Below are 57,671 nucleotides of genomic sequence, written 5' to 3'. Positions count from 1 at the left end.
ATCATTTATGATGTATCATCAGCTTATCTTATCAGAACTCGATGAGAAAGAGTGCCATTGTATGAATGAAGAAAAAGGAAGCGATTTACTTTACGTTGAAGATGTATGTGAATACTTATGGGAAAATGGAACGAATATAAAGCATCTTGGTGTATATAATTTACTTAGTGGAAAAGAAGCATTATGGGAAAAAGGTATGACCCTGTTGCATGCAGATGATAAAGTAAATAAAAAAAATGTGGAAGTAAGAGATGAAGCTATAGAGATTATTTCTATTAAAAGAAACACACCATTAGAATTCGGTTTAAATAAACAATTGGCACATATGAAAAAATATAAAGAGTTATACGAGGGCTAAAACACGTGTTACACTATTGTATGGATAATGGAATGAGAGCTTTTTATAGAGAGGAAGAAATAATATGAATGAAAAAAGCATGCAATTTTTACAAATCGCGATGAAGCATTTACCAGAAGCGAAGGCAATTTTAGATGATAACGGAATTGCACTTGATATGGAGAAAGCACAGCCGGTGTTAGAGTTATTGATGAAAGTAATGAGCGAAGCATATGAGCTTGGGAAAGCGGATAAAGAATAAAACCAAAACCTTCTTTTTTGGAGGGAAGAGAGGCTCGAGCCGTGAGAAGAAGCGGTTAGGGCCTTTTTTTGTCTTGAGCGGGGAAAATCAGAGGGATGAGGTAGTTGAGGGGAGAGAGGCTCGAGCCGTGAGAAGAAGTGGTTAGGACCCTTTTTTGTCTCGGGCGGAGTAAGGTCAAAAGTATGGGGAAGTTTATCTTTTGAAAGGACAGGGATTTTTCTGTTTCTTTTAATGAAAAATAAAGTTGATAATACGTTGGTTTTATTTTTTTAGCTGAAATATATTCTAGACAAAAGTACATTTATGTTTTAAAATTAGTACCAAGTCATAATAATTGATATAAAACGGAGGGCTGCGATGTGAACGTAGGCATTTTAGGGATCGGAAGATATGTGCCAGAAAAAGTAGTCACAAATCACGATTTAGAGAAAATCGTAGATACATCTGATGAATGGATTCGTACGAGAACGGGAATTGCAGAAAGACGCATTGCCGATGATACAATAGATACGTCATATATGGCGGTAGAGGCTTCAAAAAAAGCACTTGAAGATGCAGGGGTTAGCGGAGAGGATATCGATCTTATTTTAGTGGCAACAGTAACGCCGGATCGCTCATTCCCAGCAGTTGCTTGTGTAATCCAAGAAGCGATTGGCGCAAAACATGCAGCTGCAATGGATTTAAGCGCAGCGTGTGCGGGCTTTATGTACGGAATGATTACAGCACAGCAATTTATTCAAACTGGAACTTATAAAAATATATTAGTAGTTGGCAGTGACAAACTATCTAAAATTGTAGACTGGAACGACCGAAATACAGCAGTACTATTTGGGGACGGAGCAGGCGCTATCGTAATGGGAGCTGTTTCGGAAGGAAAAGGTATACTTTCATTCGAATTAGGAGCGGACGGAAGTGGCGGTAAGCATCTTTATCAAGACGAGTATGTTATGATGAACGGACGAGAAGTCTTTAAATTTGCTGTTCGTCAACTTGGTGATTCTTGTCTGCGCGTGTTAGAAAAAGCAGGACTTACGAAAGAGGATGTGGACTTTTTAGTACCGCATCAAGCGAATATTCGTATTATGGAATCTGCAAGAGAGAGATTAAATTTACCGAAAGAAAAAATGAGTATGACAATTGAAAAGTTCGGTAATACATCGGCTTCTTCAATTCCAATTGCAATGGTAGAGGAATTGCAAAATGGACGTATTCAAGATGGTGATTTAATTATACTAGTCGGTTTTGGCGGCGGCTTAACATGGGGAGCAGTAGCTCTTCGTTGGGGTAAATAAGGACTGAGAGAAAAAAAGGAGTGTATTTTGTATGGAAAAAAAGAGGGTCGTAATTACAGGATTAGGTGCTGTTACACCAATCGGAACAGATGTTGAAACAGCTTGGGAAAATATTAAAAACGGTGTATCTGGAATTGGAAGACTTACAAGAATAGATCCAGAACTGTTTCCAGCAAAAGTAGCAGCAGAAATTAACGACTTTGAAGTCGAAAAATATATGGATAAAAAAGAAGCTCGCCGTATGGACCGTTTTACGCAATATGCAGTAGCAGCAGCGAAAATGGCAGTTGCAGATGCGAAGCTTGAAATTACAGAAGAAAATGCCCCACGCATTGGTGTATGGGTAGGTTCTGGTATTGGTGGTATGGAAACATACGAAGAACAATTTAAGATTTTTACTGAAAAAGGTCCGCGCCGTGTGAGTCCATTCTTCGTACCAATGATGATTCCAGATATGGCAGCAGGTCAAGTATCAATTGCTACAGGAGCGAAAGGAATTAATACTTGCTCTGTAACAGCTTGTGCATCTGGGGCAAACTCAATTGGTGATGCATTTAAAGCCATTCAGCGCGGTGATGCCGATGCAATGATAACGGGGGGAGCAGAAGCACCGTTAACAAGTATGGCATTCGCTGGATTTTGTTCAGCGAAAGCATTAACATTTAATGAAGATCCAGCAACGGCTTGCCGTCCGTTCGATAAAAACCGTAGCGGTTTCGTAATGGGTGAAGGATCAGGAATTCTTATTCTTGAAGAATTAGAGCACGCATTAGCACGTGGTGCTCACATTTATGCGGAAATCGCTGGTTACGGTGCAACTGGTGATGCGTTCCATATTACAATGCCTGCTCCTGGCGGTGAAGGTGGAGTTCGTGCGATGCGTCAAGCTTTAGCTGATGCAGGCCTAGAGCCAGAAGATATTGATTACATTAATGCACATGGTACAAGTACAGATGCAAATGAAAAGTATGAAACGATGGCAATTAAAGAAACTTTTGGTGAGCATGCATATAAAGTAGCAATTAGCTCGACGAAATCAATGACAGGTCACTTATTAGGAGCGGCTGGTGCTGTTGAAGCGATCTTCTCTATTAAAACAATTACAGACGGAGTGATTCCTCCGACGATTAACTATGAAACGCCAGATCCAGATTGCGATTTAGATTACGTACCGAATAAAGCGAGACAACAAGAAGTAAACACAGTATTAAGTAACTCACTAGGATTCGGTGGTCATAACGCAGTATTAGTATTTAAATCGTATAAATAATAGATGAAATAAGGTGTTTTTTCGTAACATATTGCGAAAAAACACCTTATTTATTTTTACGCCTTTTTCTCCTTTTGCATATACATAAGAAAAAGGAGGGATAAAGATGGGGGTTATTGAAACAGCCGAGTGGTTACATCTATATTATGGACGTCCAGAAAAGATTTGTGAGAAATTTACGAAGTATATTCCATTGCCAAAAGAGAGGCTGTATCGCTTTTTAATTTCTAAAGGTATGTATCGCCCAGTAATGCGGGGAGAACAGGAAATTAAAGAATTAGAGAAAAAAGAAATTTGGAAAGAACTTAGCATGGAGTATGAAAAATTGAAAAGTTGGCTAAAAGGGCCAGATGTCCCTATCTTTATTTTGTTATCAGATTCCTATAATCGAACTGTACAAGAAGAGTATAACGGGAAGGCTGGCTTATCTATGCGCCACGTTATTTTCTTATTCGTATGTGGACGGAATTCGGTGGAAGAATTAAAAGTGTTATTGACACATGAATATCACCACATATGCAGGTTACATCAAATTGAGACGAAAGAAACGGAATATACATTACTTGATACGATGATTATGGAAGGATTAGCTGAGCAGGCAGTAACGGAAAGATATACAGAAAAAAATAATGCACCGTGGACGACGTATCTTTCAAAAGAAGAAGCGATTTATTATTGGCAAAACGTTGTACAAGAAAGAATAAGCATAAAACGAGGAACAAAGGAGCATGACATTTTATTAAATGGACTTCATTCCTACCCGAAAATGCTTGGCTATGCACTTGGATTTTATATTGTAAAAGATTGTGTAGCGTTTGAAGGAGAAGATACACTTTCTTTATTATCTATAGATGCGAAAGAAATATTGAGTAAAGCAAATACATTTCATGTTTCATGAAAAAACAGGAGCTATATCTCCTGTTTTTTTAATATTATAGAAGAAAAAATAATAATTAGAATATATTTCCTAAAGTGGAATAAAGTTAAGCAAAAATGAACATAATGATTGGTACAAACAGTAGTGAAGTGAGGGGTAGAGAATGTTATATCTGCATGATGTATGGGTAAATTGGTTTGAAGGTGAAGAGAATGGGTATAACGTTTGTCATTTTTACGAATGGCGGAAAGATGATACGATTGAGCTATTAGATCAAGTGCCATTATTAAAAGTAGATTCCACATTATATCATTACATCGAGAACGAATTGTTAGAGCTTCCGCAAAAGTTATTGGAAGACGTACATCATAAGGCTTATATTCGTAAAAATCACGAACGTTTGCAACAAGAGTATTGTTTTGTTGTTACAGATGGAAAAGGAATTATTGCGATTGATTCAATCGGCTATAATGTGCCAATTAGAAAAAGTAGGCTTATACCTCGTCAAGAACAGATGGTATATGAGATGGTAGAAAATGTGCAGGCAGAAAAGTATGATTTCCAAGTGGAAGAGATTGAAAAAGAACATCACATTTTATCGCCGTCGCCTTTCATCATGAACGGCCTAACTCGTAAAGAACGACAGTTAAAACAATTATTATTTATGGCGTTAGATCAATTACATACAACGAAAAATCCAGCTGAAATTCGCTATTGGTTCACAGAGTGGGATCCATCGGCGTACGGAATGGTCCAACATATGGAGTTTGAAGATGTTTGGGCTAAGCTTTATGATGAAGCGAAAGCGGGATGGTCCGAGAAGCACGAGCAATTATGTGAGCGCTTAGTGAAAGGACAGCCGTTTTTTGAAAAGTTATGGGAAATGGAAAATGAGCAGAAGGTAAATTAAAAAACCGCCAATTGGCGGTTTTTTTTATGGAGTCGGCAAGCTCTTCGTGTCTAAGAACCTTCCGCATAAGAAGACAAAAAGCGTCTTTTATGCGAAAGAGCCTTAGCTAATCAGAGCTGAACGAGCCGCTTCCGCTTTATAATGAAATCCAGCTCCGGCTCCTAACCCTTCGCGTCTAAGAGCCTTTCCCACGAGAAGGCAAAAAGCACCTTCTGTGGGAAAGAACCTTATCCGTCAGGGCTAAACAGCCGCCTCCGCTTTATAAGTTAATCCAGCTCCGGCGGCAAGAATGTTCGGTGGTTTCGCGGCCTTCCTGCGAGGTAAAAAACACCTCTACGTCAGGAGCTCCATCCCCCTCACATTCTGAACGAGCCGCCTCCGCTTTATATGTTATCTACGTTTTCTGCTTAGTCCCATTGCGTTTTCTACTTTGCGTAGTTGTTTGAATGCAACTCGGTTTGCTTTTTCGGCACCTTTGTCTAGAATTTCGTCTAGTTCTGGGGAGTTGATTAGTTCGTTATATTTGTCTTGGATTGGGCGAATTGCGTCCACAACTACTTGTGCTAGGTCACCTTTGAAGTCGCCGTATCCTTTTCCATCGTACATTGCTTCTATTTCTTCAACTGTTTTGCCAGAGAATGAAGAGTAAATTGTTAATAAGTTAGAAATTCCAGGTTTGTTTTCTTTATCAAATTTAACGATACCTTCCGAGTCAGTTACGGCACTTTTAATTTTCTTTTCGATTGTTTTTGGCTCATCAAGCATACTGATCATTGATTTTGGATTCGGATCAGATTTACTCATTTTTTTCGTAGGTTCTGTTAATGACATAACGCGAGCTCCTACTTTTGGAATACGAATTTCAGGAACTGTGAACACTTCGCGGAAGCGTTTGTTGAAACGCTCTGCTAAATCGCGTGTTAATTCCATATGTTGTTTTTGGTCATCACCAACAGGCACGATTTCAGTGTTGTAAAGTAAAATATCAGCAGCCATTAATGGTGGATACGTAAGTAATCCAGCTGGAACTGAATCTCTACCAGAAGCTTTATCTTTATATTGTGTCATACGCTCTAATTCTCCAACGTAAGCAACAGATTGCATGATCCATCCTAGCTGAGCGTGTGCTGGTACTTCTGATTGTACAAATAAAGTAGCTTTTTCAGGATCGATGCCGCATGCAACATATAGTGCAGCAAGACTGCGGATGTTTTTGCGAAGTTGTACAGGGTCTTGAGGTACTGTAATTGCATGTTGGTTTACGATACAGAAATAGCAGTCGTGTTCGTTTTGAAGCTCTGTAAATTGCTTCATAGCCCCTAAATAGTTTCCAAGTGTAATCGTTCCGCTTGGCTGAATACCAGAAAAGATAACTGACATAAGTAATTCCTCCTAAAATTGAATGTGTGATGGGGAAGAGAAGGCATACAAAAAAGCCCATTCATCCCAAATTACATAGGGACGAATGGACCGCGGTACCACCCTAATTATTTCACAGCTGTGAAATCTCTCAGATCCATAATAACGTCTGGATATAACGCCAAAGCCTACTACTCTCGGTTCGGTTTGGTGCTCAAAAGCCCATTCCATATTGTGCAATTACTTGTTCACACCAGCCACAAGCTCTCTGAAATTGCTTCAATATGTACTCTTCTTTATCATCGCATACATATAAATTTATTTATTTTTAACTGAGCCCTTTTAATATGAAAGAACTAAAGTTTTATAACAAAATGTTTTGCTGATTATTATATCATATGGAATAGTGTTTGCAAACTACATCAAAATAGTAAAGCTAATGAGAGTCGAGAACAACCCAAGCACGATGCCAGTAATACAAATCGGATACGTCCATTTGAATGAATATGTTTTATAAATACGTTCTTTCTTATCGATAGGTTCCTCTGCTTCTTCAATTAAAGAGTCAATTTTTTTATTCGTACCAAATACTCTTTGGAATGCGTAAATTGTTACGTTAAAAAATCCATTTTGAAATATGAATAAAAAACCACCTATAAGAATAAAAAACAATGCGATATAGAATGAAATGTTGACAAAATTCAACAAAAACTGAGAAGAAACGAGGAATGCGCCAACACTAGAAGCGATTATCGCTACAAAAAATAGTATACAAGTATGAAAAAAAACTTTATTCAAAATATTCCCCTCCGTCAAAATATTACTAGAATTATTATACTATAAAAGTTATAATAAGTAATATAAATAATTTTTTGAAAATTATACGCAATTGGAGTTCTAATTTCAAGATGATGGTATCAATGTTAACGTATTCCTTTACAAAAAAATAAAAATATTAGCATTTTATTAAAAATTTTAACAAAAAAACAAAAAACTATATTCACAATCGTCATATTATATGTATAATGAAAATTGTAGAAACTTGGAGATTATTCTTTCAATTCTACTTTTTTACAAGTGAGGGTACAGGAAGTGCAATTAGGGGAGGCAACACAACATGAAGAAAAAGATACCGTTATTACTTGCATCAACTTTAACTGCAAGTATGTTGCTTGGCGCGTGTAGCTATCAGAAAGAGGACGCTAAAGCAAAAGGAAAAGAAACCGCTACTAGTAGTAGTAACGGAAAACAGATTCTTAATTTAACAGAGTTATCTGAAATTCCATCAATGGATGCATCATTAGCGTCAGATTCTGCGTCTTCAACAGCATTAAATAATACGATGGAAGGTTTATATCGTACTGGCAAAGATCAAAAGAGAATGCCTGGGGTTGCTGAAGATGTACAAAAGTTGGACGATGGTAAAAAATACATATTCAAATTAAGAAAAGATGCGAAATGGTCGAATGGGGAACCTGTAACAGCGAAAGATTTTGTGTATTCATGGAAAAGAGCAGTAAATCCAGATACAAAAGCGACGTATTCGTACATTATGTTTGATATTAAAAATGCAGAAAAAATTCATAAAAGAGAATTACCAGCTGACCAATTAGGTGTAAAAGCGATTGATGATTATACATTAGAAGTGGAATTAGACAATCCTGTTCCTTACTTTATTGATTTAACAGTTTATCCAGTATTTTACCCACTAAATGAAAATTTTGTGAAATCACAAGGTGATAAGTTTGGTTTAGAGGCAAATACAACATTATATAACGGGCCATTCGTTATGAGTGATTGGAAACATGAACAAAGCTTCCAATTTAAGAAGAACCCATCATATTGGGATAACAAAACGGTTAAAATTGAAGAAATTAATTTCAATATTGTAAAAAACACATCAACTGATGTAAATTTATATGAGACAAATGCGATTGATCGTGCGGTTCTAACATCGGAATTTGTTGATAAGTTTAGACAAAATCCAGAGTTCCAAACACGAAAAGAAGCTGGAGTTGCCTATTTAAGATTTAATCAAAATAATAAGTATTTAAGTAATAAAAACTTAAGAAAAGCAATTTCGATGTCCTTTGACCGTGATAACATTGCAAAAGTTATTTTAAACAACGGTGCAATCGGTGCTTACGGATTTGTTGGAAAAGATTTCGCTGAAGGTCCGAATAAAAAAGACTTCCGTGCTGAAAATGGAAATCTAGTTGAAACGGATTCAAAAGAAGCGAAAAAACTTTGGGAAACAGCGAAGAAAGAGCTTGGCACTGATAAAATCGAACTAGAATTCTTAAGCTTTGATAATGAAGATGCTAAAAAAATTGGCGAATTCTTAAAAGGTGAGATGGAAAAGAACTTACCTGGTTTAACGATTAAAATTAAACAGCAGCCATTCGCGCAAAAAAATAAGTTAGAAGACTCTCAGCAATATGATATGGCGTTTGGCGTTTGGGGTCCAGACTTCCCAGATCCAATCTCATATTTAGATATGTTTGTTACAAATGGGTCTCAAAATAAAACAGGGTATTCTAATCCGAAATATGATGAGTTAATTCTAAAAGCTAAAACAGATACAAAAGATTTACAAGCTCGCTGGAATAACCTTTTAGAAGTAGAAAAAATGCTAGTTAAAGAGGATGCGGTAATCGCTCCGATCTACCAAAAAGGTTCAGCGTATGTAGTAAAAGGTGCTGTAAAAGATATTATCCCAATTAACTATGGTGGTAAATTAACTTACAAATGGGCATCTGTTGAACAAAAATAATCTTTTTTTCCATCGTTTACAAGGGTATATGCCTGTGATGGGCATATGCTCTTATTTTAAAAAAATAAAAGTAAGAATATTTAAAACTATCTTATTGCTTTTGAGAAAAACGGGGAGGTGCTTGACTATGGGACGTTATGTATTAAAACGTTTCGTGTACATGGCTTTGACATTATTTTTAATTACTACACTGACTTTCTTCTTGATGAAATTGCTTCCGGGTTCTCCGCTTAAAAACCAGGAGAAGCTATCACCAGCACAAAAGGAAATCATTCTTGAAAAATATGGTTTAAATGATCCAGTGCCAGTTCAATATGCACGTTATTTAGGTAACTTAGTAAAAGGTGATTTAGGGGTATCATTCCAATATGATAACCGCCCAGTAACAGATATGATTGTGGATCGTATTGGACCATCGGCACAACTTGGTTTACAAGCGATTATATTAGGATCATTTATCGGGTTAATTTTAGGAATCGTTGCGGCACTTCGTAACAATACGTGGGTCGATTATGGTGCAACAGTTATTTCGGTACTCGGAATGTCGGTACCATCATTCGTATTCGCCGCATTACTACAATATTTCGTAGGGGTAAAACTTGGTTGGTTCCCAGTAGCATTCTGGAAAGGACCAGAGTTTACTGTAATGCCTACAATTGCATTATCGATGTCAGTTATCGCAACAATCGCACGTTTCTCTCGTGCAGAATTAATTGAAGTTATGCAGTCTGACTATATTTTAACAGCGAAAGCAAAAGGGATTAGTCAAGGCGTTATCATTGTAAAACACGCACTTCGTAACGCGTTAATTCCAGTTGTAACAATTTTAGGACCAATGGTTGCGGCATTAATTACAGGAACACTTGTTATCGAGCAAATTTATGCTGTACCTGGACTTGGGGAACAATTCGTTAAATCGATTACTTTAAATGACTATACAGTTATTATGGGAACTACGATTTTCTATAGTGCAATCTTCATTTTAGTTATTTTCATTGTCGATATTTTATACGGAATTATTGATCCTCGTATTCGTTTAGCGGGAGGGAAAAAATGATGAAAGATGTACAAAAATTATCTCCAGATTTATTTCAACAAGCCAATCAAAATAATGTTGATAATGAAGTCATTGCCCGTCCAAGCTTAACGTTTTGGCAAGATGTAAGAAGACGTTTGTTCCAACATAAAGGTGCGATGCTTGGCCTTGTATTATTAGTACTCATTGCACTATTAGCGATTTTTGGACCGATGGTAAGTAAACACTCGTATAAAGAGCAAGATTTAGGTCGTGCGAAATTACCACCAAAAATTCCTGTTATTGAAAATGTTCATTGGTTACCATTTGACGGTACAGATCAATATGGTGTTGACCAATATGCAAAACGTGATATTAAAGAGTACTTCTGGTTTGGTACAGATGATCTTGGCCGTGACTTATGGACAAGAACATGGGAAGGTACACGCGTATCATTATATATCGCTCTTTTAGCAGCAGCAATTGACTTAGTAATTGGGGTTGCATACGGAGGTATTTCAGCATTCTACGGCGGTAGAGTAGATAATATTATGCAACGTATTATGGAGATTATCAACGGTATTCCATACTTAATCATCGTTATTTTAATGGTAATCATTATGGGATCTGGTATTTGGTCAATCACACTCGCGATGGCGATTACAGGTTGGATAGGAATGTCGCGGATTGTTCGTGGACAAATCTTAAAGTTAAAAAACCAAGAATATGTATTAGCATCTCGTACATTAGGTGCAACAAATACACAATTAATTGTGAAACATTTAATTCCAAACGTAATGGGACCTATCATCGTAATGACAATGTTTACAATTCCATCAGCGGTATTTGGTGAAGCGTTCTTAAGTTTCATCGGTTTAGGAATTCAGCCACCATTTGCGTCACTTGGTTCTCTTGTAAATGATGGGTATAAATCTATTCAAACGTATCCACACATGATGTTCATCCCTGCGGTTGTCATCAGTATGTTAATTCTAGCATTCAACTTAATGGCAGATGGATTACGCGATGCGTTAGATCCAAAAATGCGTAAGTAAAAGAGGGGAGAGGCAAAAATGAAAACATTGTTAGAGGTAAAAGATTTACAAGTCTCCTTTGATACACATGCAGGTGAAGTACAAGCAGTGCGCGGAGTTACTTTTGATTTAAAAAAAGGGGAAACATTAGCGATTGTAGGAGAGTCTGGTTCTGGGAAATCAGTTACTTCTAAAGCGCTAATGGGTTTAATCCCAAATCCTCCAGGCCGTATTAAAAATGGAGAGATTGTATTTGACGGTCGTGATTTAACGAAATTAACGGAAAAAGAAATGCAGCAAGTTCGTGGTAAAGATATTGCAATGATTTTCCAAGATCCAATGACATCATTAAATCCAACGATGACAATTGGGAATCAAATTATGGAAGGTCTTATTAAACACCAAGGGATGAGTAGAGGAGACGCACGTAAAGTTGCGTTAGAATTAATCGACCTTGTAGGTATTCCAAATCCAGAAGCGCGTTTAAAACAATATCCTCACCAATTCTCAGGTGGTATGAGACAGCGTGTAGTTATTGCGATGGCGTTAGCTTGTAATCCGAAATTATTAATTGCCGATGAGCCGACAACAGCACTAGACGTTACAATTCAGGCGCAAATTTTAGAGCTTATGAAAGACATTCAGCAAAAGACAGAAGCAGCAATCATTTTCATTACACATGACTTAGGTGTAGTAGCAAACGTTGCTGACCGAGTTGCGGTTATGTATGCTGGTAAAGTTGTTGAAATTGGAACTGTAGATGAAATTTTCTACAACCCAAAACATCCGTACACATGGGGCTTAATCGCATCTATGCCAAGCTTAGATGGATCAGAGGAAGAGCTATATGCGATTCCAGGAACGCCTCCTGACTTATTAAAACCGCCAAAGGGTGATGCTTTTGCACCACGTAACCCGCAGGCACTGAAAATTGATTTTGAAATGGAACCACCTTTATTTAAAGTAAGTGATACACACTATGCGGCAACTTGGTTACTTCATGAGCAAGCTCCAGAAGTAAAACCGCCGGCAGTCGTTGAGAAACGCATTCTTCAAATGAAAGCAGGTGAACAACATGACTAAACAACGTGAGAAATTAATTGAAGTGAAAAATGTAAAGCAGCACTTTGACGTGAGTGGTGGTGTTGTCAAAGCGGTTAATGATATTTCATTTGATATTTACCGCGGAGAAACATTTGGTCTTGTAGGAGAATCGGGTTGTGGTAAATCGACAACTGGAAGAACGATTATTCGTTTATATGATGCAACTGCTGGTGAAGTGTTGTTCGATGGTGAAAATGTACATGGTAAAAAATCACGCGCAGAATTGAAGAAATTCAACCGTAAAATGCAAATGATTTTCCAAGATCCATATGCATCATTAAATCCTCGTATGACAGTAGGGGATATTATCGCAGAAGGTATTGATATTCACGGATTAGCGAAAAGCAAAAAAGAGCGTATGGACCGTGTTCACGAGCTGTTAAATACAGTTGGTTTAAATAAAGAGCACGCAAACCGTTTCCCGCATGAATTCTCAGGTGGACAACGTCAACGTATCGGTATCGCTCGTGCACTTGCTGTAGAACCTGAATTTATCATTGCCGATGAGCCAATCTCAGCACTTGACGTATCGATCCAGGCGCAAGTTGTAAACTTACTGAAACAGTTACAAAAAGAAAAAGGTTTAACATATTTATTCATTGCCCATGATTTATCAATGGTAAAATACATTAGTGATCGCATCGGCGTAATGTATCGTGGTCAAATCGTTGAGCTAACAACAAGTGATGAGTTATATGCGAATCCAATTCATCCATATACAAAATCACTATTATCAGCAATTCCGCTTCCAGATCCAGATTATGAGCGCAATCGTAAACGTATCGTATACGATCCATCTCAGCATGAATACGGTAGCGAAGTACCAACAATGCGTGAAATTCGCCCAGGACATTTCGTACTATGTTCTGAAGCAGAGTATAAGAAATATAAAGAAATCTATCAATAAAAAAGTAGAGCCATTCTTCTGTTACGGGAGGATGGCTCTATTTTTTGTAATAAAGTGAAACTTTAATCAGTGGGGGTTTTGTTCATCCCCACTGATTATTAGTTGAACCAATCGGGCGTTTACGGGCAGTTGATCTCCCACCTAACTTCCTCGCATTCTCCGAATTTTGAGGTGGGAGTCTTACTGCCCGTTAATGCGGGATAAAAGTAAGAGAAATGAGTTAATAGTAGTTATGTTCAGAAGGTTTGGCTTGTTCGTGAGGGAATGGATCGGTTCTTAAAACCAGTTGAAAAAGTATTAAGTAATTTTTCGATGTGTACTGCTGTCACTACTAATTAACTTGATTTAAACTATTAAAAAAGGAACTTTCTATGAGTTCTTTTTCTACTATATAAAACATTTCTATTATCAATATTTGTCGGTAAATCGATATATTTAAAGAATCGCTGATATAAATTGAGTTACGGTCGATATATTTTGGAAATCGCCGATATATTTCGAGTTGCGGTCGATATATTCGAAAAACCGCCGATATAATTTCATTTACTGTGGTGATATCCTATAAAACGTACGTTTTATAGGATATCACCTTTATATTTTCTACTGCGCTTGAACAGAAGCACTATCTTCTTGTTCATCCGGTTTAACAAGTGCATAATTTTCCCACGCTCTACTTCTCCAACGGAAGAACATAATAATCGCCCGAGTCCATTCGTCGATAGCAATCGCTAGCCAAATACCAACGAGACCCATATCTAATTGAAAGACGAAAAAGTAGCCGAGCGGTAAGCTCATTAACACCATGGAGAATGCGCCGATTAAAACTGGATATTTCGCATCACCAGCTGCACGAAGGGAATTAATGATGACGATGTTCATCGTCCGTCCTGTTTCAAGTAGTACACTTAGTAAAAGAACGCTTGCCCCTAGAGAGATAATATGGGGATTATCCGTAAATAGTCGCATTAATTGTGTGCGGAATGTAATAACGAGAATGACCATAAATAAAGTTACACCAATCGCCCATTGTACACTTTTCCATACACGTGTGTACGCTTCATCCTTTTCATTTCCGCCAACTAGGCGCCCAACGATAATAGCTGTTCCCATACCGATAGCAATGGCGAATAAATAAGTGAACATAGAAATGTTAGTAGCGTATTGTCTAGCAGCTAACGATTCTGTTCCTAAGTATGTTGCGTAGTATAGGAAGACGATTTGGCAAGCTTGGTACATTACTTGTTCAAATGCAGATGGAATACCGATCTTTAAAATTTTGCCAACGTATTCTTTTGATAAAGTGAAGTAGTATTGTAATTTCACGCGGTATTCCATAACGCGATACAGTAACCAGAAGAATACAATAAGTGCGATTAACCGGCTGACGGCGGAAGAAATAGCTGCCCCTTGCACACCAAGTTCAGGGAAACCGAATTTCCCAAAAATGAGTACGTAGTTTCCGGCGATATGAATAATATTCATTCCAAGTGAAATAAACATCGCTTGCTTTGTAAAGCCGTGTACGCGGATAATTGCAGCTAATGAGTTAATAATAGCCTGAAGAAAAATGGCTCCCCCGACGATGGATAAATAACTTTGCGCGTACGTTAATACATCACCTTGTAAGTTCATTGCCATCATCATATGTTTTGAAAATAAAAGAAAACCGGCGCTTATAACGAGACCGACTCCTAAATTTAATGTTACTGCTAATGCTGATATTTTGGATGCTTCCATAAAGCGTTTAGAACCGAGGTATTGAGATACGACGATAGCTGCGCCATTCCCGATGACTTCTAGTACTAAAATAGCGATATGGAGGTATTGATTTGCTGCACCAACCCCAGATACAGCATCGTCTGATAATGCACTTAACATGAAAGTATCAGCGATCCCCATCAGCATAAAAAGAAAAACTTCTAGAAAAATAGGCCATGTTAATAAGAATAAACTTAATTTTTCTGTTGGCCCGTTTTTTGAGCGAATTGCTGTCATGTCCGTCCCCTCTTTACCGATATCTAATTTTAGCAAAGTGTATCGTAACACACTTTCATATCCTTTGCACTCATTTTAGCCTACATATTTTCAATATGAACGAATCTTCATTTTATGACAAAAAAAGAAGAATAATTATACGTAAGATATAATGAGATATAAATTTTGTTATTCTCTGATAATTTAAAAAACTATAAAACTTATTACTTTTAACATATTAGCGCAATAAAAACGCAGTATGAAACGTTTACAAATACACCGAATATTAACAGAAAATTTTAATGAAATAGAAATATAAATATACAAAGAATATATTTGTGTGTATAATATGAATTATTAGAACATACATATATTTCTTTCTGTTTGAAAATGAAAGGGCTAACATTTTTTTGGAGGGTGGAAGTATGAAAAAAAAGATACCAGTTTTTGTAGCATCAACAGTAGCAATGAGCATGATTTTAGGGGCATGTAGCTATCAAAAAGATGAACCGCAAGCAAGCGCAAAAGGGGATAGCGGTAAAAGCGGTGCTAAGCAAGTTATAAACTTAGTTGAAACACAAGAAATTCCAACGATGGACCCAGCATTATCAGCTGATGCAGTTTCTTCGAAAGTAATGAACAATACGATGGAAGGTCTATACCGCCTTGGAAAAGATGATAAATTAGTTCCAGGTGTAGCGAAAGAATTCCAAAAGTCAGAAGACGGTAAAAAGTATACATTTAAATTACGTGAAGATGCAAAATGGTCAAATGGTGATCCTGTAACGGCGAAAGATTTCGTGTATGCATGGCAAAGAGCAATTAATCCAGATACAGCTGCGAAATCAGCGTATATTATGTACGATATAAAAAATGCAGAGAAAATTAATAAAAAAGAGATGAGTCCAGATCAATTAGGCGTCAAAGCGATTGATGATCATACATTAGAAGTAGAATTAGATAATTCTATCCCATATCTTGTTGATTTAATGGTCTATCCAATCTTCTATCCTGTTAATGAAAAGTATGTGAAAGAGCAAGGGGCGAAGTTTGGCTTAGAAGCAAATACAACACTTTACAACGGTCCATTTACACTAAGTGATTGGCAACATGAACGTAGTTTCAAAATGACAAAGAGCCCATCTTATTGGGACAATAAAGAAGTGAAGCTTGAGGAAGTAAACTTTAACATTGTAAAAGATACATCTACACCAATTAACTTATATGAAACAAACGCAATCGATCGAGCTACATTATTAGCAGAGTTCATCGATAAATATAAAGGAAAACCAGATTTCAAAACAGTAGAAGATACATCTGTATTCTTCCTTCGTTTAAATCAAAAAGACCCAGCTTTAGCAAATAAAAATATTCGTAAAGCAATTTCACTTGGTTTTGACCGTAAACCATTCGTTGATACGTTATTAAATAACGGTTCTAAGCCAGCGACGGGATTAATTCCTGACAATTTCATTAAAGGACCGGATAAAAAAGATTTCCGTGCTGAAAATGGAGATATTGTAAAACCGAATGTGAAAGAAGCGAAAAAGTATTGGGAAGCTGGTAAAAAAGAGCTTGGTAAAAATGAAATTGAATTAGAGCTATTAAATGAAGACGTTGAATTATCGAAGAAAACTGGTGAATATTTAAAAGGTGAGTTAGAAAAGAATTTACCAGGTTTAACAGTGAAAATTAAACAACAACCATTCGCGCAAAAATTAAAATTAGAAGATGCGGGCGATTATGTAATGTCATTCTCTGGCTGGAGTGCAGACTTCCCAGATCCAATTACATACCTTGATATGTTTGTAACTGACGGAGCGCAAAACAAAATGAAGTATTCTAATCCGAAGTACGATGAGATTATTATGAAAGCGAAAAAAGATGGAAGCGATGTAAATGCTCGCTGGAAAAACTTACTTGAAGCAGAAAAAATGTTACTTGATGACGCAGCGATTGTTCCAGTATACCAACGTGGTAGAGCATATTTACAAAGAGAAACAATTAAAGATATGTACAACCATAAATATGGCGGCGAAGTAAGCTTTAAATGGGCATCAGTAGGAAAATAAGAAAAAAAGCAGGTGATTACCTGCTTTTTTTAATACGTACGTTTTTTATAAATACCTTTTCCACCAACTTGGTTCCAGCCGGATTGTACATCTAAACTTTTGTTAACAAACTTCATTTTTTCTTTCCCACCAAAGAGTTTTTCACCAATGCTATTTGTAATGACACCAATCAATGCTGTTATTCCGATGATGAGGGCAGCAACAATGACAAAATCAACAAAATAAGCAATCATATGCAAATTCCCCCTTTGCCTGTCTATATGTTTATTGTATGAGATTAAAGATGAAAAAGAAAGAAATGTCAGAAAAATATTGAATTTACTTTAGAAATCGTATGGACATGAGTGAAGAGATTTGTTAAAATGGGAACAAGTGTTCCTTTTTGTTTTAACCTTGAGAGTCTTACATTTCTCAATTGTTTTGTTGGAAAAAGGTAAGAAAACGTTATCTTTTTGATAGGGGAAGATTATGAAAATGTAATTGTATATCAGGTGAAAATTATTGTAGAAAGCAAGTGTCAAAAGGGTTGAGGATCGTTGTTAAAGGACAGTTAAAGTGAGTGTAATCATGTTACATAGCAGTGGAATACAAGGAAGAGTTTTCTCAACTAGCAGTAAATTTACTGTATATTTCTTGCAAAAACTATTGTATAATGATTATAGAAGTTACTTATTAAAAGTAATTGTTGTTTGTAATAAGTTGTTGCTTACATGAACTGCGATTTTTTTACTTTGCTATAAGACAAGTTATTGTGAAGAATTGCTGAAGTTAGAAATTTAAACTGTAATTAGTACAGAATTTGTACTCTTTAAGGAGAGTGAGCTTTGTATGGTAACATTATATAGTTCTCCAAGCTGTACGTCTTGTAGAAAGGCGAAATTATGGCTAGAGGAAAATCATATTCCTTATATAGAACGTAATATTTTCTCAGATCCATTAACGATTGAGGAAATTAAAGAAATTTTACGTATGACAGAAAGCGGAACGGATGAGATTATTTCTACTCGTTCAAAAGTTTTCCAAGAATTGAATGTGAACTTAGAGTCTTTACCACTTCAAGATTTATATAAGATGATTCGTGACTATCCAGGTATTTTACGTCGTCCAATTATGATTGACGAAAAACGCCTTCAAGTAGGTTACAACGAAGACGAGATCCGTCGTTTCTTACCACGTACAGTAAGAACGTTCCAATTACGTGAAGCACAACGTCTTGTAAATTAATTATAATAATATGAAAACCTTCTACCTATTATATAGTAGAAGGTTTTTTTTTACTGTTTAACATTTCGTAATCGAACTTGTTGAACGATAAAGCCTATACATAAAACGGTGAAAATGAACAAATAAGGGATGCCGGTGGTAAAACTAGGATTATGATAGAAAAACGTTGCAAGTCTGTCTTCGTGTGTAATCATTTTTCCTGCTGTATAGGCGAGAACTGCTGCCCCACCATAAATAAGAAATGGAAAGCGTTCCATGAATATTAAAATAAGTTTGCTTCCCCAAATGATAATCGGGATAGAAATGAATAAACCGATTATCACGAGTAAAAATCTTCCGTGAGCTGCTCCTGCAATGGCAAGAACATTATCAAACCCCATAACGAGATCTGCGAATACAATTGTACGTACAGCTTGGAATAAAGTCGTTTTTCCTTGGATAGAAGAAAGGTCATTGTTATTATCAGTTAGTAAATTTACCGCGATTAATGTGAGTAAAATTCCGCCAATGAGTTGTAAGAATGGGATATCGAGTAAATAGACGGCTAGTATTGTGAGGAGAATTCGTAGCACGATTGCTAAAATAGTACCAATCAAAATGGCTTTATTTCGTTTTTCTTCAGGTAAATTTCGGCTAGCTAGTGCGATGACAATTGCGTTATCGCCACCTAGTACAACATCGATACCGACAATCATTAGTACAGATGTTAAAAACTCTAAGTCCATTCGTCTGCCTCCATTTATGATGTTTTAATAAGCGAAATATATGTATGTGATGAAGAAAGTTTGTCTAGCTTTTCCCGCGTACTTGGGGGACTAAATAATCTCCTCTAATAGATGTTTCACTTTATTACAGTGTACGGGCGAATATGGAAATGTATGTCCAAATTTTTTGTGAACAGTGAATTGGCGTCATGATATATTTGTCCCGCTATCTGGGGGCTAATCATCTGAGGATGAACACCCCCCCCACTGATTAAAGTTTTACTTTATGTAAGCAGCTGAATGAAGGTAGGCATATAACTATTTTTGTAAAATAAATCGATTTTATTTCCATTCTGGAGAATCTTATCATAAAATGAAAGTACAAGAATCTATTGATTTGTCATATGAGTGGGGGATCCCTTCATAACAATTCTAAACAGGAAGGGAGAGTTGTATTTTGGATATTGAAAGAATTAATGATCATACAATGAAATTTTTTATTACGTACATTGATATAGAGGATAGAGGATTTAACCGTGAAGAAATTTGGTATGACCGCGAACGAAGTGAAGAACTTTTTTGGGAAATGATGGATGAAGCTCGTGATCATGACGATTTCTTTATTGATGGACCATTATGGATTCAAGTGCAAGCGGTTGACAAAGGGATTGAAGTGCTTGTAACGAAAGCACAGCTTTCAAAGGATGGGCAAAAGCTAGAACTACCAATAGGTGTAGACAAAATTATAGATATTCCTCTAGATGAAGGAATCGAATCGTTATTCCAGCAAGAATTAGAGGAAGAGGAAGTAGAACCAGCTGGTACAAACTTTAATGAAGATGGCACGTTTGGCTTTTTAATAAAGTTTAATGATTTTGAAGATGTAATTTCATTAAGTCATCGTCTAATCTTTGAAGATATAAAAGATGAGCTGTATTCATTTGAGGACCGCTATTATGTATATGTGGAATTTGATGAAGTGCTACATGATGAGGAAGAAATTGATCGTATTTTAAGTATTATTTTAGAATATGGAGAAGAATCTACTTTAACGATTCACCGTGTAAGTGAGTATGGAAAACAAGTTGTGAAAGAGCGTGCGCTTGAGACAATTCGCAACCATTTTCCTGCTAAGACGTAGGCCGATTTCTATAGTATGAAATCGGCTTTTTTTATGAAGCATAGGAAAGTTGTCTTTGTAAGGAGGTAAGAGATGAAAAATACGTTAAAACTACTTTTCTTTTTTCTATTATTGTTCGCATTATTTGTTTCGTTACGTATGTTTATTGATGTAGCATTTTATTCGGATGTAATTGGGATAGAAAACATTTCGATTTTAGGTATTATTAGTATTATATTTACGGTTTCTGCGTTTTTAATAGGGTGTGTTATTTTCTTAGAAAACCGCCACCCGTCTAAAACACTTACATGGTTAATCGTACTAGGTATTTTTCCAGTGTTCGGTTTCTTTGCTTATTTATTATTTGGACAAAACTTTCGTAGGAAAAGAATGTTCCAAAAGAAGGCATTACTTGATGAACAGGCGTTTTTACAATATAAGGGACACGAAGATCACGAAGAACGGATTTTGAGAAACCATAAGCATCAAGAATTGTTATTTCGCTTAGCAGATCGACTGGGTGCTTTAAATATTTCATTTCAAACTGAAACGAGGACATTAACAAATGGAGATGAAACGTTTCAGGCAATTTTAGATGGATTAAATCGAGCGAAACACCACATTCATATGGAATATTACATTGTACGTGATGATAAGCTAGGTACAGAAATTAAAGATATTTTAATAAAAAAATCAAAAGAAGGCGTTGTCGTTCGTTTTTTATATGATGCGGTTGGAAGTTTTAAATTATCAAATTCGTATATTGAAGAATTGAATGATGCAGGAGTAGAAATGATTCCATTTTTCCCTGTACGCTTTCCGATTTTAAACGATAAAATTAATTATCGAAACCACCGGAAAATCGTTATTATTGATGGAAATGAAGGATTTGTAGGTGGATTAAATATTGGCGATGAATATTTAGGGAAGGATAAATATTTCGGTTTTTGGCGAGATACGCATTTATATTTGCGCGGTGAAGCAGTTCAAAGCTTACAGCTGATTTTCCTTCAAGATTGGTTTTATATGACTGGTGAGGCAGTATTAGCGCCTGAATATTTACAAGCGAAAGCAGTTGAGGGTGATCATTGGGGCGGAGTGCAACTAGTTGCGGGCGGACCAGATAATAAATGGGAAACAATTAAACATTTATATTTTGCAATGATTGCTTCTGCTCGGAAATCGATTTGGATTGCAACACCATATTTTATTCCAGATGATGATATTTTATCTGCATTAAAAGTAGCTGCACTTGCTGGTATTGATGTTCGTTTGTTAATGCCAAGTAAGCCAGATAAGCGTACTGTCTTTTATGCATCAAGATCGTACTTTCCGGAGTTATTAGATGCAGGAGTAAAAATATATGAATATGAAAAAGGTTTTCTTCATAGTAAAGTTGTCATCGTTGATTCTGATTTAGCTTCAATTGGGACAGCTAATATGGATATGAGAAGTTTTCATTTAAACTTCGAAGTAAATGCCTTTTTATATGATACAGATAGCATTCGAAAGCTCGTTCAAGATTTTAAAGATGATTTAGAAGAATCAAGTGAAATTCATGTCGATCGCTTTCATAAAAGGCGTCTTCATAGACGAATTGTTGAATCAACGTATCGGTTATTATCACCTTTGTTATAGAAAAAGATGTCCTAAATTAGGACATCTTTTTTTTGAAGGGAATTTGTAGTAATTTGTAGAATACAAGAAGCTGAAAGGGTGTGATTGCGATATTTATTGCAAGGAGAGAAAACGGAGAAAAAATTCACCTATTATATAACCGGGATGAAGAGTGTTTACGCGATATGCGTAAACAAGAAAGATTTTTTTGTACAGCTTGCGGAAAGGAAGTGCAAATGAAATTAGGAAAACAGAAGAGCTGGCATTTTGCTCATAAGAAAGTAGATTCATGCCTTGCGTTTTATGAAGCTGAATCTATGTATCATATGCACGGTAAAGAGTTGTTATATAAATGGTTAAAGACGCAAAGTTGGGATGTGGAAATTGAGTATTACCTTCCAGAGATTCGTCAGCGCCCAGATCTGTTTATAGAAAGAGACGGGAGAAAGATTGCTATTGAATATCAATGTGCTGCGTTATGCACGGAGCAATTATTCAAGCGAACATTATCGTATTGGAAAGCAGGTATACAAGTAATATGGATATTAGGCGGAAATCAACTGAAAAGGCATTCCGCTTATTGGTTTTCGTTATCTTCGTTTCATTCCTTTTGTCTACAGTCTTATCCTCAGCCATTACTCTTCTTTTTTTGTCCAAAGCAAAAAGCATTTATGAAATGTGCATTAATAACCGCATTTTCTTCAAATATTTATTTCTCACATACTATTTATTTACCTCTTCGTACTACAAGTCTTGAAAATCTTCTTCAGCCAGTTCCATTTCAAAAAAAACGATTAGAACAAGAATGGACGCATAAAAAGCAATATTTTCGGACGAATGCTTTACCTATTTGGAATTATAATCATAAGTCACTACTACGCGTTCTATATCAATTTAAATTTACCCCAGCGAGTTTTCCTTCTGAAATTGGTGTTCCTCTTCCATCCTCATTTGCTTTTCAAACAAATCCATTTATATGGCAAGCTTCTCTTTATATGAAGTGCATAGGTAAGCTTAAGGTAGGGGAGTATATTTCCTTTCAATACGTATGTAATTATGTAGCAAAATATACGAGGAGGCGTCTACTTCCGTATTTTGCACAACAAATATGGAAGGTAGCAGTTGCAGAGTATATGACATTTTTATGTGATGCAGGTGTGTTAAATAAAGTAGGTACTTATAAGTATCGAAAAATAAGAGATATTGTTATGTTAAAAACAGAGGAAGAAATTATGAAATATGATGAAATTTGCTTAGCGCATGCACTATCTCTATTTGAGACAAAGTACAACATGAGAGAGGGAAAAGTGGATATAATAAAGACTGATCGTGAAGGAATTACATAAGAAAAATCGAATTGTACTTAAGTAGAGATATTTAAAGGAGGGCTTAAAGAATGGCTGAACAAAATACAGTAAAATCATTACCAGATCGCAATGAGATTGAAGAAGCAAACACATGGCGATTAGAAGATATTTTCCAAACAGATGGAGAATGGGAAAAAGAATTTCAGGCTATTAAAGAGCTATTACCGAAGTTAACTGAATTCAAAGGGAAACTTGGTGAATCTGCAAGCAATTTATTTGAGGCGCTACAATATGAAGATGAAATTTCAATGCGATTAGGTAAGCTATATACATATGCTCATATGCGTTACGATCAAGATACAACAAATTCTGTGTATCAAGCATTAAATGATCGTGCGACAAATTTATATTCACAAGTATCTAGTAGCACAGCGTATATTGTGCCTGAAATCTTATCCATTTCAGAAGATACGTTACAAGCTTTCTTACAAGAAAATAGAGAACTAAGTGTATATGAGCATGCATTAGAAGAAATCACACGCCAACGTCCACACGTATTATCTGAAGCAGAAGAAGCTTTATTAGCAGAAGCATCTGAAGTGATGAGTGCATCAAGTAATACATTCGGAATGTTGAATAATGCGGATTTGAAATTCCCATCTATTAAAGGTGAGGATGGAGAAGAAGTAGAAATAACACATGGTCGTTACATTCAGTTTTTAGAAAGTGATGATCGTCGTGTTCGCCAGGATGCATTCGAAGCTGTTTATGAAACGTATGGAAAATATAAAAATACATTTGCAAGTACGTTAAGTGGTGCAGTGAAACGTAATAATTTCAATGCACGCGTTCGTAAATACGATTCTGCACGTCAAGCTGCATTAAGTAATAATAATATTCCTGAGGCGGTATATGATCAACTTATTGAATCAGTACATGATAATTTACACCTATTGCACCGTTACATTGATATTCGTAAGCGTGCTCTAGGTCTGGATGAGCTTCATATGTATGATTTATATACACCACTTGTACCAGAAGTGAAAATGAATGTGAAGTATGAAGAAGCGCAAGAAATGTTATTGAAATCTTTACATGTACTTGGTGATGAATATGTTGAAATTTTGAAAGAAGCATATGAAAATCGCTGGGTAGATGTGTATGAGAATAAAGGAAAACGAAGTGGTGCATATTCATCTGGTGCATACGGAACAAATCCGTATGTTTTAATGAACTGGCATGATAATGTGAATAATTTATTTACACTTGCTCATGAGTTTGGTCATTCTGTGCATAGTTACTATACAAGAAAGACACAGCCGCACGTATATGGTGATTATTCAATTTTCGTAGCAGAAGTAGCATCAACTTGTAATGAAGCACTTTTAAATGATTACTTATTGAAGACGACAGAAGATAAGAAAGAGCGTCTATATTTATTAAATCACTATTTAGAAGGATTCCGCGGTACTGTATTCCGTCAAACAATGTTTGCAGAGTTCGAGCATATCATTCATAAGAAAGTACAAGAAGGACATGCCGTTACTCCAGATATGTTAACGGAGATTTACTACGATTTAAATAAGAAATATTTCGGTGATGCTTTAGTAATTGATAAAGAAATTGGGTTAGAGTGGTCTCGTATTCCGCACTTCTATTACAACTATTACGTATATCAATACGCAACAGGATTTAGTGCGGCAACAGCTTTATCAAAACAAATATTAGAAGAAGGGCAACCAGCAGTAGAACGTTACATTAACGAATTCTTAAAAGCGGGAAGCTCTGATTATCCAATTGAAGTGTTGAAAAAAGCAGGAGTAGATATGGCATCGCCAGAACCTGTAAGAGAAGCATTACAAGTATTTGAAGAAAAGTTAAACGAATTAGAAGCGCTACTATTTGAAGAGAAGTAATTACAAAAGACGAGGATGAAATTCCTCGTCTTTTTTATTGTTTTGAACATTGATTCAGATATGTGTTGGATTTGTCGTTATTTGTCGAAAAAGTGATGAGGTTCGCTTGTTTTTTTCTAAATTAGAAGAGGTTTCGTGACTTGTTTTTGTAGTTAAAATCGTTTGAACCGTTTTCTATGGTTGAAATAAGAGAGAGCGATGACGATAACTCCGAATAAAAGAGGTAAGGCAATAATTTTAGGAAAAGCTTGTAATAGAGAGAGGATATACAAGAAAAAAGAAACAATAACGCCTAGAAAGATAAGGAAAATATGAGACTTTTTCATAAAGAACACCTCCTAAATTGCTTTTTCTATAGCTTATTCAGGAATGAAAACGTTTAGAATGTGACAAAAGTGTGAAATTCGACAAAAGGGGTTGTCATCTGACGTCGAATCTTGTAATATAATAAGCGTGAACGAATTCACATACAAACATATACCCCTTTGTTTGAACGTGAAAATTTCTCCCATCCCCTTTAATATTTTTATAAGCCGTAAAGAAAAAGACCTGGTGTTTACACCAGGTCTTTTTCTTTTGTAATCCATTTCCAATAACGTTCGCACTTTACTTCAATCATTTGTACTTTTCGTTTTAGTAGTAATTTTTTTAGTTCGCGTTCTATTTCTTGCTGAGAGCAGTCATATATAAATGAGATTTCCTTCGAAGAAATAAATTGTGTTGCTTCTAGTAATACCTCTAAAGGCGGTAATGGTTCTGGCTCAATCTCGCATTTCACAAGTTCTTTCAATAGCTGTACGTATACATCATAGGAATAAATCCCTGCGATTTTAATGCCTTCCTCATCTGAATTTGCATGGAAAAATACGAGGGAAGGAATTTCTGTAATGTGCATCTCATTTGTGAATTTCAGGTCACATTGGAAAGCTTTTTTTGCACTAATGGAATGTAAATCTTTTTTAAATTCCTCAACATCAATACCGCTATCTTTAGCACATGTAAGTAATAATTCACCGTCAGGGTTTGATACATTTTTAAGCAAAATGTATTCTTGGAGTTTTCGCAAAAACTTCGAACCTGCTTTTCGGCCTTGCAACTCCGCCGCTTTAATTGCCATCGAAACTAAATACGGTGTTGACGATGCATCTTGCATATGTACCTTTCCATTACATGAAAAGCCTTGTAAACTTGTTGTTTTTTCCCACACAAATCGAATATTAGCAGGTTTATTCCATTTGTGTGAGGAAGCATTTGCTCCGTCCACTTTTCCTGTTACTATATGACGAATCGAGAAGTATTTCCCATATTCAAGCCATAGTTTAATAATAAATGGCTCGATATCCCAGCAATCTTTACAAAGTGGATCAATAAATAAATATGCTTCTACAGATTTATGTTCGCATGTGGAAGGAGAAGGCATATGCTTAGCTTCCTGCTTATCCATTACACTTCACCTGTTTCATTTGGAGTATTAACCATATGTTGAGCAGTTAATGCTAAACGTTCAAAAACAAACTCTCTTATATGACCGTGCACTCCTGTATCATTCATTGCTTGCTCCATACATGATAGCCAAGCTTCTGCTCGTTTTGGAGTAATCTCAAACGGAAGATGGCGTGCTCTTAGCATAGGATGCCCATGTTCTTCAGTGTATAAATTAGGACCACCTAAATATTGTGTTAAAAATTGTTTTTGCTTCCTAGCGGTTTCTGTTAAATCATCCGGGAAGATCGGAGATAAGTCAGGGTGTTCACTGACATAGGAATAAAATGTATCCACTAATGTTGCAATGCATTGTTCACCGCCAATTGCTTCAAATGGTGTCATCGGTTGCTTGCTCATCCTTTATAAACTCCTTTTTCCATGAAATGTATATCTATTGTAGCAATGGAATGTTATGAAGAGCAACTAAACAGCCTTCATAACATCCTTTGCTTATTCTATAAGTTGCTAATAAATCTTTTTCTTTTCTAAAAGGTGAAACATAGTCACTGGTGAATTGCTTCTTCACTAATGGAATTTTCACTTTAGCGCGCTTTGTTTTGTTTGGCAAGGAAAAAGCGTTTTACTTTGTTGTTTGTATGACGAACTGGTACGTTATGTTGCTTTAGTAAACTCATAAATGCGGCTTTACCAGTCTTTTCATCTTGCACTTCGTATTCAATTTCATAATCATCGTGATTGTAATAGAAACTATGATCAAAGACAAGCGTTCCGCCTTCAAATAATATTTCAGCTCTTTCTGTTGTTAAACTACCCATATAAGTTAAAGAGGAAACGGGGATTTGTAATTTGTGAAGTTGATCCATTACAGCGCCTTGAATAATTGTGTTTGTTTCCATCATAAGATTAGCTTCTTTCTCTGTTACAGACTGATGAGTTTCTAATAAACCAATTTCAGCAGGTTGTTTTAATGTTAATGTATAAGTTCCATCTTTATGACGAATACGAAGTGCAGAGCCCGCATCTTTTAAAGAAAAGTGAGGCGTTTCAAAGTAGTGATTCACTTGTTTTGTAAATGCTTCAATAGAAAAAGATTTGCATAATGTTTGGAATTCGTCCTCTGTAACCATATTTTTAAATTCAATTTCAATTTCTTGTGTCATTGTATGCGCTCCTTTTGAAAAATAATTCTTTACACATTATCGCTTTTTCACAAATTTGGTTCAATGTTTTATTTGTTTGCGTCCATGTTATGATACAATAATACTGTTAAGTAAGACAGGAAGTTGAGATGGAGGAGTTCGAGCATGCAAAATAAAATCCAAGTTAAGAGCGTAAAAACGAGAGAGAATGCTCTTATTTTTTGTGCGGAAAATACTGAAATAGAGGTAAAGGAGTTAAGTACGCGTAATCACGTACTTGTAGACTCAGACAATTTATCATTTTTATATATCTTAGAAAACGAATCATCTTTCATTTATGTAAGCATTCCGCATACATGCTGGGAAGCAATGCATGAAGCGATGAATAAAGATACAGCGATGTTTATTTACGTGAATGATGTTGAAATGGAATTAGAAGGATTAAAAGAAGAAGTAGAATATTTAGTTGAAAATATTGAAGGTAATGCAAATTACGGAGAAGAATTAGTAACTGCTGTAGAAAAAGTGTTTCTATAAGCAAATGGATTGATTTTGGTGGTGGTTGAAATGAATCGTAATTGGGAAGAATTTTTAGCGCCTTACCATCAAGCGGTGGCAGAGCTGAAAGTGAAACTAAAAGGAATGCGTACTCAATTTACAATGTTAACGGAGCATTCTCCAATTGAGTTTGTAACAGGAAGGGTAAAGTCGGTCGCAAGTATTATTGATAAAGCGGAGAAGAGAAATGTACCGCTTGATCGGCTAAGAGAAGATATGCAGGACATCGCGGGCCTTCGAATGATGTGTCAATTTGTTGATGAGATTAAGCCTGTTGTAGAATATCTTCGAAAACGAAATGATTTTGAAATTGTGGAAGAACGTGATTATGTCACGCAAAAGAAAGACAGCGGCTATCGCTCTTACCACGTTGTCATTAGTTATCCTGTTCAAACGATACAGGGAGAAAAAAAAGTATTAGTTGAAATTCAAATACGTACGTTAGCAATGAATTTTTGGGCAACGATTGAGCATTCTCTAAATTACAAATATAGTGGACGTTTTCCTGAAGATATTAAAATACGCTTACAACGTGCAGCGGAAGCGGCATTTTTATTAGACGAAGAAATGTCTTCTATTCGTCTTGAAATTCAAGAAGCGCAAAAGATTTTTTCACGAAAGCAAGAAACGAAAGATTCTGAATCATAAACTAAAGGGTGTTGGGCGATGAAATTTGCAATTATGTCAAAGGGAGATCAATCATCAGATACACTTGCAAGTACGATGAAAGAGTACTTGCTAGATTTTGGATTTATAATGGATGAAAAGGAACCCGATATTGTAATTTCTGTTGGGGGAGATGGAACGCTTTTATATGCATTTCATCGTTACTATAATCGATTAGATGAAACCGCATTTGTTGGTGTACATACAGGTCATTTAGGTTTCTATGCAGATTGGTTACCGACAGAAGTAGAAAAGTTAGTGATTGCAATCGCTAAAACGCCATTCCAAGTGGTTGAATACCCGCTTTTAGAAGTGATTATTCGCTATGTGAATGGTAGTAAAGAGTCACAGTATTTGGCGATGAATGAAGCGACTGTAAAGAGTGCAGAAGGTACATTAGTAACAGAAGTGGAAATACGCGGAGAGTATTTTGAAACGTTTCGCGGAGATGGTCTTTGTATTTCTACTCCTTCAGGAAGTACGGCGTATAATAAAGCGCTTGGCGGAGCAATTATTCACCCGTCTATTGAAGCGATTCAAATTGCAGAAATGGCATCCATTAACAACCGTGTGTTTCGTACAGTAGGCTCGCCGCTCGTACTGCCGAAGCATCATACATGCGTTTTGAAGCCGGCTGCAGGAATGAACTTGCAAATTACGGTGGATCATTTAACGATGGTTCATCAAGATGTGAAATCAATCCAGTATCGCGTTGCGAACGAGAAAGTGCGGTTTGTTCGTTTTCGTCCGTTCCCATTTTGGAAACGTGTCCGTGACTCGTTTGTTGCAGATAAATAGAGAGGGTTTATATATTTGAACAGATTTACATTGAAATGGACTATACAATCTGTAGCAGAAGGAATCTTAGTTAGAGAATTTTTAAAAACAAAGGGGATTTCTAAAGCTGCATTAACGGATATAAAGTTTCATGGCGGAGCAATTGAAGTGAACGGTGAACATGCGAGTGTTCGTCATAAGTTACAAGCTGGTGAAGAGTTACAAGTCTTCTTTCCAGTGGAGGAAAGAAGTGAAGGGATGATAGCGGAAAATATCCCTTTATGCATTGTATATGAAGATGATGCAGTGCTTGTTATGAATAAAGAAGCTTATATGTCAACGATTCCGTCTAGGGAGCATCCGTCAGGAAGTGTTGCGAATGCTCTTTTATATCATTATGATAAACAACATCTCGCAAGTACAGTGCACATTGTGACGCGACTAGACCGTGATACTTCAGGGCTTATGTTAATTGCGAAAAATCGATTCGTTCACCATCTTTTATCAAAGCAGCATCAACAAAAAGGGGTGAAACGAACGTATGAAGCGATCGTTCATGGAATGATTTTAGAAGAGGTAGGAACGATTGACGCACCAATCGGACGAAAAGCGGATAGCATAATCGAGCGAACTGTCTGTGAGGATGGTCAAAGAGCGGTTACCCATTTTAAAGTAATGGAGAGTTTTCCTAATAAGACGCGTGTAGCGCTTGAGCTCGAGACAGGAAGAACACATCAAATCCGTGTACATATGGCACATATAGGACATCCGCTACTTGGAGACGATTTATACGGGGGACAAAGAGATGTGATGAAACGCCAAGCGCTTCATAGTACGTCTTTGACGTTTTATCATCCTATTTTAGAAAAGGAAATGACTTTTACTTCCAGCATTCCAGATGATATGCAACATGCTTTACGTAACAATTAAAAGGGAACAAAATTCTTAATACAATAAGAATTTTGTTCCCTTTTTTCTTAGCGGAATAATATTAGAATTTGATTCTCACTAGTACGTTTTATAACGAAAAAGCCACTTTCAGCTTTTGTAGAAATGCCGTCATCATTTGGACGACAATATCCGTGTGTTTCGCAAGTACCGTCATCACGTACTAACATTTGTCCAATTAATCCGATAGGAAGCCACTCGGTGCGATTTCGTCTTGATATATACTTGCAAGCTGGATCCCATTCTGTATTTAAAAGAGGCAGTATTTCTTGCGTGTCCGTACGTGTATATTGACGTTTTCCGAAGCTATCTGTTGTATAGCGCTTTGCCCAACTTAAAGCACCGCTATTTCCTATGAGAGCGGGTGTAGCACTAGATATTCCTAATATAAATGAATCGTTTGAAGTAGCTATACGAATTTTTTCTTCACTACTAAATGTAACGAAATAACCGACATCAATAGGGTTATGATCTGCTGTTTCAAACATTTGTGCATAATCAGTTCCGCTTGCATTGTAAGAAGCGCCATCGATATACATTTCTCCATTATGAGCAAGCCATTTTGCACCTATATTATGATCGGTTTCATTTGTACCATTTGCAATAAACCATGAATAGGCCTCATCGGCTGTACCAAATTTCCCCATAATATGGCTACCGGCAAAATTAGCTGTTGATGTATGATTTCCTTCCGCATGAGAAGAGAACCCGTTAGCGATAGTCGCGGTTCCTTCTGCATGTGCTGCTTCGCCTAAAGAAATCGTATGTTTTCCTTCCGCGTGAGAATAAGAGCCGCCTGCTGTCGTTTCACTTCCTTCACTATGCGAACTATGTCCAGTTGCTTTTGTTTTTGTCCCTTCTGCATGAGAAAAGGGACCCATTGCTTGTGTAAGAAATCCTTCGGCATGTGAGGCGATTCCGTCAGCTGTAGAGTGAAGGCCCTCCTTAAATGCATATCTCGCCACTTTTTTATTCTTTGAAGGAGTAGGTGAAGGTATGTGAGATTGAGTGATAGTAGGCTCTTCTTTTTTTGTGTCATCGGTTAAAGTTAATACTTCTTTTATTTTTTTTACTTGCTGTATAATATTGGCGGGGATTTCAGTCTGGATTTTTTCTTTAATTGCTTCAGGAATTTCAGTCTGGATTTTTTCTTTAATTGCTTCAGGAAGTTCGGTTTGGATTTTTTCTTTAATTGCTTCAGGAAGTTCGGTTTGGACTTTTTCTTTAATTGTTTCAGGAAGTTCTTTTTTTATTTTCTCTTGCACACTGTTTGACTCAAGTATAGGCTCATTTTTATGAGAAAGACGTTTCTTTTTTTGTAGTGCTTTTATTTTTCGGTTATCTATAATTCGCTTCATAACAGCACTCTCTAAAGAGATATACATTTCTCCCGTTTTATCTTTTTTTATTTCTTCTCGTTCTTCTATCTTTTCAATAGCTGCAGCTCGAATACTGCACCAGTTGTTAATTCCATACATGGGATGGTATAAAGGGTGGAATTTTCTTTTTTGTTTAGAAGATTTTTTCTTCATTCCGTCACCTCCTGCGACAGTATATGCCGCACAATTAAAAAAAGATGCACTTTATTGCATCTTTTTTTAATTGCTTTATCCAGTTTTAGTGTGGGATACGCCTAGAAAACACCATTTTTCCCTGTTACTTGTGAATTCAATAGGGGTATTTATCCCGTATTAACGGGCAGTAAGACTCCCACCTCAAAATTCGGAAGTAAAGAAAAGAAGTTAGGTGGGAGATCAACTGCCCGTAAAAGCCCGATTGGTGTGGGCTAATAATCAGTGGGGAATGAACAAAACCCCCACTGATTAAAGTTTCACTTTATGAAATTGGGCGGAACTTTTCAGGAACAAAAGGTAAGGAAGAAGGGACAGAAATAGTCTCCATCTCAGGGTAACGTAGTCCAGTTAGTTTACCACCAAATACAGCGCCGGTATCAATATTGACTGTATGATTCACAAAGCGGGGTTCATTGACAGGTGTATGTCCATAAATAATCCATGTTTCACCCTTATACTCTTTCGCCCAATCTCGGCGGACAGGTGAGCCGTCAGGGTGTTTTTCGCCTGTAATATCACCATATAATACAAATGTTTGTACTTTTTTATCTTGTCTTCCTATGTAATCTTGCCGAATACCAGCGTGACAGACGATTAATTTTTTTTCATCCAGTATGTGATATAGCGGTGATTGTTCGTAAAGAGTAATGAATTTTTCTTTTATTATTTGTTGCTGATTAGAAGGCAATGCTTCATATTCTGCAACAGTTGTTTCGAGCCCATGAGCGATTGTAACATTACGCCCAAGGAAGAAACGATACAGTTTATTACAGTGATTCCCTGGCGCATAATAAGCATCTTTTCTATTTATTACGAGCTCCCATACAATTTCAATCATACGTAATGAATAAGGACCTCGGTCTGTAATATCACCAACGAATGCAAGCTTTCGTTTTGCGTTATGAATTGGGAGACCACTATCCCAGCTATACCCTAGTTTCGTTGTTAAATCTTGAAACTCTTGGAAGCATCCGTGAATATCACCTATAATGTCATATTTCATATTTAAACCTCCAGCTCATTTTTTTATTAGTATATCTAAAATGGACATAGAAAAAAACCATACCGTTTTTCGATATGGTTCATTTAAACATAAAGATTTTAGTTCTTGAGCGTACGTTTAAAATAAATCCAATAGCAATCATATAAGTGAGCAGTGAACTCCCGCCGTAGCTCATAAGCGGTAACGTTATTCCTGTAATAGGGAGTAAACCGATTGTCATCCCGATATTTTGGAATACTTGGAACGTGAACATTCCGATTGTACCAGCGCAAATATAACTACCGAAAGGTTCATTGCTTTCTAAAGCGATATGAATCATTCGATAAATGAGTAAGAAAAAAAGTGAAATGATGACACTTGCTCCTAAAAAACCGAATTGTTCAGCGACATTTGTGAAAATAAAATCTGTGTGTGGTTCCGGAAAATATACTTGTCCATTCTCCCATCCTTTTCCTTGCATCTCTCCTGATCCCGCAGCTAAAAATGCTTGTCTTAATTGAAATCCTTGAGCGTCATATTCATAAGGTGCTAGCCAACCGTAGAACCGGTTTAACTGATATTCTTTTAGAATGTGTCCCTTAAAGAACTCTGTATGCGTGAAATAAATATATGTTAAGGTAGAGCCTATGGCGAAAACACCGGAAGTTAATCCGAAAATAAAGCGCCAACGTATACCAGAAACTAAAATCATTGCTGCGAGCATCGCAGAAATAACCATTGTGTTTCCTAAATCAGGTTCTTTAGCGATTAGAAGTAGTGGAGGCAAACTAGCTGCGAATATTTTTCCGAGTAAAATAAAATCTTCACGAGTTGTCCGGAAAGGGTACTTCTCATTATGGTTCGCTATAATTCGTCCAACGACGATAATCAAAAATAATTTCATAATTTCAGAAGGCTGAAAATTTCCGATGCCTGGAAGTCTGTACCACGCGGTAGCCCCTTTAATTGTAACGGCGCCAGGAACTTGAAGCTCTAGGCCAATAAGAAGTATCATTGCAAAGCCATACAAATACCAAGCAATTTTTTTATAGCGATCAAAATCGATAATCATAATAACACCAATGGCGATAAATCCAATAACATACCACTGGATTTGCTTTAGGACAAAATTTACGTTTTGTAAAAATGGTGGTAAAGAAGGTTGTGCACTTGCAATAGCGAAGCAACTAACAGTCCCAATGGCAAATAAAATAAATATTAATATGTAGTCTATTTGATATTGAGGATTTGAGTCTTTCACTGTATGTATTCCTTTCTAATGCTCTTTATATTAGTGGATCTTAGTTGTTGTATCGCAGAGTTTAAAATGAATGCATGATCGATAACGTGGATTCACATATCGATTATATACTTTTATTTTCGTAGAATAGGCTAATGATTTAGCTCTTTTTATAATTATATCCAAATAATGAGAAAGACGTACATGTGCATTAGGAATGATATTTGAAATGTGACGGTATGTAAAAAATTCTTTAAAATACTTAGAAATGGTACTGGAGGATCTTCAATTGAATGCGCAACCGAGGCGGAAGTTCTATAGATATATGTAATGAGGTAGGGAGATATGGCTCATGCGCTACTCATATTTCAAACAAAGCTGTTCTTTTTAGCAATTCGTGGAAAGGTTGAACTACAGATTTGTTTTCTATATGTGAGCCTCCTATAAAAAGGTATACGACATTATGGCTAATGTAGAAAGAGAAGAAATAATGATTGAATACATAATAGAAAAAGCAGTAAAACTTATATCAGTTTTACTGCTAAGTAAAAATCAAGCGATTTTTTCAATAGTAATTGATGCACTCGTACCAGCAGTTAGTGATAATCCAGTGATGTTTGTAACAAATGCTTCAACTAATGATGGAGTTGATGTAATTTGTGTAATCGCTTGGATAACGATAGGTACTCCAGCTATAACTAAAGTTGTATTGGCGCCTGGTATAGGTGAGCCATTAACTTGAATTTCAATGTTACCTAATGCACTTGCCGATGTAGTATATACGATAACGGTAATTTTATAGAATCCAGTTTCGTTTATGTTGAAAGTATCACCACCTGAAAATGGAGAAATTGCTGTGCCGAATTGTGATCCCAATGTATTAAACGGTACAGGTCCGGTACCCGACAAAGTGACACCAGCCGAATCAGAGTTAAATGCGTACAAGCCTGCTGGAAGTCCTGCCCCAGACGGTCCAGTAGCCCCAGTAGTTCCGGTAGCTCCAGTCGTGCCAGTGGCGCCGGTAGCTCCAGTCGGTCCAGTAGCCCCAGTAGTTCCGGTAGCTCCAGTCGTGCCAGTGGCACCGGTAGCTCCAGTAGCCCCAGTCGTGCCAGTGGCGCCGGTAGCTCCAGTAGCCCCAGTCGTGCCAGTGGTCCCGGTAGCTCCAGTAGCCCCGGTAGCCCCAGTAGCCCCAGTAGTTCCGGTAGTGCCAGTATCGCCAGTTAGTCCAGTGACGCCGGTAGTGCCAGTCGGCCCGGAGTTCCCAGTGATACTGGTCGGTCCAGTAGGAAAAGTAAATGGTGGAATTGGCGGTAATGTAGGTCCTATGAGATTAGGATCAAATGCACTGGCGGATAAAGATTCATCCGGATTTAAACCATCTGAATAAGTATGATTGGACATAAAGTCACCTCCATAAATCTCTCATTATATAGTAGGTGGGAATTAGTGAGAAAATACCATCGACATTAGAAGGATTGAAAAGAAATCTCGAATATATTGAATAATATAAAAAAAAGGGAAGTTTTTTGTATATATAACATATGATTGAGTGGGGAGCGGGTGATTATATTGAACAAGCATGAAATTACAATTAGCTTATGTATGATTGTTCGTGATGAAGGATGAAAGGGATTATTTTAGCAGGCGGGACAGGGTCGAGACTATATCCAATAACGAAAGTAACGAATAAACATTTACTTCCCGTTGGGCGATATCCGATGATTTATCATGCGGTATATAAGCTGAAGCAATGTGAAATTACAGATATTATGATTATTACAGGTAAAGAGCATATGGGAGATGTTGTTAGCTTTCTAGGAAGTGGTCAAGAATTTGGCGTGTCCTTTACGTATCGTGTGCAAGATGAGGCGGGCGGGATTGCACAGGCGTTAGGGCTTTGTGAGGGCTTCGTCGGGAATGATCGTATGGTAGTTATATTAGGAGATAATATCTTTTCAGATGATATTCGTCCATATGTTGAAGAGTTTACAAGTCAAAAAGAAGGTGCGAAAGTGCTGCTTCAATCTGTAGAAGATCCCGAACGATTTGGCGTAGCGCATATTCAAGGGCGGAAAATAATTGAAATTGAAGAAAAGCCGAAGGAGCCGAAAAGTTCTTATGCTGTGACGGGAATTTATTTGTATGATTCGAAAGTCTTTTCTTATATAAAAGAATTAAAACCTTCCGCAAGAGGGGAACTTGAAATTACAGATATAAATAATTGGTATTTAAAACGAGGGGTACTTACTTATAATGAAATGAGCGGTTGGTGGACTGATGCGGGAACTTATGCATCTCTTCAAAGAGCGAATACGTTAGCGCGAGATATAAACTTTGGGAAACAGTTTAATGGAAAACAGGTGAAAATATGAAAGTTGTAGAAACAAATTTTACCGATGCGAAATTGTTAGAACCGAGGTTATTTGAAGACGAGCGAGGTTTTTTTACAGAAAGTTATAATAAGAAAATACTAGAAACGTTAGAGATTACGTATTCATTTGTACAGGATAATGTATCTTATTCAGCTAGGTCGGGAACGATTCGTGGGTTACACTTTCAAAAAGATCCGAAAGCACAAACGAAGCTTATTCAAGTTATGCAAGGTGCAATATATGATGTTATCGTTGATTTGCGAAAAGAATCACCAACTTTTAAACAGTGGAGAGGGTATATTTTAAGTGCGGATAATCATAGGCAATTATTAGTGCCAAAAGGATTTGCTCATGGTTTTTGTACGCTTGTACCTCATACAATTGTTATGTATAAAGTAGATGAGTATTATAGTGCTGAGCACGATTCAGGTTTGCTTTGGGAAGATAAAGAATTAGCAATTCCATGGCCGGTAACAAATCCTATCTTGTCTGATAAGGATCGAATATTACCATTACTCCAGGAATATGAAGATAGTTTTTAAGTAGGAGAGTTGTTTATGAATATATTAGTAACAGGTGGAGCGGGATTTATTGGAAGTAATTTCATACATTATATGTTAAAAAAATATGAAACATATAAAATTATTAATTATAATGCATTAACATATAGCGGGAATTTAAATAATGTAAAGTCTATTCAAGATAATCCTAACTACTCATTCGTAAAAGGGGAAATTCAAAATGGAGAGATGCTAGAGCATGTTATTCATGAATGTGACGCGCAAGTAATTGTAAATTTCGCGGCTGAATCACATGTGGATCGTAGTATTGAAAACCCAATCCCTTTTTATGATACGAATGTAATAGGTACAGTTACGTTATTGGAGTTAGTGAAAAAATATCCACATATTAAACTCGTGCAAGTATCAACAGATGAAGTATACGGTTCTTTAGTGAGAACGGGGAAATTTACAGAGAACGGGGAAATTTACAGAGGAAACCCCATTAGCGCCAAATAGTCCATATTCTTCAAGTAAGGCGAGCGCGGATATGATAGCCTTATCTTATTATAAAACATACCAATTACCAGTTATTGTGACGCGTTGTTCTAATAATTATGGACCGTATCAATATCCTGAGAAGTTAATACCGTTAATGGTTACGAATGCACTTGAAGGAAAGAAACTACCTTTATATGGTGATGGATTAAATGTAAGGGATTGGCTGCATGTAATGGATCATTGTAGTGCAATTGACACCGTCTTGCATAAGGGACGTGTAGGAGAGGTATATAATATTGGTGGAAATAATGAAAAGACAAATGTAGATGTTGTGGAACAAATTATAGAGCTTTTAGGAAAAACAAAAAAAGATATTGAATTTGTAACAGATCGTTTAGGTCACGATCGTCGTTATGCGATTGAGGCACAAAAAATGAAGAATGAGTTTGATTGGGAACCGAAGTATACATTCGAGCAAGGATTAAAAGAAACAGTGGAATGGTATGAAAACAATACGGAATGGTGGAAACCACTAAAAGAAAAGTAAGGTGCATGTAGATGAAAGAACGGATTATCATAACGGGAGCTAACGGTCAATTAGGGAAGCAACTACAAGAAGAGTTGAATTCTGAGGAATATGACATGTATCCATTTGATAAGAAGTCACTTGATGTAACAAATATATCTCAAATTGAGCAAGTCGTACAAGAAATAAGGCCGCATACAATTATTCATTGCGCAGCGTATACGAAGGTAGATGCTGCTGAGAAAGAACAGAATCTTGCGTACTTAATAAATGCGATTGGAGCTCGAAATGTAGCAGTTGCTTCACAATTAGTAGGGGCTAAATTAGTTTACATCAGTACCGATTATGTATTTCCAGGTAATAGGCCAAACGGATATCATGAATTTCATAATCCAGCACCGATAAATATATACGGATATTCTAAGCTTGCAGGAGAACAGTTTGTAAAAGAGTTACATAATAAATATTTCATAGTTCGTACATCGTGGCTGTATGGAAAATATGGAAATAATTTTGTGAAAACGATGCTGCGCTTAGGAAAAGAGAAAGAAAACATATCTGTTGTAGCTGATCAAGTTGGTTCTCCTACGTACGTGGTGGATTTAATTACTGTGATTAACAAGCTCATTCATACGTCCTTATACGGTACGTATCACGTATCAAATCTCGGTTCGTGTTCTTGGTTTGAATTTGCTCAAAAAATATTTTCGCACACAAAAATGAGAGTGAATGTGTTACCTGTGTCGACTGAGGAATTTGGATCGGCGGCAGCGAGACCGAAATATTCGATCTTTCAGCATAAAATGCTACAATTAAATGTTTTTTTACAAATGCCTTCTTGGGAAGAAGGATTAGAACGGTTTTTTATAGAAACAAAAAGTCATTAACAAATGTATGTTAATGACTTTTTTGTTTGCCTTTAAGAGGTTTTATGGTACTATAATTATAGTATCAGGTACTAATAACAAGTATAAGTATTTCTGGGAGGATATATCATGGAACTATTACAAGGGAAAACATTTGTTGTTATGGGCGTTGCGAACCAAAGAAGTATTGCATGGGGAATTGCTCGCTCTTTGCATAATGCAGGTGCAAAATTAATATTCACATATGCAGGAGAGCGTTTAGAAAGAAACGTTCGTGAATTAGCGGAAACATTAGAAGGGCAAGAATCACTTGTATTACCTTGTGATGTAACGAATGATGAGGAACTTACAGCTTGCTTTGAAACTATTAAGCAAGAAGTTGGTACAATTCACGGTGTTGCACACTGTATTGCTTTTGCAAATCGTGATGATTTAAAAGGTGAATTTGTAGATACTTCTCGCGATGGATTTTTACTTGCACAAAATATTAGTGCATTCTCTTTAACAGCTGTAGCAAGAGAAGCGAAGAAAGTGATGACAGAAGGCGGAAATATTTTAACTTTAACATACCTTGGCGGCGAACGCGTTGTGAAAAACTATAACGTTATGGGTGTTGCGAAAGCTTCATTAGAAGCTAGTGTAAAATATTTAGCGAACGATTTAGGACAACACGGCATTCGCGTCAACGCTATTTCTGCAGGGCCAATTCGTACGTTATCTGCGAAAGGTGTAGGTGACTTTAACTCAATCTTAAAAGAAATTGAGGAGCGCGCACCACTTCGTCGCACAACAACTCCAGAAGAAGTTGGAGATACAGCAGTATTCTTATTCAGTGATTTAGCACGCGGAGTAACAGGTGAAAACATTCATGTTGATTCAGGATATCATATTCTAGGATAAATATAATATTGATTATAGTTTTTTAAAAAGGACAGTCTCTAAATATTGAGACTGTCCTTTTTAATTGTCCTAGGAAAGAACGATTTTTAACGAAAGTTCTTGCATTGTTATGAATATAACTATAATAGTACACGATTTATCCAGCTATGTATGGAAGTGGGAGGGACGAGTGTGAAGAATAAAAATAAAAGTTCAACAGTTGGAAAACCGTTGTTATATATTGCGCAAGTAAATTTAGAACTTGCTGCACCGAAAATAAAAAGAATTATTCTTACAAACTTTGAAAATGATGATAGGCATGAGCAGCTCGATAGAGATCAAAGTATTGTCAGTAGTGCGATGGAAGAGACGGTAGAAGAAAAGCTTGAGCAAGAGGAGCATCAAGTAGAAGAAGAGGAAAAAAAAGAGGAAGAAGAGCAGGTGAGAACAGCCCCGCACAATAAATCGTTTAAGGCTATGAGCAATAAAGAAAAAATTAACTTCTTATTAAACCGCCCTCATTACATTCCGAAAGTAAGATGCAGAATAAAAACAGCAACGATATCATATGTAGGGTCGATTATATCGTACCAAAATGGAGTCGTATCAATTATGCCATCAAATAGTATGAGAGACATTAAGTTACCTATAAAAGAAATAAAATCGATTGATATGGCCGGTTTATAAATATGTAAAGGTGGTAGAAAGACTCTACCTCCCCCCCAATAGTTTTTTAGTTTACTTATTAAATAGAAACGTCGCTTAAGCACTGAATAGCACAGAAACAGCTTAAATCAACAGTAATACAAGTAGGTGTTGATTTTAACTTTGCATTTGGTACATTTAAAAACGTACAAATTGGATCATCATCAGCTGGTACAGGGGAGCCATTACCTAATACTACAACTAATACGCGTAGCACAGCGCAGCTACCGTCATCTACGCTCTCAACACGGAAAACTGCAGACGTACAGTGCTTAGCTTCTCCTACTGCTACTGGTGCAAATGCTTTAAAAGGTTCTCCATCTTTTGTGTATAAAATAAAAGGACGTGTATTCGCTACTGATGCAGTGTTATGTGCTCCTAAAAATGGAATTTCACAACCAGATCCACACGTTGTAGTAGAACAATCTTGTAGTTCATTGATGAATTTTACGACGTCAACTACGCAGTGAGAAGAGCCATGGTGTTTATTTTCGTTACAGCTCATTAATGTCACTCCTTATCTTCTTGTTTGTATTTACATTAATAAGATATTGGAGTAGGGGAGATTTGGTCACAGTCTCAAGACCTTTTTTTTAATAGGCTAAAGAAGATAGGGAAGGTGGAAGTATGTTAGTTACAAGCTGGCTTTTATTTTTTATTTTCGCGCTAGCGGCTTTTAGGTTAACTCGTCTCATTGTGTATGATAAAATTACAGCTTTTTTGCGAAGACCGTTTATTGAGGAGTTAGAGATTACGGAACCAGATGGAAGTGTATCGACTTTTACAAAGGTGAAAGGGAAAGGATTAAGAAAGTGGATTGGAGAATTATTAAGCTGCTATTGGTGTACAGGTGTGTGGGTCAGTGCTTTTTTATTAGTTTTATATAAATGGATTCCTATTGTTGCAGAGCCTGTACTAGCATTATTAGCCATTGCAGGTGCAGCGGCGATCATTGAAACAATTACAGGATATTTTATGGGAGAATAATAAAATGAAACTGGGGATCATCCACACTAACTATTAGCCCTCACCAATCGGGATAAATCTTCATGATGCTAGTAAAAGCGGAGTTTAAGAGGATGAGGGAACGGAAATAAGGAGTTGTTCATATAGTAAATAGACAGAATTGATAGTAGAGGAGATGTTTGCTGTGAGTAATAATCCAAGTCAGAATTCATATGACCTACAGCAGTGGTATAATATACAGCAACAGCAACAGCAACAGCAACAGCAACAGCAACAGCAACAGCAACAGCAACAGCAACAGCAACAGCAACAAGCACAACAACAGGCATATCAAGAACAGTTACAGCAACAAGGATTTGTGAAGAAAAAGGGATGTAACTGTGGGAAAAGAAGAACATATTAAAATAATATGCAGAATGAAACACTCATGTTACTGTGAGTGTTTTTTATTATAAAAATAAAAAGCGGTATTTCGGTTAAGAAATACCGCTTTTTACTAACCGATTTGTACAACTGTTAATGCTGCAGCACGAACATCTACACTACCGAAGGCAGTTAGTGTACTAGCTGGTTTCGCCTCGTAATCAATTTTAGTAAATTCGCAATCAGAAGAGAATGTGTTTTTCACTCTTTTATCTGTTTCTACTCTCAGTTAATGTAGTGGAAAAGTTCCCAATTTTATGAAAAATACATAATAATACCTTTTAAGCATGGATTGGGTGGCAGAGTTCTCTGCCACCCAATCCATACTTAAATCATTGTGTAGTTTTATATAGAAACATCGCGTAAGCATTGAATAGCGCAGAAGCAATTTAAATTGACAGTAAGACAAGAAGAGGTCGATTTTAATTTCGCATTTGGTACATTTAAAAACGTACAGATTGGATCATCATCATCTCGTACAGGAGAGCCATCACATAATACAACAACTAATACGCGTAGCACAGCGCAGTTGTCATCATCTATGCTCTCAACGCGGAAAATCGAAGACGTACAGTGCTTAGAATTTTCTGATGGTGCAAATGCTTTGAAAGGTTCTCCATCTTTTGTGTATAAAATAAAAGGACGCGTATTTGCAACTACTGCGCTATTATGTGCTCCTAAAAATGGAATTTCGCACCCAGATCCGCATGTTGTGGTTGCACATTCTTGTAGTTCATGTATAAAACGAACGACATTAGATACACAGTTGAAATCAAAATCATGGTGATGATGATCTTCGTTACAATTGCAGCTCATTATGTTCACTCCTTATCGTGAGTTCTGACATACACTATTACAATATGAGTGGGATATGGTTGATATTACGTTAATTCTCAGGATAGAAACAGGGAATTTATATAGAGGGGATGTACATAACGTGATATGGAAAAAAGACATCCTTATTTTGTGGATGTCTTTTCAGGTAAATCTTTTCGCGTAGTATATAAAAAACGAGATATATCTAGTTTTTTTCCTCTGAAAAATTGCGGAGAGGAAATGTAAAGTTCTTCTTTTGCGCGTGTAATTGCGACATACAGTAATCGTCGTTCTTCTTCTAATGCTTCAGAAGTCTCAGTTACACGGTCATTTGCGTCTTTTAAAGAAGAAGTGTGAGGCAGAATGCCATCGCTTGCTCCGAGTAAAAAGACGCATGGGAATTCAAGGCCTTTTGCATTATGAATCGACATAAGCGATACGGCATCTTTTTGCGGCATTGTTTTTAATGCTTCCATTTCTTTTTGACCTTGAATTGCTTCATTAATAAATTGTAAATAAGCTGGAATATCCGTAAAGCGAGTTGCTGATTCCATTAATTCTTCTAGCATTTCTTCTTGTATGTCCTTATGCATCGTAAAGGAAGAACGATCATTACTTTGTAAGTACTCTAAATATTTTCCTTTACCATGAATAATTTCTTTCAATGCTTTTTTCGGTTCAAGTTCTTTTATAAATTTAATAAAATCGATTCGCTCATTTACTTTTTTTACTTGAAAAGGTTTTAAGCTTGGATTTAGTAATAGGAAATGAAGAAGAGAAGGGAAGCGGCCCTCACCATATTTCCATTGTTCACGTTCAATAAATGAAATGCACTCATCACGGCCAATATACATCGTTGGTAATATATTTGAAAGTGATTCGAGGCGGAACGGTTCCAGCACCAATCGTAAATGATCTAATACGGGCCTAATTAAAGAATGCTCGTAGAACGATTGGCTCGCCCCATGTTTTATAAATGGAATTTTATGAATTGTAAGCTGATCGAGTAAAGAACGACTTACAGAATGTGTACGATATAATAAACAAAAATCTTTATAGTTTCGTTCACCGCTATCTACTTTTTCTTGAATGAGTTGCAAAATTTGGTTTGCTTCATCAAGAGTCGTAGCAGGTCTTGCGTAAAATGGTTGTACACCTTCTTCACGAACAGAATACAGCTCTTTATCAAAGCGTTCTTGATTTAATTTAATGACTTCATTCCCAAGTCCAACGATAAATGGATTGGAGCGATAGTTCGTATTAAGGGCGATAATCGTTGTGTTATCAAATTCTTTCGGAAAAGATAAAATGATCTGGTGGCTTGCTCCTCGCCATCCGTATATCGCCTGATCGTCATCACCTGCGATAAACAAATTATTTCTTGGTGAAGCTAACAATTTTACAATTTCATATTGTGCATATGATGTATCTTGAAACTCGTCTACTTCAATGTAATGAAAACGCTCTTGTAATTGCGTAAGCAGGGGAGCGTTATTTTCTAACATATAATATGTTTCTAATAAGATGTCGTCAAAATCGATATAATTGTATCGTTGTTTTACCTCTTCAAAACGTTCATATACTTCTTTGAATTCTTGTTCAACCGGTGTTTTCGCTTGTACATCTTTCGGACGATTCAATTTGTTTTTCTCAAGTGAGATCATAGCGAGTATCGTTTCAGCATCATAATCGTCTTTTAAGCGCAATTCTTTCAAAATTTTCTTTATCATAATTTGTTTATGTTTTTCATTTGCTAAAATTTGCTGATTATATCCTTGACTACGAAGCAATTTTAAAAAGACAGAGTGGAATGTACCAGCAACGACATAGCTACTTGCGGCATGATTCATACCAGGCAAATTCGCTACACGGCTTCGAATTTCTTCAGCTGCTTTTTGTGTAAACGTCAGTAGCAAAATATTTCGTGGATGAACATGTTTTACATTAACTAAATAACCAACGCGAGTTGTTAAAACAGATGTTTTACCACTTCCAGCACCAGCTAGTGTAAGGACAGGTCCTTCTGTCGTTTGCACTGCTTCTAACTGTTTCTCATTTAAATAAACACCTTGCTGTTCTAAAGCGCGGAAATACGCCGCATCTGCATCTTCTTCCATAATTAAATGGGTAGATGTTTTCGGGATATGATACGTCGCTTGCGGAATGCCAGCGTGTGTTAACGATTTTTGTGAAAATTTTTCTTGTGTCATATATTCACCTTCAAAACTATAGCATCAACATTTAACTTTAGCGGAAGAAAAAGAAAATAGCAATGTAAAAAACAGGAGGGGTTACCTCCTGCTACAAAATTATAATTCTTTTATCATCACGATGTGCGGGATAGTTGCTTCCATAAATACATCAGAAGTCGTCACGTATCCGAGTTTTTTATAGAAAACTTCAGCATGTGTTTGCGCATGGAGTTTCAATTTTGGTAGAGACTCTTCCTTTGCGTGCGCTTCAAGTACATCCATAATGATTTTACCAATTCCTTTTTTGCGATGGGAAGCTAGTACGCAAATGCGTTCCATTTTTCCAACTCCATCAACAATGCGAAAGCGACCCGCACCGATTGGAATGTCATTGTCATATACAACAACGTGCGCCGAAGTATCTTCGAATTCATCGTATTCTTCTTCTGACGATACACGCTGTTCTTCTACAAAAACTTGTTTACGTACAGAGAATGCATCACTTAGCTGCTCGTCTGTTTGTACGATTTGTGCGTGCAAATTAGTTGTTCTCCTTTCCAAGGTGGAATGTTTCATGTACAGTCCAAGTTCCGTTTTCTAATTGATATAGAAGGTGGAAACGATCGATTGGTTGCTCATAATAGAAATCTTTCATACGTAATCGACCTAATACATCAGCGTGCTCTGCATCTGATAAGCTTTGACCGATTGTTAAATGCGGTACGAAAGCGTACTCGCGTTCTTGTGTAAAGAATCCATTATGCATTTCTTCATTTAAGAAAGTAAGTTCAGGTGTTTTTTCTACTTTAAAATAAAGAACATTATTAACAGGTGCGAATGAACCAACTTTTCCAACATGAAGGGTAAATGGATTCGTTTTGTTTGCGATTGTATGTAACTCATCTACAATCGATTCTAATTGCTCATCTTGCGTCTCAAAGGGTGTTTTCAATGTAATGTGTGGCGGAACTAATGCGTAATGCGGATCATAACGTTTACGCAATCCGTTCGCTTTATCTTGAATCATTTTTGATGGAAAAATTACAATGCCTAATTTCATGTTCCAATTCCTCCCTTTGCAAGTCTAGTTAGATTTTGAGAATAAATCTCTTTATCTATTATATCAAATTATTCTGAATACCGCTCTCTATTATTTCATTGATAGAATATGAGAAAATGCTTTCGGTAAATCTGCTTGCCAATACTTCCAAGTGTGATTCCCTTCAAACTCTTCGTAATGCGTGATGAAGTTTCTGCCTGAAAGAAGTTTATTTAACTCGCGATTCGGTTCTACGAAATCAGACGTTTGTCCATCTGTACGTTTTACATTTGTTTCTTCTGTACCGATGACATGATAAATTTCTAGTGCTTGTGGGTCTTTGAAATCTTTCGCTAAGTTAAGAACTGTGTCATCAACAAATGGTGATTGCATAACGACCTTACCGAATGTATGCGGATACATAAGCGCAGTCATAAAGGAAACGGTACCGCCAAGAGAATCTCCAATTAAAACGCGGCCTTTACCCATTTGATACGTTGGATAATTTGCATCAATATATGGAGCAAGCTCATGAGCAAGGAAACGAATGTAAGCAGCATTCTTTACATCGTTCGGGAAATACTTTTCCTTACGATCGTGTACATTTTTATATGGAATACCGACAATAATTGTGCGGTCAATTTCTTCAGTTTCACGAAGACGCTCAATTACACGGTGCGCTTTACCAAGTTGAAAATAATCTCTACCATCTTGTGCAATAACAACCGTATGTTTATGGAGAGGTGTATAATTTACTGGTAAATAAACGAGAAGTGTAAGTTCCTCTTGAAGTGATGTACTAAAAAATGAAATTTCTTCAATTCTCCCTATTGTTTGATTCATGTATATCCCCCTAAATAAAAATTTACTGTAATGATTGTAAGAGCGACGCTTGTAGTGAAAAGGAAAGAAATATTCACTAATAGGTGCTTTCATTTCTATTTTACCATAATGGTACGAAGAATCTAAAAATTTGTATTTAAGTTATGAAAGAAAACGGATATAATGAAGTGGGATTTTTTACAGGTGAGAGGGGAGACAGGATTTGAAACAAGAAAGGTCAATCGCACTACCATTAGCAATTTCCATTATAGCCATTTCATTCGCAGCAGTTTTTGTAAAGATGTCCTCAGCACCATCTTCCATTTTAAGTATGTATCGTTTATGGATTATTGTACTTATTATGCTGCCTATCGTTTGGAAAAAACGGGAAGAGTTTAGTAAGATTCAAATAAAAGATTGGGGATTTTTAATTGGATCTGGATTCTTTTTAGCGCTACATTTTCTTTTATGGTTTGAGTCTTTAAAGCATACAACAGTTGCTAGTTCGACAATTATTTTAGCACTTCAACCGATCGTGTCTTTAGTTGGAGGTTTTTTTCTGTTTAAAGAAAGAACAACCTATTCAGCAATTGCGACGATGGGTATCGCTATATTAGGTGTAATGTGTATTGGCTGGGGAGATTTAGGTTTAAGTAAACAAGCAATTTATGGAGATATATTATCCTTTTTAAGTGTAATAGCGGTTGTCGGTTATTTATTTATCGGACAAACGACAGTAAAGAAAGTATCGCATTGGATTTATAGCTTTACAGTTTTTGCATTCGCAGGTATTTTCATGGGAATTTATAATGCCATACTGCAAGTGCCTTTTACAGGTTATACGAAGTGGGACTGGACTATTTTTCTTTTACTTGCGATTGTACCGACAGTGTCACACGTAATTAATAACTGGCTATTAAACTACGTAAATGCAACAACAATTTCAATGAGTATTTTAGGAGAACCAGTTGGGGCATCTATACTAGCGTTCTTCTTACTTGGAGAAAAATTAAACGCAATGCAAATTATCGGCAGCATGCTCGTATTGTTTGGTGTATCTGTTTTTTTACTACAGCAACAAAAACGAACATCAAAAAATGTGGTGAACGAGCAGGTGTATACACAGGAACTATAACGAATTTATTGTAATATGAGAAAAGAGAGGTTATTGGTAACTTCTCTTTTTTTGTTCTATGCTGAAAATAAAAGAGATTATATAGTGGAGTTAAATCATACGTTTCTCATACAAAGGGAAGGAGAAGCAAAGATGAAAGAAATTTTAATGAAATACATGACAAACCTTACAACATTAAGTGAAGAACAGCAGCGCATGATCGTGGAAGAGTTACAAATTGAAGAATATAAAAAAGGAACAGTGCTCTTAAGACAAGGAGATGTTCCGTCTAAATGTTATTTTGTATTAAAAGGATGCATTAGGCAACATTGTATAGATGAATCTGGAAAAGAAGTTACATCAAATTTTTATACAGAAGAACAAGCGATCTCAAATTTTAACCATCATAAACAAGATAAATCATCCCCACATACGTTAACGTGTTTAGAAGACTGTATAGTAGTCGTGGGTGACCTTAATAATGAAAAGGACATGTATAATAAATATTCACAGTTAGAAGAAATGACACGCAAAATGATTGAATACAATTTTGGTGAAATACAAGAAGAGCTTACATTATTTATTGCATCGACACCAGAAGAACGCTACAAATCATTATTACAAAAACGACCTCATTTAATCGATCGTGTTCCTCAATATCAATTGGCAAGTTACCTTGGTATTACGCCAGAATCGTTAAGCAGAATAAAGAAAAGACTTAAGTAATAGATTTTCTGCCGCCTTTTAGAAGTAGCCATATGCTAAGTCCTAATTCACCTGCAATCATAGGCAATTGGAATAAAACTTTAGTAAACGAAATGATTGCATCATATTGCGAAAACATCGTATTCATTACGTTAATAACGATATAACCGATTGCAGCAATGAGCAGTAATACACTAATAGTTTTCGGTATTCTTTTAGATTGAAAGGTTACATATCCTAACATGAGAAGGTGTAAGCCGAAAATGATTAATCCAACAGACCAAATGTATTCAAAAGCTTCTAGAAATAACATTATATATGCTTCTGGATTAGCGACTGTACTTTTAGAAAGAAGTAATGCAAATGTTAAATTGAATATAGCAATTCCAAGTAGTGCTGTATACATAAGACGAAGCCAGGCAGTTAGTAATGAGAGACTAGCGTGGATAGGCTTTAGAAAGAAATAAAGAGCCCATGCGACGACAATATCAGTAATAAAAATGATAATCCATCCGAAGATTTCCGCTTTGAAAAGTGAATTTGAATTTTGAATATTATGGAGTGTCGTGCTCGTATCTCCTTGTACAACAAGATTTGCGTGAACAAAACCGTAAGAAAAAAATGCAATGAATGCCATAGCAAGAAGAGAAGTACCAGCAAATAAGGCATACTTTCGTTCAGTCATAATACGTCCTCCTATTCTAATGTTGCTTTCATTGTAATAGGAAAGAGAAGGGGGTTCATTGACTTAAATCAAGAGAGGGGAAGTTTAGTGGAATTTCCATCAAAAAAAGATGCATGGTTATATCCAATTTTCTAGTTGTTATTGGTGCATGCATTGCTCCAATCTTTGCAGGGAGAGAATATTTTCTTCTGTTTTTTACAATTCCGTTAGCTATGGTACTTACTTGGAGCTGGTTTACGACAAAGTATATTGTGGAGGAAGAAGTAATTATTATTAAATCAGGACCTATTAAGAAGCGGATTTTCATAAAAGATATAAAGAAAATTTCTAATACGAAAAATCCGTTAGCAGCCTATGCACTATCATTTGATCGATTAGAAATTCTATACGGATCATATGAAACAGAACTTATTTCTCCAAGAAATAAAGAAGAATTTAATTCGTTGTTAAAAAGAAAAAATCCTCAAATAGAAATAAAGTAAGAGAGTGGCTTCGTATCCACTCTCTTTATTTTACTTTGGATTTGTCATATAAGATTGTACGTGAACGATACATAATTCACGGAATTTTCCTTCGGCAGTTGTGACAATAACAACTGCTCTTCCCGCACTTTTTCCTGTAATTGTTACAGTCTCACCTTTTGGATATATGGTGATGACGTCGGAATTCATATTTGTCCATATAAGCTCTTTATTCGTTGCCTGCATTGGTAAAACGGAAGCTGATAAATCAGCGCTTTGTCCCATTTTTATTTTTAGCTTATTTTTTTGTATATGAATACCAATTACAGATATAACAGAAGGAGCAATTGAAATTTTAGGTGGATTTGGTTGTATGTTTAAGCAAGAAGCAGAAGTATTTGTGATAGGTGAAAATTTTCTTATATGTTGTCGCTGTAAAGATGCTAACATTTTGGAGTCCCCTTTCTGTATAAGTGCCGATATTAATAATATAAAGGAAGAATGTTATAGTAAATTTAACGAAACATAAAGAAATTGTTAAATTCGAGAAGAAAACTGTCTATAATTAAAAATAACCTCCGCTTGTATATTAAAAGCGGAGGTTATTTTTATAGGCTATGTTGTTTTTCAAAATCCTCAAATTGCTCTTCAACTTCTTTTGAAGGTTGTGTTAGTAAACTAACAATTACGATTACTAGTAAACTAATAGTGAAACCAGGAATCATTTCATATAAGAAGTCTTTTAAGAATTTAAATTGTGTCCATATAATAACAGTCGCGGCACCAGAAATCATACCAGCAAGCGCGCCCCATTTCGTCATACGTTTCCAATATAAGCTTAATAAAATAGCAGGTCCGAATGAAGAACCAAATCCAGCCCAAGCGTATCCGACAAGAGCTAAAATCGTATCATTTTGTTTAAACGCTAATGCGCACCCAACTAAGGCGATAACAAGTACAGCCATACGACCGACAAATACAAGCTCTTTATCAGAAGCAGAACGTTTAAAGAATGTACGATATAAATCTTCTGTTATAGCACTAGAAGTAACGAGCAACTGAGATGAGATTGTACTCATAATAGCTGCTAAAATAGCTGCTAATAAAAATCCAGTAATAAGTGGATGGAATAAAATTTTTCCAAGTTCAAGGAAAATTGTCTCTGGGTTAGATAATGTCAGCCCTTGTTGTGAATAGTAAGCAATACCGATAAGACCAGTAAACATAGCTCCGACAACAGAGAAAATCATCCAGCTCATACCAATTCTTCGTGCGCTTTTAATTTCTTTTACAGACGAAATTGCCATAAAGCGTACGATAATATGAGGTTGCCCAACATAACCAAGACCCCATGCGAATAAAGAAATAATTCCTAAAGTAGAGGCACCTTTAAAAATATCTAAACGTGTTGGATCTACAGATCGAATTGTATCAAATGCAGGTCCAAGTCCGTTCGAATTCATAATTGTTACGATTGGAACAAGAATAAGAGCAATTACCATAATGATTCCTTGCACGAAGTCTGTCCAACTTACTGCTAAGAAACCACCAAATAGTGTGTAAGCTACAACAACGCCTGCGACAATGAATAATCCAACATGATAGTTCATACCAAATGAATTTTCAAATAATACAGCGCCTGAAACTAATCCTGAAGCTACATAGAAAGTAAAGAAAATCATAATAACAAGTCCGGATACTAAGCGTAGCATATGAGATTTGTCGTGGAAACGGTGTTCCAAAAATTCTGGGATAGTAATAGAGTTGTTTGCCATTTCAGAGTAGGTACGTAAGCGAGGAGCGACATAAAGCCAGTTTGCGTATGCGCCTAGTGTTAGGCCGATCGCAATCCAACTACTACTTAATCCAACGCTAAACATTGCACCGGGTAATCCCATTAAAAGCCAACCACTCATATCGGATGCTCCAGCACTTAATGCTGTTACTGCGGGGCCTAGTGTACGCCCGCCAAGCATATAATCTGTTAAGTTGGACGTTCGTTTATAGGCGAAATAGCCGATTACTAACATCCCGAGCATGTAAATAGAGATAGAAGTTAAAGTTAACATCTGCGTACTCATGTAGTTCCCCTTCCTTTTGTCATGTCTTTTGATGCATTTTGCATATGTATAATCTATCATGATTATTCAGAAAAATCCATGTGAAAATATGAATTTTCTGAAATGTAAGCGTTTTTTGACAATGATTCACTTTTGTAATATATAATTTTCTGACAAAAAACCTTAATTTTAATAGAGTATTTATTATATTTACATAAAAACAGGTTGTTTTGTCAATATAATATTGAATGAAGAAAAAATATTTTTTTCAGAAAAAGTATTGACTTATTTGAAAAACGAGGAATATAATGAGTGCAACTTAAAAAAATGCAAGCGTTGATGAAGAAGAGTACACATGATGAACATGTCAGAGAGCTGATGGTTGGTGCGAATCAGTATGGAATTGATGTGGAATGGGCTTCGGAGCTTCCAAACCGAAACGAAAGAAGTAGGCTTTGGCGACATGATCTCATCGATACAAGAGACACGTATTGTTTTTGATACGGTAAAGTGCGTTACATTCGTAACGAATTAAGGTGGCACCACGGGAGTACCCGTCCTTTCTATAGGATGAGTACTCCCTTTTTGTGTATAAAAAATTGTTGAAAGCCTTATAAAAATTAAATATGTTAAATCGTTTAAGTAAGAAGAGTACGTATAATGGAGACGTTACAGAGAGCCGGGGATAGGTGGGAGCCCGGTGCGGTGCCATATACGGAATGGGCTTACGAGAGGTATGCTGAACAATTGTTTTCAGTAGGCAACCCGGGTTCCGCCGTTACAAGGATAAGGTATATATTTTGTACCTGAATAAAGCGGGATGCTTTTGCATCCAACATGAGGTGGTACCACGGTAAATTTATCGTCCTCTACATATTTCGATATGTAGGGGACTTTTTTATTTTTCAGAGTGAGGTGAAAGGCATGATGACGAAAGAAGAATTTATGAAGCAAAAAGAACTAGGAAAACCATTTTTAATAATTGCTGAAGAAGAAGGAGATAGCATTACGCCAATTTCTTTATATAGACGTATGAAAGGAAAGAACAAGTTTTTATTAGAAAGCTCACAGCTTCATCAAGATAAAGGACGCTACTCTTACTTAGGGTGTAATCCATATGGAGAAGTGAAAAGCGTTGGTACAGTCGTAGAAATAACGTTAAATGGTCAAACTGAAAAACTTCACAAAAATGTATTACACGTATTAGAAGAAACGCTCGCACCAGGGCAAGTAGAGAGTCCATTCCCGTTTTGCGGAGGAGCGATTGGATATATCGGCTACGACGTAATTCGGCAATATGAAAATATAGGAGAGGAATTAATTGACCCATTAAATATCCCAGAAGTACACGTACTACTGTATCGCGAGTTTATCGTTTACGATCATTTACGCCAAAAATTATCGTTTGTATATGTATACAAGAAAGACGATTCTGGCTCCTATGAAGAAGTCTATGAAAGATTACAAGTATACAAAGAGGAAGTACTAAGTGGAGAAGAGGCCGTGGTAAGTGAAGTGCTATCACCTTTATCATTTACTTCTTCAGTAACTGAAAAAGAATTTTGTGAAATGGTAGAAACAGCGAAAGAATACATTCGGGCCGGAGATATTTTTCAAGTTGTATTATCTCAGCGTTTGCGAAGTGAATGTAAAGGAGATCCATTTGCATTATACCGGAAACTTCGGATTGCGAATCCATCGCCATATATGTTCTATATCGATTTTCAAGATTACGTCGTTCTCGGTTCTTCACCAGAAAGTTTACTGTCAGTAAGAGACGATAAGGTGATGACAAATCCGATTGCTGGTACGAGGCCGAGAGGGAAAACGAAGCAGGAAGATGAGGAAATCGAAAAAGAACTGTTAGGAAATGAGAAAGAGCGAGCAGAGCATATGATGCTTGTAGACCTAGGCCGAAATGATATTGGCAGAGTAAGTGAAATTGGCTCTGTGACGATAGATAAATATATGAAAGTAGAGAAATACTCTCACGTTATGCACATTGTATCTGAAGTTTACGGAACATTGCGAAAACAAATGAGTGGATTTGATGCATTAGCGTATTGTTTACCAGCTGGCACAGTATCAGGCGCTCCGAAAATTAGAGCGATGGAAATCATCAATACATTAGAGCATGAAAAAAGAAATGTATACGCCGGAGCAGTTGGATATATTTCATTCTCAGGAAACCTTGATATGGCGCTAGCAATTCGAACGATGGTTGTGAAAGATGAGAAAGCGTACGTTCAGGCAGGAGCGGGTATCGTCTACGATTCAGACGCGATAGCTGAATATGAAGAAACATTAAATAAAGCGAGAGCGCTTTTGGAGGTAATGAAATGATTGTACTTATCGATAATTATGACTCATTCACATATAACTTGTATCAACTGTTAGGCGAGTACGAGGAAGAAATTGTTGTCGTAAGAAATGATCAAATAACAATTGAACAATTAGAGGAGATGAAGCCGAAAGGAATTGTGCTCTCACCAGGACCTGGGAAACCAGAAGATGCCGGGGTTTGTATTAAGATCATTCGTCACTTTTATAAGAATGTTCCCATCTTAGGTATTTGCCTTGGTCATCAAGCAATTATATCTGCATTTGGAGGAGAAATTGTTAGAGCAGAGCGCATTAAACACGGAAAAACATCGCGAGTGAAACATAACGGAACGTCAATCTTTTCATACGTTACGCAGCCGCTTACGGCAATGCGTTACCATTCACTCGTCGCGGCGCAAAATAGTTTGCCAAAATGCTTTGACGTATTAGCGACAGCGATGGATGACGGAGAAATAATGGCGGTTTGTCATAACTATTATCCACTCTTCGGATTACAATTTCATCCGGAATCAATCGCAACAGAAGAAGGCGGAAAATTAATACGTGCCTTTTTAGCACAAGTGAAAGAGGAGGAAAGAGTATGAACAGTTATCTTCGAAAATTAGTAGAGGGACAGCATTTAACAGAAGAAGAAATGTATGAAGCAGGGCTCCTTTTATTAAGTGAAAACATATTAGAAAGCGAAATCGCTGCCTTTTTAGCACTGCTGAAAGCGAAAGGAGAAACAGCAGAAGAAATATACGGTCTCGTTCGTGCTCTTCGTGAAAAGGCATTGCCATTTTCAAATCATATAAAAGGCGCGATGGATAATTGCGGCACAGGTGGTGACGGTGCGCAAACATTCAATATTAGTACAACATCGGCATTCGTACTTGCAGGAGCTGGCGTAAAGGTTGCGAAACACGGAAACCGTGCTGTTTCTAGTAAAACAGGAAGTGCTGATTTATTAGAAGAACTCGGTGTAAACATTAGCTGTACGCCGGGTGAGATTGATTACTTATTAGAAAATGTAGGAATTGCCTTCTTATTCGCACCAGCGATGCATCCAGCATTAAGACGCATTATGAAAATAAGAAAAGAATTAAACGTTCCGACGATCTTTAACTTAATTGGGCCTTTAACGAATCCAGTTAATTTAGAAACACAATTTGTCGGTATTTATAAACGAGATATGTTATTACCCGTAGCGGAAGTATTGCAGAAACTTGGCAGAAAACAAGCGCTCGTTGTAAACGGAAGTGGATTTTTAGATGAAGCATCATTACAAGGCGAAAACTACGTCGCCATTTTAAAAGATAATGAAATAATTGAAACGAGTATTGCACCAGAAAACTACGGTTTTTCAAGGGTGAAAAATGAAGAAATTAGAGGCGGGAATTCAAAAGAAAACGCAAAGATTACGCTCGGAGTATTAAGCGGAGAAAAAAACGTATACCGCGATACCGTTTTATTAAATGCAGGGCTTGCTCTTTTCGCAAACGGAAAAGCGGAATCGATTGAAGAAGGAATTAAACTAGCGGCACATAGCATTGACTCTGGAAAAGCATTAGAAAAATTAAACTTATTAATTACAGCAAGTTATGAAAAATTAGAAAGGGTGAATTAAAGTGGGGACGATTTTAGACAAAATTGTAGAGCAAAAGAAAGTAGAAGTTGCGGAGTTATATGAAACGTATTCACCAGTAAAAGCAAAAAGGCAAACACACTCACTTGTAAAAGCTTTAGAGCAGTTTACTGTAATCGCAGAGGTGAAACGAGCGTCTCCATCAAAAGGTGATATAAATTTACATGTTGATGTACCAAGACAAGTTAAAACATATGAAGAATGTGGTGCTGGGGCGGTTTCCGTTTTAACAGATAGTCAATTTTTTAAAGGATCGTTTCACGACTTACAAACTGCAAGAGCAGAAAGTAACATTCCGCTTTTATGCAAAGACTTTATAATCGATAAAATTCAAATTGATAGGGCGTATGAAGCAGGAGCAGATCTTATTTTATTAATCGTAGCGGCGTTAACGAAAGAGAAGTTAAAAGAGCTTTATAACTACGTACTAGAAATAGGATTAGAAGCGATTGTTGAAGTTCATGATGAACGAGAACTAGAAATTGCAATTGAATTAAATCCACATGTTATTGGCATTAACAATCGAAATTTAAAAACGTTCGAAGTAGATGTAAGCCAAACAGAAAAGCTCGGAAAACGATTGAATGAGGAAAAATTACTATGGATTAGCGAAAGTGGCATTCATTCAAAAGAGGATATTATTCGCGTCAAAAGAGCTGGTGCAAAAGGTGTATTAGTTGGTGAAGCACTTATGACAACATCTTCTATTAGCAGCTTTTTCGATGAATGTAAGGTGAAAATATGAAAGTGAAAATTTGCGGTATTACGGATGTTGAAACAGCGAAAAGTGCGTGCGAATACGGTGCAGATGCAATCGGATTTGTTTTTGCAGAAAGTAAACGGAAAATCACTTCCGAGCAAGCGAAAGAAATTATTCAGGAACTTCCAGCGCACGTTTTAAAAGTTGGTGTTTTCGTAAATGAATCAGTAGAAATGATCCAGAAAATTGCAAAGGAATGCGGGTTAACACATGTGCAGTTACATGGGGATGAGGAAAATTATTACATTAGAAGATTGAATATTCCGTCTATAAAAGCGGTAGGAGTAGTTGCGGAGAGTGAAATTAAAAACGCAAATATATACGAAACTGATTATGTATTATTTGATAGCCCGAAAGAAAGGTTTCATGGAGGAAATGGTAAGACATTCTCATGGGAGTTACTCGCACATATGCCAAACGAGTTGCGAGAGAAAACGATATTAGCTGGTGGATTAAACATCCTTAATATAGAAGAAGCGATTCGAACCGTTCAGCCCTATATGATCGATGTGAGCAGTGGAGTAGAGACAGAAGGAAAGAAAGATATAGAGAAAATAAAACAATTTATACAAAAAGCGAAGGAGTGTTCCAAATGAATTATGCATATCCAGATGAAAAAGGTCATTACGGTATATACGGAGGACGATACGTTCCAGAAACGTTAATGCAATCCGTATTAGAACTAGAAGAAGCATATAAAGAAGCGATGCAAGACGAAGCGTTTCAAAAGGAATTAAATCATTATTTACAAACGTATGTTGGAAGAGAAACACCGCTATATTTTGCGGAAAATATGACGAAGTATTGCGGCGGGGCAAAGATTTATTTAAAGCGTGAAGATTTGAATCATACAGGAGCTCACAAAATTAACAATACAATTGGCCAGGCACTTCTTGCGGTAAGAATGG

General features: G+C 36.5%; 59 protein-coding genes, 3 pseudogenes and 3 other annotated features (2 of these 65 cut by a window edge). Of the genes and pseudogenes, 38 read left to right on the top strand and 24 right to left on the bottom strand.

Annotated features, from left to right (window positions below):
* From VK90_RS00895 to VK90_RS00870, 6 genes are all read left to right on the top strand, one after another.
* Positions 1-358 carry the end of an NAD-dependent epimerase/dehydratase family protein gene (locus tag VK90_RS00895; RefSeq protein WP_048369678.1) on the top strand. The gene continues 515 nt to the left of window position 1, outside the view, so 358 of the gene's 873 nt are visible here — the last part of the coding sequence; its start codon lies off the left edge, out of view; it ends in the stop codon at positions 356-358.
* A gap of 64 nt (positions 359-422) precedes the next feature.
* Complete coding sequence (locus VK90_RS00890; protein ID WP_001003336.1) at positions 423-599, top strand: ComZ family protein; 177 nt, start codon at positions 423-425, stop codon at positions 597-599.
* Positions 600-958: 359 nt separating this feature from the next.
* Complete coding sequence (gene fabH / locus VK90_RS00885; protein ID WP_048369676.1) at positions 959-1,891, top strand: beta-ketoacyl-ACP synthase III; 933 nt, start codon at positions 959-961, stop codon at positions 1,889-1,891.
* A gap of 31 nt (positions 1,892-1,922) precedes the next feature.
* Entirely contained in the window at positions 1,923-3,161 is a 1,239-nt protein-coding gene (gene fabF / locus VK90_RS00880) for a beta-ketoacyl-ACP synthase II (RefSeq protein WP_002170827.1), read from the top strand.
* Positions 3,162-3,267: 106 nt separating this feature from the next.
* On the top strand, positions 3,268-4,059 hold the full coding sequence (locus VK90_RS00875; RefSeq protein ID WP_048369674.1) for a DUF2268 domain-containing protein: 792 nt from the start codon (positions 3,268-3,270) through the stop codon (positions 4,057-4,059).
* A gap of 142 nt (positions 4,060-4,201) precedes the next feature.
* A complete protein-coding gene (locus VK90_RS00870) occupies positions 4,202-4,948 on the top strand; it encodes a YjbA family protein (protein ID WP_048369672.1) in 747 nt (248 codons plus the stop codon).
* 390 nt (positions 4,949-5,338) lie between these two features.
* On the opposite strand, the gene trpS is transcribed toward VK90_RS00870, so the two are convergent.
* Both trpS and VK90_RS00860 read right to left on the bottom strand, forming a co-directional pair.
* Entirely contained in the window at positions 5,339-6,328 is a 990-nt protein-coding gene (gene trpS, locus VK90_RS00865) for a tryptophan--tRNA ligase (protein WP_048369670.1), read from the bottom strand.
* Between the two features lie 74 nt (positions 6,329-6,402).
* Positions 6,403-6,619, bottom strand: a binding site (T-box leader).
* A 105-nt stretch (positions 6,620-6,724) separates the two neighbouring features.
* Positions 6,725-7,105 carry a DUF3899 domain-containing protein gene (locus tag VK90_RS00860; protein ID WP_002170832.1) on the bottom strand — a complete coding sequence of 127 codons (381 nt, stop codon included), beginning with the start codon at positions 7,103-7,105 and terminating at the stop codon, positions 6,725-6,727.
* Positions 7,106-7,424: 319 nt separating this feature from the next.
* On the opposite strand from VK90_RS00860, the gene VK90_RS00855 reads away from it, so the two are divergent.
* From VK90_RS00855 to VK90_RS00835, 5 genes are all read left to right on the top strand, one after another.
* Complete coding sequence (locus tag VK90_RS00855) at positions 7,425-9,080, top strand: peptide ABC transporter substrate-binding protein (RefSeq protein WP_048369668.1); 1,656 nt, start codon at positions 7,425-7,427, stop codon at positions 9,078-9,080.
* A 127-nt stretch (positions 9,081-9,207) separates the two neighbouring features.
* On the top strand, positions 9,208-10,137 hold the full coding sequence (opp3b, locus tag VK90_RS00850; RefSeq protein WP_048369667.1) for an oligopeptide ABC transporter permease: 930 nt from the start codon (positions 9,208-9,210) through the stop codon (positions 10,135-10,137).
* Entirely contained in the window at positions 10,134-11,150 is a 1,017-nt protein-coding gene (gene opp3C, locus VK90_RS00845) for an oligopeptide ABC transporter permease (RefSeq protein ID WP_048369665.1), read from the top strand. Before opp3b ends, opp3C begins: the two co-directional genes overlap by 4 nt.
* 18 nt (positions 11,151-11,168) lie before the next feature.
* On the top strand, positions 11,169-12,212 hold the full coding sequence (locus VK90_RS00840) for an ABC transporter ATP-binding protein (protein ID WP_000854341.1): 1,044 nt from the start codon (positions 11,169-11,171) through the stop codon (positions 12,210-12,212).
* Complete coding sequence (locus VK90_RS00835; RefSeq protein ID WP_048369662.1) at positions 12,205-13,140, top strand: ABC transporter ATP-binding protein; 936 nt, start codon at positions 12,205-12,207, stop codon at positions 13,138-13,140. The genes VK90_RS00840 and VK90_RS00835 overlap by 8 nt, the downstream gene beginning before the upstream one ends.
* Before the next feature lie 600 nt (positions 13,141-13,740).
* Here VK90_RS00835 and VK90_RS00830 read toward each other — a convergent pair.
* Positions 13,741-15,186 carry an MATE family efflux transporter gene (locus tag VK90_RS00830; RefSeq protein WP_048369660.1) on the bottom strand — a complete coding sequence of 482 codons (1,446 nt, stop codon included), beginning with the start codon at positions 15,184-15,186 and terminating at the stop codon, positions 13,741-13,743.
* A gap of 353 nt (positions 15,187-15,539) precedes the next feature.
* On the opposite strand from VK90_RS00830, the gene VK90_RS00825 reads away from it, so the two are divergent.
* Complete coding sequence (locus tag VK90_RS00825; protein ID WP_048369658.1) at positions 15,540-17,186, top strand: peptide ABC transporter substrate-binding protein; 1,647 nt, start codon at positions 15,540-15,542, stop codon at positions 17,184-17,186.
* 29 nt (positions 17,187-17,215) lie between these two features.
* Here VK90_RS00825 and VK90_RS00820 read toward each other — a convergent pair whose 3' ends face one another.
* Positions 17,216-17,419 carry a hypothetical protein gene (locus tag VK90_RS00820; RefSeq protein ID WP_002170839.1) on the bottom strand — a complete coding sequence of 68 codons (204 nt, stop codon included), beginning with the start codon at positions 17,417-17,419 and terminating at the stop codon, positions 17,216-17,218.
* Between the two features lie 595 nt (positions 17,420-18,014).
* Between VK90_RS00820 and spx the strand changes: the two genes are divergently transcribed.
* Positions 18,015-18,410 (top strand): transcriptional regulator Spx, encoded by a 396-nt coding sequence (spx, locus tag VK90_RS00815; protein WP_048369656.1) that lies wholly within the window; start codon positions 18,015-18,017, stop codon positions 18,408-18,410.
* A gap of 50 nt (positions 18,411-18,460) precedes the next feature.
* Here spx and VK90_RS00810 read toward each other — a convergent pair whose 3' ends face one another.
* Positions 18,461-19,135 (bottom strand): TerC family protein, encoded by a 675-nt coding sequence (locus VK90_RS00810; RefSeq protein ID WP_048369654.1) that lies wholly within the window; start codon positions 19,133-19,135, stop codon positions 18,461-18,463.
* Positions 19,136-19,571: 436 nt separating this feature from the next.
* Between VK90_RS00810 and mecA the strand changes: the two genes are divergently transcribed.
* The 4 genes from mecA to pepF all read left to right on the top strand — a co-directional run bounded on the left by mecA (position 19,572) and on the right by pepF (position 25,074).
* Positions 19,572-20,255 carry an adaptor protein MecA gene (mecA, locus tag VK90_RS00805; RefSeq protein WP_048369651.1) on the top strand — a complete coding sequence of 228 codons (684 nt, stop codon included), beginning with the start codon at positions 19,572-19,574 and terminating at the stop codon, positions 20,253-20,255.
* A 72-nt stretch (positions 20,256-20,327) separates the two neighbouring features.
* Positions 20,328-21,872, top strand: a complete 1,545-nt coding sequence (locus VK90_RS00800; RefSeq protein WP_048369649.1) for a cardiolipin synthase — start codon at positions 20,328-20,330, stop codon at positions 21,870-21,872.
* Positions 21,873-21,952: 80 nt separating this feature from the next.
* Complete coding sequence (locus VK90_RS00795; protein ID WP_048369647.1) at positions 21,953-23,197, top strand: competence protein CoiA; 1,245 nt, start codon at positions 21,953-21,955, stop codon at positions 23,195-23,197.
* A gap of 50 nt (positions 23,198-23,247) precedes the next feature.
* A complete protein-coding gene (pepF, locus tag VK90_RS00790) occupies positions 23,248-25,074 on the top strand; it encodes an oligoendopeptidase F (protein ID WP_048369645.1) in 1,827 nt (608 codons plus the stop codon).
* A 152-nt stretch (positions 25,075-25,226) separates the two neighbouring features.
* Here the strand turns inward: pepF and VK90_RS30075 are convergent, their stop codons facing one another.
* The 4 genes from VK90_RS30075 to VK90_RS00775 all read right to left on the bottom strand — a co-directional run bounded on the left by VK90_RS30075 (position 25,227) and on the right by VK90_RS00775 (position 27,680).
* Complete coding sequence (locus VK90_RS30075) at positions 25,227-25,400, bottom strand: hypothetical protein (RefSeq protein ID WP_082147722.1); 174 nt, start codon at positions 25,398-25,400, stop codon at positions 25,227-25,229.
* 230 nt (positions 25,401-25,630) lie between these two features.
* Positions 25,631-26,518: a ClpXP adapter SpxH family protein gene (locus tag VK90_RS00785; protein ID WP_048369643.1), complete on the bottom strand. Its 888-nt coding sequence runs from the start codon at positions 26,516-26,518 to the stop codon at positions 25,631-25,633.
* Positions 26,518-26,916, bottom strand: a complete 399-nt coding sequence (locus VK90_RS00780) for a globin domain-containing protein (protein ID WP_002170846.1) — start codon at positions 26,914-26,916, stop codon at positions 26,518-26,520. Before VK90_RS00780 ends, VK90_RS00785 begins: the two co-directional genes overlap by 1 nt.
* 185 nt (positions 26,917-27,101) lie before the next feature.
* Entirely contained in the window at positions 27,102-27,680 is a 579-nt protein-coding gene (locus VK90_RS00775) for a CYTH domain-containing protein (RefSeq protein WP_048369641.1), read from the bottom strand.
* Between the two features lie 144 nt (positions 27,681-27,824).
* On the opposite strand from VK90_RS00775, the gene VK90_RS00770 reads away from it, so the two are divergent.
* From VK90_RS00770 to VK90_RS00755, 4 genes are read left to right on the top strand one after another with little or no spacing between them, the layout of a single operon-like run.
* Positions 27,825-28,196 (top strand): hypothetical protein, encoded by a 372-nt coding sequence (locus VK90_RS00770; protein WP_048369639.1) that lies wholly within the window; start codon positions 27,825-27,827, stop codon positions 28,194-28,196.
* 30 nt (positions 28,197-28,226) lie between these two features.
* Positions 28,227-28,865, top strand: coding sequence for a GTP pyrophosphokinase (locus VK90_RS00765; protein ID WP_048369638.1), 639 nt, complete (start codon positions 28,227-28,229; stop codon positions 28,863-28,865).
* An 18-nt stretch (positions 28,866-28,883) separates the two neighbouring features.
* Positions 28,884-29,681: an NAD kinase gene (locus VK90_RS00760; RefSeq protein ID WP_002170850.1), complete on the top strand. Its 798-nt coding sequence runs from the start codon at positions 28,884-28,886 to the stop codon at positions 29,679-29,681.
* Positions 29,682-29,696: 15 nt separating this feature from the next.
* Positions 29,697-30,590 (top strand): RluA family pseudouridine synthase, encoded by an 894-nt coding sequence (locus VK90_RS00755; RefSeq protein ID WP_002170851.1) that lies wholly within the window; start codon positions 29,697-29,699, stop codon positions 30,588-30,590.
* Between the two features lie 47 nt (positions 30,591-30,637).
* On the opposite strand, the gene VK90_RS31315 is transcribed toward VK90_RS00755, so the two are convergent.
* From VK90_RS31315 to VK90_RS27795, 5 genes and pseudogenes are all read right to left on the bottom strand, one after another.
* Entirely contained in the window at positions 30,638-31,255 is a 618-nt protein-coding gene (locus tag VK90_RS31315; protein WP_082147721.1) for a peptidase G2 autoproteolytic cleavage domain-containing protein, read from the bottom strand.
* 401 nt (positions 31,256-31,656) lie between these two features.
* Positions 31,657-32,140, bottom strand: a pseudogene (locus tag VK90_RS31310) (peptidase G2 autoproteolytic cleavage domain-containing protein); the annotation flags it as partial.
* A gap of 304 nt (positions 32,141-32,444) precedes the next feature.
* Positions 32,445-33,185, bottom strand: coding sequence for a bis(5'-nucleosyl)-tetraphosphatase PrpE (prpE, locus tag VK90_RS00745; protein WP_048369632.1), 741 nt, complete (start codon positions 33,183-33,185; stop codon positions 32,445-32,447).
* Positions 33,186-33,264: 79 nt separating this feature from the next.
* On the bottom strand, positions 33,265-34,425 hold the full coding sequence (locus VK90_RS00740) for an FtsW/RodA/SpoVE family cell cycle protein (protein WP_048369630.1): 1,161 nt from the start codon (positions 34,423-34,425) through the stop codon (positions 33,265-33,267).
* Positions 34,426-34,956: 531 nt separating this feature from the next.
* Entirely contained in the window at positions 34,957-35,805 is an 849-nt protein-coding gene (locus tag VK90_RS27795; protein WP_082147719.1) for a BclA C-terminal domain-containing protein, read from the bottom strand.
* A 221-nt stretch (positions 35,806-36,026) separates the two neighbouring features.
* On the opposite strand from VK90_RS27795, the gene VK90_RS00725 reads away from it, so the two are divergent.
* From VK90_RS00725 to VK90_RS00700, 6 genes and pseudogenes are all read left to right on the top strand, one after another.
* Positions 36,027-36,776, top strand: coding sequence for a sugar phosphate nucleotidyltransferase (locus VK90_RS00725; RefSeq protein ID WP_048369626.1), 750 nt, complete (start codon positions 36,027-36,029; stop codon positions 36,774-36,776).
* The gene (rfbC, locus tag VK90_RS00720; RefSeq protein ID WP_048369624.1) at positions 36,773-37,318 is read left to right on the top strand and encodes a dTDP-4-dehydrorhamnose 3,5-epimerase; all 546 of its coding nucleotides are present in this window, start codon (positions 36,773-36,775) and stop codon (positions 37,316-37,318) included. Before VK90_RS00725 ends, rfbC begins: the two co-directional genes overlap by 4 nt.
* Positions 37,319-37,333: 15 nt before the next feature.
* Positions 37,334-38,324, top strand: a pseudogene (rfbB, locus tag VK90_RS00715) (dTDP-glucose 4,6-dehydratase).
* Between the two features lie 11 nt (positions 38,325-38,335).
* Positions 38,336-39,190 carry a dTDP-4-dehydrorhamnose reductase gene (rfbD, locus tag VK90_RS00710; protein ID WP_048369622.1) on the top strand — a complete coding sequence of 285 codons (855 nt, stop codon included), beginning with the start codon at positions 38,336-38,338 and terminating at the stop codon, positions 39,188-39,190.
* 108 nt (positions 39,191-39,298) lie between these two features.
* Entirely contained in the window at positions 39,299-40,069 is a 771-nt protein-coding gene (fabI, locus tag VK90_RS00705; protein WP_025149155.1) for an enoyl-ACP reductase FabI, read from the top strand.
* A 150-nt stretch (positions 40,070-40,219) separates the two neighbouring features.
* Complete coding sequence (locus tag VK90_RS00700; RefSeq protein WP_082147718.1) at positions 40,220-40,735, top strand: CotO family spore coat protein; 516 nt, start codon at positions 40,220-40,222, stop codon at positions 40,733-40,735.
* Positions 40,736-40,793: 58 nt separating this feature from the next.
* Here VK90_RS00700 and VK90_RS00695 read toward each other — a convergent pair whose 3' ends face one another.
* Complete coding sequence (locus tag VK90_RS00695) at positions 40,794-41,258, bottom strand: CotY/CotZ family spore coat protein (protein ID WP_002170865.1); 465 nt, start codon at positions 41,256-41,258, stop codon at positions 40,794-40,796.
* A 122-nt stretch (positions 41,259-41,380) separates the two neighbouring features.
* Between VK90_RS00695 and VK90_RS00690 the strand changes: the two genes are divergently transcribed.
* Both VK90_RS00690 and VK90_RS00685 read left to right on the top strand, forming a co-directional pair.
* Positions 41,381-41,740 carry a DUF1360 domain-containing protein gene (locus tag VK90_RS00690; RefSeq protein ID WP_002170866.1) on the top strand — a complete coding sequence of 120 codons (360 nt, stop codon included), beginning with the start codon at positions 41,381-41,383 and terminating at the stop codon, positions 41,738-41,740.
* Positions 41,741-41,894: 154 nt separating this feature from the next.
* A complete protein-coding gene (locus tag VK90_RS00685; RefSeq protein WP_082147744.1) occupies positions 41,895-42,122 on the top strand; it encodes a cytochrome C oxidase subunit III in 228 nt (75 codons plus the stop codon).
* A gap of 93 nt (positions 42,123-42,215) precedes the next feature.
* Here the strand turns inward: VK90_RS00685 and VK90_RS31020 are convergent, their stop codons facing one another.
* The 6 genes from VK90_RS31020 to VK90_RS00660 form a co-directional block, all read right to left on the bottom strand.
* Positions 42,216-42,347, bottom strand: coding sequence for a hypothetical protein (locus VK90_RS31020; protein ID WP_269431808.1), 132 nt, complete (start codon positions 42,345-42,347; stop codon positions 42,216-42,218).
* Positions 42,348-42,487: 140 nt separating this feature from the next.
* A complete protein-coding gene (locus tag VK90_RS27455) occupies positions 42,488-42,958 on the bottom strand; it encodes a CotY/CotZ family spore coat protein (protein WP_053081309.1) in 471 nt (156 codons plus the stop codon).
* A gap of 143 nt (positions 42,959-43,101) precedes the next feature.
* Positions 43,102-45,168, bottom strand: coding sequence for an ATP-dependent helicase (locus VK90_RS00675; protein WP_002170870.1), 2,067 nt, complete (start codon positions 45,166-45,168; stop codon positions 43,102-43,104).
* Positions 45,169-45,267: 99 nt separating this feature from the next.
* The gene (locus tag VK90_RS00670) at positions 45,268-45,690 is read right to left on the bottom strand and encodes a GNAT family N-acetyltransferase (RefSeq protein WP_048369613.1); all 423 of its coding nucleotides are present in this window, start codon (positions 45,688-45,690) and stop codon (positions 45,268-45,270) included.
* 1 nt (position 45,691) lies between these two features.
* On the bottom strand, positions 45,692-46,210 hold the full coding sequence (locus VK90_RS00665; protein WP_048369611.1) for a YjcG family protein: 519 nt from the start codon (positions 46,208-46,210) through the stop codon (positions 45,692-45,694).
* Positions 46,211-46,300: 90 nt separating this feature from the next.
* Positions 46,301-47,032: an alpha/beta hydrolase gene (locus VK90_RS00660; protein WP_002170873.1), complete on the bottom strand. Its 732-nt coding sequence runs from the start codon at positions 47,030-47,032 to the stop codon at positions 46,301-46,303.
* 202 nt (positions 47,033-47,234) lie between these two features.
* On the opposite strand from VK90_RS00660, the gene VK90_RS00655 reads away from it, so the two are divergent.
* Both VK90_RS00655 and VK90_RS00650 read left to right on the top strand, forming a co-directional pair.
* Positions 47,235-48,146: a DMT family transporter gene (locus VK90_RS00655; protein ID WP_025149165.1), complete on the top strand. Its 912-nt coding sequence runs from the start codon at positions 47,235-47,237 to the stop codon at positions 48,144-48,146.
* 132 nt (positions 48,147-48,278) lie between these two features.
* On the top strand, positions 48,279-48,851 hold the full coding sequence (locus VK90_RS00650; protein ID WP_048370042.1) for a Crp/Fnr family transcriptional regulator: 573 nt from the start codon (positions 48,279-48,281) through the stop codon (positions 48,849-48,851).
* On the opposite strand, the gene VK90_RS00645 is transcribed toward VK90_RS00650, so the two are convergent.
* Positions 48,844-49,515, bottom strand: a complete 672-nt coding sequence (locus VK90_RS00645) for a DUF4386 domain-containing protein (protein ID WP_048369609.1) — start codon at positions 49,513-49,515, stop codon at positions 48,844-48,846. The two genes, VK90_RS00650 and VK90_RS00645, sit on opposite strands and share 8 nt — an antisense overlap.
* A gap of 87 nt (positions 49,516-49,602) precedes the next feature.
* Here VK90_RS00645 and VK90_RS00640 point away from each other — a divergent pair.
* Positions 49,603-49,997, top strand: a pseudogene (locus tag VK90_RS00640) (PH domain-containing protein).
* 30 nt (positions 49,998-50,027) lie between these two features.
* Here VK90_RS00640 and VK90_RS00635 read toward each other — a convergent pair.
* Entirely contained in the window at positions 50,028-50,426 is a 399-nt protein-coding gene (locus VK90_RS00635; RefSeq protein WP_002170878.1) for an Ig-like domain-containing protein, read from the bottom strand.
* A 158-nt stretch (positions 50,427-50,584) separates the two neighbouring features.
* Entirely contained in the window at positions 50,585-52,057 is a 1,473-nt protein-coding gene (gene putP, locus VK90_RS00630) for a sodium/proline symporter PutP (protein ID WP_048369608.1), read from the bottom strand.
* Between the two features lie 306 nt (positions 52,058-52,363).
* Positions 52,364-52,601, top strand: a binding site (T-box leader).
* A 63-nt stretch (positions 52,602-52,664) separates the two neighbouring features.
* Positions 52,665-52,909: a binding site (T-box leader), on the top strand.
* A gap of 51 nt (positions 52,910-52,960) precedes the next feature.
* Here putP and trpE point away from each other — a divergent pair.
* The 6 genes in view from trpE to trpB are tightly spaced (at most 1 nt apart) and all read left to right on the top strand, a layout consistent with a single transcriptional unit that may run on beyond the window.
* Positions 52,961-54,379, top strand: a complete 1,419-nt coding sequence (gene trpE, locus VK90_RS00620) for an anthranilate synthase component I (protein WP_048369607.1) — start codon at positions 52,961-52,963, stop codon at positions 54,377-54,379.
* Positions 54,376-54,963 carry an aminodeoxychorismate/anthranilate synthase component II gene (locus VK90_RS00615; RefSeq protein WP_048369606.1) on the top strand — a complete coding sequence of 196 codons (588 nt, stop codon included), beginning with the start codon at positions 54,376-54,378 and terminating at the stop codon, positions 54,961-54,963. Before trpE ends, VK90_RS00615 begins: the two co-directional genes overlap by 4 nt.
* Positions 54,960-55,985 (top strand): anthranilate phosphoribosyltransferase, encoded by a 1,026-nt coding sequence (trpD, locus tag VK90_RS00610; RefSeq protein WP_048369605.1) that lies wholly within the window; start codon positions 54,960-54,962, stop codon positions 55,983-55,985. The genes VK90_RS00615 and trpD overlap by 4 nt, the downstream gene beginning before the upstream one ends.
* Position 55,986: 1 nt before the next feature.
* The gene (gene trpC, locus VK90_RS00605; RefSeq protein WP_048369604.1) at positions 55,987-56,748 is read left to right on the top strand and encodes an indole-3-glycerol phosphate synthase TrpC; all 762 of its coding nucleotides are present in this window, start codon (positions 55,987-55,989) and stop codon (positions 56,746-56,748) included.
* Positions 56,745-57,359, top strand: coding sequence for a phosphoribosylanthranilate isomerase (locus VK90_RS00600; protein WP_048369603.1), 615 nt, complete (start codon positions 56,745-56,747; stop codon positions 57,357-57,359). Before trpC ends, VK90_RS00600 begins: the two co-directional genes overlap by 4 nt.
* Positions 57,356-57,671, top strand: partial view of a tryptophan synthase subunit beta gene (gene trpB / locus VK90_RS00595; RefSeq protein ID WP_048369600.1) — the 5' portion only. 878 nt of this gene lie beyond the right edge of the window; only the first 316 of its 1,194 coding nucleotides appear in the window; its start codon is at positions 57,356-57,358; its stop codon lies beyond the right edge, outside the window. The genes VK90_RS00600 and trpB overlap by 4 nt, the downstream gene beginning before the upstream one ends.

Source organism: Bacillus sp. LK2 (assembly GCF_001043575.1).
Lineage (GTDB): Bacteria > Bacillota > Bacilli > Bacillales > Bacillaceae_G > Bacillus_A > Bacillus_A paramycoides.
The sequence above is the reverse complement of the archived record's forward strand: the minus strand, read 5'-3'. Positions and strand labels throughout refer to the sequence as shown.

What these genes read in the sequence shown, in the direction of transcription:
- spx (WP_048369656.1), top strand. Translation starts at nt 18,015, where the DNA reads ATGGTAACATTATATAGTTCTCCAAGCTGTACGTCTTGTAGAAAGGCG.
- VK90_RS00695 (WP_002170865.1), bottom strand. Translation starts at nt 41,258, where the DNA reads ATGAGCTGTAACGAAAATAAACACCATGGCTCTTCTCACTGCGTAGTT.
- VK90_RS00700 (WP_082147718.1), top strand. Translation starts at nt 40,220, where the DNA reads ATGGAAGTGGGAGGGACGAGTGTGAAGAATAAAAATAAAAGTTCAACA.
- VK90_RS00810 (WP_048369654.1), bottom strand. Translation starts at nt 19,135, where the DNA reads ATGGACTTAGAGTTTTTAACATCTGTACTAATGATTGTCGGTATCGAT.
- VK90_RS00840 (WP_000854341.1), top strand. Translation starts at nt 11,169, where the DNA reads ATGAAAACATTGTTAGAGGTAAAAGATTTACAAGTCTCCTTTGATACA.
- prpE (WP_048369632.1), bottom strand. Translation starts at nt 33,185, where the DNA reads ATGAAATATGACATTATAGGTGATATTCACGGATGCTTCCAAGAGTTT.
- VK90_RS00855 (WP_048369668.1), top strand. Translation starts at nt 7,425, where the DNA reads ATGAAGAAAAAGATACCGTTATTACTTGCATCAACTTTAACTGCAAGT.
- VK90_RS00780 (WP_002170846.1), bottom strand. Translation starts at nt 26,916, where the DNA reads ATGAGCAAGCAACCGATGACACCATTTGAAGCAATTGGCGGTGAACAA.
- VK90_RS31315 (WP_082147721.1), bottom strand. Translation starts at nt 31,255, where the DNA reads ATGGGGAAATTTGGTACAGCCGATGAGGCCTATTCATGGTTTATTGCA.
- VK90_RS00615 (WP_048369606.1), top strand. Translation starts at nt 54,376, where the DNA reads ATGATTGTACTTATCGATAATTATGACTCATTCACATATAACTTGTAT.
- VK90_RS00785 (WP_048369643.1), bottom strand. Translation starts at nt 26,518, where the DNA reads ATGGATAAGCAGGAAGCTAAGCATATGCCTTCTCCTTCCACATGCGAA.
- fabF (WP_002170827.1), top strand. Translation starts at nt 1,923, where the DNA reads ATGGAAAAAAAGAGGGTCGTAATTACAGGATTAGGTGCTGTTACACCA.
- fabI (WP_025149155.1), top strand. Translation starts at nt 39,299, where the DNA reads ATGGAACTATTACAAGGGAAAACATTTGTTGTTATGGGCGTTGCGAAC.
- rfbC (WP_048369624.1), top strand. Translation starts at nt 36,773, where the DNA reads ATGAAAGTTGTAGAAACAAATTTTACCGATGCGAAATTGTTAGAACCG.
- VK90_RS00825 (WP_048369658.1), top strand. Translation starts at nt 15,540, where the DNA reads ATGAAAAAAAAGATACCAGTTTTTGTAGCATCAACAGTAGCAATGAGC.
- VK90_RS00650 (WP_048370042.1), top strand. Translation starts at nt 48,279, where the DNA reads ATGAAAGAAATTTTAATGAAATACATGACAAACCTTACAACATTAAGT.
- VK90_RS00800 (WP_048369649.1), top strand. Translation starts at nt 20,328, where the DNA reads ATGAAAAATACGTTAAAACTACTTTTCTTTTTTCTATTATTGTTCGCA.
- trpE (WP_048369607.1), top strand. Translation starts at nt 52,961, where the DNA reads ATGATGACGAAAGAAGAATTTATGAAGCAAAAAGAACTAGGAAAACCA.
- rfbD (WP_048369622.1), top strand. Translation starts at nt 38,336, where the DNA reads ATGAAAGAACGGATTATCATAACGGGAGCTAACGGTCAATTAGGGAAG.
- VK90_RS00645 (WP_048369609.1), bottom strand. Translation starts at nt 49,515, where the DNA reads ATGACTGAACGAAAGTATGCCTTATTTGCTGGTACTTCTCTTCTTGCT.
- VK90_RS30075 (WP_082147722.1), bottom strand. Translation starts at nt 25,400, where the DNA reads ATGAAAAAGTCTCATATTTTCCTTATCTTTCTAGGCGTTATTGTTTCT.
- opp3C (WP_048369665.1), top strand. Translation starts at nt 10,134, where the DNA reads ATGATGAAAGATGTACAAAAATTATCTCCAGATTTATTTCAACAAGCC.
- pepF (WP_048369645.1), top strand. Translation starts at nt 23,248, where the DNA reads ATGGCTGAACAAAATACAGTAAAATCATTACCAGATCGCAATGAGATT.
- VK90_RS27795 (WP_082147719.1), bottom strand. Translation starts at nt 35,805, where the DNA reads ATGTCCAATCATACTTATTCAGATGGTTTAAATCCGGATGAATCTTTA.
- trpD (WP_048369605.1), top strand. Translation starts at nt 54,960, where the DNA reads ATGAACAGTTATCTTCGAAAATTAGTAGAGGGACAGCATTTAACAGAA.
- VK90_RS00685 (WP_082147744.1), top strand. Translation starts at nt 41,895, where the DNA reads ATGTTTGCTGTGAGTAATAATCCAAGTCAGAATTCATATGACCTACAG.
- VK90_RS00890 (WP_001003336.1), top strand. Translation starts at nt 423, where the DNA reads ATGAATGAAAAAAGCATGCAATTTTTACAAATCGCGATGAAGCATTTA.
- VK90_RS00760 (WP_002170850.1), top strand. Translation starts at nt 28,884, where the DNA reads ATGAAATTTGCAATTATGTCAAAGGGAGATCAATCATCAGATACACTT.
- VK90_RS00765 (WP_048369638.1), top strand. Translation starts at nt 28,227, where the DNA reads ATGAATCGTAATTGGGAAGAATTTTTAGCGCCTTACCATCAAGCGGTG.
- VK90_RS00600 (WP_048369603.1), top strand. Translation starts at nt 56,745, where the DNA reads ATGAAAGTGAAAATTTGCGGTATTACGGATGTTGAAACAGCGAAAAGT.
- VK90_RS00690 (WP_002170866.1), top strand. Translation starts at nt 41,381, where the DNA reads ATGTTAGTTACAAGCTGGCTTTTATTTTTTATTTTCGCGCTAGCGGCT.
- VK90_RS00675 (WP_002170870.1), bottom strand. Translation starts at nt 45,168, where the DNA reads ATGACACAAGAAAAATTTTCACAAAAATCGTTAACACACGCTGGCATT.
- VK90_RS00775 (WP_048369641.1), bottom strand. Translation starts at nt 27,680, where the DNA reads ATGACACAAGAAATTGAAATTGAATTTAAAAATATGGTTACAGAGGAC.
- opp3b (WP_048369667.1), top strand. Translation starts at nt 9,208, where the DNA reads ATGGGACGTTATGTATTAAAACGTTTCGTGTACATGGCTTTGACATTA.
- VK90_RS00725 (WP_048369626.1), top strand. Translation starts at nt 36,027, where the DNA reads ATGAAAGGGATTATTTTAGCAGGCGGGACAGGGTCGAGACTATATCCA.
- VK90_RS00820 (WP_002170839.1), bottom strand. Translation starts at nt 17,419, where the DNA reads ATGATTGCTTATTTTGTTGATTTTGTCATTGTTGCTGCCCTCATCATC.
- VK90_RS00770 (WP_048369639.1), top strand. Translation starts at nt 27,825, where the DNA reads ATGCAAAATAAAATCCAAGTTAAGAGCGTAAAAACGAGAGAGAATGCT.
- trpS (WP_048369670.1), bottom strand. Translation starts at nt 6,328, where the DNA reads ATGTCAGTTATCTTTTCTGGTATTCAGCCAAGCGGAACGATTACACTT.
- VK90_RS00875 (WP_048369674.1), top strand. Translation starts at nt 3,268, where the DNA reads ATGGGGGTTATTGAAACAGCCGAGTGGTTACATCTATATTATGGACGT.
- VK90_RS00660 (WP_002170873.1), bottom strand. Translation starts at nt 47,032, where the DNA reads ATGAATCAAACAATAGGGAGAATTGAAGAAATTTCATTTTTTAGTACA.
- VK90_RS00635 (WP_002170878.1), bottom strand. Translation starts at nt 50,426, where the DNA reads ATGTTAGCATCTTTACAGCGACAACATATAAGAAAATTTTCACCTATC.
- VK90_RS00835 (WP_048369662.1), top strand. Translation starts at nt 12,205, where the DNA reads ATGACTAAACAACGTGAGAAATTAATTGAAGTGAAAAATGTAAAGCAG.
- putP (WP_048369608.1), bottom strand. Translation starts at nt 52,057, where the DNA reads ATGAGTACGCAGATGTTAACTTTAACTTCTATCTCTATTTACATGCTC.
- VK90_RS00870 (WP_048369672.1), top strand. Translation starts at nt 4,202, where the DNA reads ATGTTATATCTGCATGATGTATGGGTAAATTGGTTTGAAGGTGAAGAG.
- VK90_RS27455 (WP_053081309.1), bottom strand. Translation starts at nt 42,958, where the DNA reads ATGAGCTGCAATTGTAACGAAGATCATCATCACCATGATTTTGATTTC.
- VK90_RS00665 (WP_048369611.1), bottom strand. Translation starts at nt 46,210, where the DNA reads ATGAAATTAGGCATTGTAATTTTTCCATCAAAAATGATTCAAGATAAA.